This is a genomic window from Legionella rubrilucens, from assembly GCF_001468125.1.
GTDB lineage: Bacteria > Pseudomonadota > Gammaproteobacteria > Legionellales > Legionellaceae > Legionella_C > Legionella_C rubrilucens.
Genome location: NZ_LNYT01000001.1, coordinates 57,672 through 115,342 on the forward strand (window position 1 = coordinate 57,672; position 57,671 = coordinate 115,342).

The following is a 57,671-nucleotide window of genomic DNA, read 5'->3' on the forward strand; positions in this document are numbered from 1 at the left end:
ACCCCAGTTTGAATCCCTGTTTGAAGGATTTGGCGCTGATTTACCCGCCATGACCCGAATGGTAGTGGACATGTCTGAATTTTTCCAATCCTATTGGTACATTATGTTCGGCGCCATAGGCGGCGCCATTTATGCTTTTATCTATTTTAAAAACCACTCGCCGCAATTCGCCCACTCCATTGATCGAGCCATGTTAAAATTCCCGGTAGTAGGCCCCATCCTTGAAAAAGCCGCCATTGCCCGTTTTACCCGAACCCTCTCCATTACCTTTGCAGCCGGTTTGCCTCTGGTTGAAGCTTTAAAGTCGGTCTCCGGCGCGACCGGTAACATTCTTTATGCCAAAGCCACTGATAAGATCAGGGAGGAAGTGTCCACCGGTCAGCAAATGCAGGTGGCGATGGACAATACCCACCTGTTTCCTAATATGGTAATCCAGATGGTGGCCATTGGTGAAGAATCCGGGGCCCTGGAACAAATGCTTGGTAAAGTGGCGGATTTCTACGAAGAAGAAGTGGATAACGCCGTGGATGCCTTGAGCAGCTTGCTCGAACCCATTATCATGTCCATTTTAGGGGTTTTAGTCGGGGGCCTGGTCGTGGCCATGTATCTGCCGATTTTCAAACTGGGTTCAGCGGTCTAAGGAACAGGAATTCCATGGAATTAAATCATCTTCTTGCCACTTATCTTTATGTTTTCATTGGCATCCTTTCATTACTGGTAGGCAGCCTGCTCAATGTGGTCATTTATCGCCTCCCCATCATGCTTCGCGCTGAATTCCTGCGGGACTATCAAGAGTTGACAAACCAGACAAGCCATGAAAAAAAACCGCCCCTTAATCTGTTTTTACCGCGATCTTTCTGCCCGGCCTGTCAAAACACGGTCAAGGCGCGCCACAATATCCCGATTATCAGTTACCTCTGGCTGCGCGGCAAATGCGCTTATTGCGGCCATCCCATTTCCAAACGCTACCCTCTGGTTGAATCAGTGACCCTGCTGCTGTCATTAGCGGCCATGTGGCACTTTGGCTTAACCCTGCATCTGCCATTTGTTCTGCTGTTCATCTGGCTGCTTATTCCGATGTTTTTCATTGATTTGGACCATCAGCTGCTTCCTGACAGTTTAACGCTTGGGCTTCTCTGGCTTGGGCTCCTCGCCAACACAGCCAATCTCTTTACTCCTCTTCCCATTGCTGTTCTAAGTGCAGCCGGTGCTTACCTGATTCTCTGGCTATTTATTCAGTTGTTTTATCTGGTGACAGGCAAAGTCGGTATGGGCAATGGGGATTTTAAACTGTTTGCCGCCTTCGGTGCCTGGCTTGGCTGGACACAATTGCCGCTTATTTTATTGCTGGCCTCCATATCGGGAGCAATAATAGGCTCAATTTACCTGCGCCTGCAACAAAAAGGCAGTGAAACCCCCATCGCCTTCGGTCCCTTTTTATGCATCGCCGGACTGATTTCACTGTTTTACGGTAAAGACATCATCAACTGGTACTTGAAACTCTGGTTTTAGATGCAACGCATGAAGCCCCCGCCTGTGCGGGGGATGACCAAACACATGCAGAATGGAATTGATTTAAGAATTGAGCGACGTACCGCCACCGCTTCGGCGTTTCATCAGAGCGGAAAAGAATTCCGGTTTGTTAAGGCCAATGGCTGCGAAAATCTGAGGTACTTTGTCCCAGCTGTTTTCCTGTTCGATGCTTGCGACAACCAACTCAAAGCCCTTATCCCGATCCACTGACACGCCCCAGCCATTGATGTAGCATAAGCCATGCAGCCGCTTAGCCTGGACATGCCCTAGCGCTTCCGCTGCCTGCAAATAAGCCAGGGCTTCGTCATAGAGCTGGCGCATTTGCCGTTCGTTGCTGGAACTGGCGAAAACACCACCCTTTTGCAATTCATCACGGAACTTGGCTTCTTCAAGCAGATGACTTCCCAATTCGTATTGTGCTGTACTGTCATCCAGATTGGTGGAAGCACGCAGGGTTTCCCACACCATTTCATCAGCGAACGGAAATTTTTTATTTCCTTTCAATAACTTGTAAACAGAAGCCAACTGGTGATAAAGACCTTTCTCCTTGGCCACCATGTCCTCTGTGGGTTGATTATGAACACGACTTTGCTGCATTGACTTGATCTTCTTAGTCAATGACTTCACTTTATGGCCTTTAAAAAGAATCATCTCGTCCCCCTTAATCGACAGTTGGCACAGCCATCAGCCATTCAAAAAACCAAAGAGCCACCACGGCCAGTATGATTAAAATAATCAGTTTGGCGCCAAAACTGAATGTTTCCTTGACATCCTCACGCAGATTAACCATGGACTCTTCTTCTGCTTCCTCATTGACAATGCCATGAATGCGATTATCAATCGCATTGGAAATAAAATAGGAAATGACTCCAGCGACAATGGCTGGCAGCAGAACAATGAGAAAAACAATACCGCCCGCAGCGATTTCACTCATCGAATACGATTCTTTCAGATTTTCCCGCCAGATAAAGACAAACTCCGGTACATCGTAATTCCAGTTCCAGAGCGCGGCGGGTAAAATATAGAATGAAAAAAGCAAGAAGCTTAAGCCAACGACCAAGGCTATCATGCCAATAATAAAGAGGACTTTATTCTGCTCAAAGCGATCATGTTCCATAATGCCTAATCCATTCAGTTGGGGAAAATCTGGAATTTGCAATGACTCTGCACAATTATATTTATTTTCCTGTAACATAATGATTATAAGAAGGTATGCGGAATTAGGCAAAGCAAATATGCGGCCGCCGCATCAGTCAGAGTGGGTAAACGTTATTACATGAGGATTTTCGATGCGACATGTGTTTATGATTTCCGACGGGACGGGTATTACCGCTGAAAACCTGGGCAATAGCCTGATGACCCAGTTTGGCAATATCCCCTTTGAAAAGCGAACAGTACCCTATGTCGATACCATCGAAAAAGCCGAAGCGGTGGTGCTGGAAATAAATCAACGTTTTGAAGAAACCGGAGCTAAACCGCTGGTGTTCATGACGCTCATCAACAGTGAAATTGCCCAAACCATTAAGCAGGCCCATGCCTGTGTTTATGATTTATTTAATACTTTTCTTGGCCCGCTGGAAAAAGAACTCAATTCCAAATCATCCTATACGGTTGGCCGTGCGCACGGAGTCGCTAATACGCAATCCTACACGCACCGTATTGAAGCCATTGATTACGCGCTGGCCCATGATGATGGGGTCAAAATTCGCGGCTACGATCAGGCCGACATCATCCTAATTGGCGTCTCTCGCTGCGGAAAAACACCAAGCTGTCTGTACATGGCCCTGCATTTTGGCGTTCTGGCGGCAAACTACCCGTTTACCGAAGAAGACTTATCCAGTTTCCGTTTACCGGATAGCCTGCGCCCGTACAAGAGCAAATTATTCGGTTTAACCATCGATGCTGAACGTTTGCAGCATATCCGCACTGAAAGGCGTCCGAACAGCAAGTACGCCTCGGCGGAACAGTGCCGGCTTGAAGTCGCTGAAGTCGAAGCCATGTATCGACGTGAAAACATTCCCTACCTTAATTCCACCCGTTTTTCCATTGAGGAAATAGCCACCAAGGTGTTAGCCATCGCTGGAATCAAGCGGAAATTTTAACGCTCGCCTGCCTTGATGGCGTCGGCTGAATTAATTGAATAAAGGCGAACCGGAAAGAAGAGTAACCCGGGATTGGACTTAGCCACCCGGGTTGATGACACCGCGACAATCCGCCTTATGCCTGCCAAAGCGTCATGAAGTCAGTCACCGGCATTGCGCTCAGGGTATTGGTGTCATTCATGGCTTTCAGGATTTCATCGCATCGTTCGTCAGAGAAGCGGGTATTGATATTACGGATAAATTTATCCATCAATACAGGAATCCCCTCTTCACGACGGCGTTGATGACCAATGGGGTACTCTACCGTGATTAAATCCGTTTGGCTGCCATCATTGAAATGAATACGCATGCTATTGGCAATCGAACGCTTTTCCGGATCATGGTAATCTTGAGAAAAACGTGCATTTTCAGTGACTTGCATTTTGGCGCGCAACGCATCAATGCGTGGATCGGAGGCCACATCGTCTTCATAGTGTTCTGCTTTCAAGTCGCCATGCAGTAAAGCAACTGCCACCATGTACTGCAGGCAGTGATCACGATCGGCCGGATTATGCAAAGCGCCCTGCTTACTGATAATACGGATAGCCGACTCATGCGTTACCAATTCAATGCGGCTTATTTCCGAAAGTCGGGTTTTAATCTGGCCATGCAGCTGCACCGCACACTCGACCGCCGTTTGGGCATGAAATTCGGCAGGATAGGATAATTTAAACAACACATTTTCCATCACATAAGAACCATACGGTCTTTGGAATTTAAACGGCTTACCGTCAAACAGCACGTCGTAAAACCCCCACTTGGGTGCCGAAAGTGCACTGGGATAGCCCATTTCTCCACTTGCGGAAATCAGAGCAAGACGAACGGCTCGGGATGTAGCATCACCTGCCGCCCAGGATTTACGGGAACCGGCATTGGGTGCATGGCGATAAGTCCTTAAGCTTTGGCCATCCACGAACACCTGTGACAAGGTACGCATCAGTTGATCCCTGTTAGCACCCAGCAATAAGGCAGCCACCGCACTGCTTGCGACTTTAACCAGAATGACATGGTCAAGACCAACACGGTTAAAGCTGTTTTCCAGAGCCAGACAACCCTGTATTTCATGAGCTTTGATCATGGCGGTCAAGACGGTGTGCATGGACAGCGGCGGCTGGTTGTTTTTTATATTCTGACGGCTGATGTAATCGGCTACTGCCAGAATGGCTCCCAGATTATCCGAAGGATGGCCCCACTCGGCTGCAAGCCAGGTATCATTAAAGTCCAGCCAGCGGATCATGGTGCCAATGTTAAAGGCAGCCTGCACGGGATCAAGCTCATATCCTGTCCCCGGAACACGCGCTCCGCCGGACAATAGAGCACCCGGTACAACAGGGCCAAGCAATTTGGTGCATTCTGGAAAATTTAAAGCCAGCATGCCGCAGCCCAAGGTATCCATCAGGCACAACCGGGCAGTTTCATAAGCCTTCGGGCTCTTGATTTCATGGTTTAACACGTAATCTGCAATGTCACTGATTACTTTGTCATAATCGGGTTTTACATTGTCTTCAACATACGAATGCATATTATCCTCTTGCTTCAATGGCTACATAGGCTCTTGGTTCAGGCCCCGTGTACTCGGACGTGGGTCGAATTAACCGATTGTCTGCACGTTGTTCGAAAACATGCGCAGACCAGCCAGTAATTCGTGACATCACGAAAATGGGTGTAAACAGCGGCGTCGGAATATCCACGTAGTGGTAGGCCGATGCACTGTAGAAATCCAGATTGGGGAATAATTTCTTCTCACGTCGCATGACGGCCTCGACGCGCTCGGAAACGTTGAACAATTGCGTGTCGTTTTTCGCCATGGCGAGTTTTTTTGACCAGGATTTGATGATATCGGAACGCGGATCGCAGTCTTTATACACCCGATGGCCAAACCCCATGATTTTGGCTTTTTGAGCCAGCATAATCATTAATTTTTCTTCTGCTTCATCCGGATCGCGAAACTGGCTCAGCAGCTCCATGGCCGCTTCATTGGCGCCACCATGCAAGGGCCCTCTTAAGGTGCCGATGGCTGTAGTAATGGCCGAATAAAAATCAGATAAAGTTGCCGCCGTGACTCTGGCTGCAAAGGTTGACGCATTAAATTCATGCTCCGCATACAGAATCAGAGAAACATTCATCATGTCGCGCTCAAGCGTGGAAGGCTTACGTCCATGAAGGAGGGCGATGAAATGACCGCCAATGGTCTCCTCGTCACTGAATTCTGACATTTCCTTGCCCTTGAAATGCCAGGCATACCAATAACACATAATTCCCGGAAACAGCGCCAGCAATCGGTCAGCGATATCATACTGCTGTTTAAAATCATGCTCAGGCTCCAATGTACCGAGCATAGAACAGGCCGTTCTTAACACATCCATGGGATGAGTGTCTTTCGGCATCAGCTTCAACACGGTTTTTAAGGTGTCAGGGATCGCCCTTAAACCGGCCAGCTTTTGAGTGTAACGGGTCAGTTCATCACGTGTTGGCAAATGGCCATAGTGCAGCAGATAAGCCACTTCTTCAAACGTGGCATAGGCGGCTAAATCATCAATAGAATAGCCGCGGTAATTCAATCCAGCGCCCTCATGCCCCACAGTCGCGATAGCCGATTGACCCGCAATCACCCCTTCCAGCCCGGCTGTACTATTGACCATGCTCTCCCTCCATTAATTCATCCAGTTTTTTTTCATAATCGTGGTAACCCAGAACATCATACAGATCGCTGCGCGTCTGCATGGTATCCAGCAAATCACGCTGTGTCCCTTCCCGTACTACGGTCGTGTAGACTTTTAAAGCCGCATAAGCCATGGCGCGAAACGCGCTCAGGGGATAAAGAATCAGACCCACTCCGGCATCTGCCAGTTCCCGCCGTGTAAACAAGGGTGTTTTGCCAAATTCGGTGATGTTGGCCAGCACAGGCACTTTCACCTGCTCAGCAAATTCACGGTATTCTTCCAGTCGGGTCATGGCTTCAGGAAAAATCATGTCCGCACCGAGCGCCACACAATGCAGCGCCCTGTCGATCGCCGCCGTCATCCCCTCGACAGCATAGGCATCTGTCCGGGCCATGATGACAAAATCATCACTGATGCGCGCATCGACGGCAGCTTTAATTCGATCCCCCATTTCGTGCAGGGAAACAATGGCCTTGTTGGGGCGGTGGCCGCAGCGCTTGGCAAGAACCTGATCTTCAATATGAATGGCGGCAACGCCGGTTTTTTCCATCAGTTTAACTGTTCTGGCAATATTAAAGGCATGCCCCCAGCCGGTGTCCACATCAACCAGCAGCGGCAAATCACAGGCATCGGTAATACGGCGTGCATCCTCAAGCACCTCGCTTAAGTTGGTCATTCCCAAATCGGGAAGGCCATAAGAGGCATTGGCTACACCGGCACCGGAAAGATAGATGGCCTGACACCCGGCCTGCTTCGCCAGCAAGGCGGTATAGGCATTGATGGTTCCCATGACCTGTAAAGGCGCTTGCTCCCTGACCAGTTTTCGAAACTGTTTCCCTGAAGGACATGACGACACGTTGTTCTCCCTAAACATCCAATTCGCTTTTTTATCACGATGGGAGAAGGATGGCAACAATCAGGTTATTGAAAAATCATCTGATTTCCAGTGAAGGACGACTGGAAGGAGGAAGAAGCCCGGGGATACCCCGGGCCTGATGCTTATTTGGCAGAGAGTTCTTTCCACCAGTGAGTTTTGGTGTCAGTCGCCCAGTTGCCTTCACGCATACGATTGACGAAGGCTTCTGTTTTCTCAGGGGTTGAAGAATTTTTATCGAGTTTGATGCACCAGTCCCAGTCACCCGTGGTAGACCACATTTTTTCAACACCATCCCATTTCATCATGGAACTTAAATCTGACCAAGGCTTATTTGATTTCATAAAAATTACACTATTCCAAGCGTTCATTATTACTGTCCTTGTTAAAGTTGATTTAAGATTACTTAAGAATACCTTAAGTGATCTCAGAATAGCTCAAATAGGGATGACTTGCCAAAAGAGAGAGAAAAAAAATTTTCACGATTGAGCGGCGTCATTGCAGACGCTCGCTTCAAACCATCGAGTGTTAAATGACCAATTGTCCTTTGGAATACCAGCGGCAGTTTCCGGAAATATAGACCCGCTCATTCTGCATTTCACAGCTCAATTCCCCTTTGCGAAATGAACCCTGAATGGCCTTAAGGCTTTGTTTTTGCAAGCGTTCAGTCCAGAAAGGAGTCAATACGCAATGGGCAGAACCGGTGACTGGATCTTCCGGAATGTTGTGTTTTGGATAAAAGCAACGGGAATAAAAATCCACCTCCACGCCCGGTGCCGTGAGAATCAATCCGCGTTTGGGTAATTTGGCAAGTTCAGTCAGGTTCACGGAAGCCTTAAGCACCTGAGCCTCGTTGTCAAGGACTGCCAGGTAATCAAGATCACTTTCATAAATTTCCAGCAGTGGTTCATCCACCAGCGCAATCAGCAAGGCCGGTTTATCAAAGGCTTTGTAATGGAGCCTTGGAAAATCGAGAACATAGCGATTGCCCCGTTTGCGTACACGGAGCAAGCCGCTTAAACTTTTGAACTCAATGTATTCGCCATCCCCGTATCCCAGCTCAAACAGGGCAAATCCAGCGGCCAGCGTAGCATGACCGCACAAACTGATTTCACCCCGGGGTGTAAACCAGCGGATACGGAACCCTTCGTGGTCACGGATAACGAAGGCGGTTTCTGACAAATTATTTTCAACCGCTATGGCCTGCATCAGTTCATCATTGAGCCATTCGCTCAACAGGCATACCGCGGCGGGATTGCCATGGAAGACTTTATCAGTAAAGGCATCGATCTGGAAAATTTCCATACTTTGCATAGCAGACCTCTTAATTAAAACAAGGATGGCAAGAGTAGCCACCTGACGGATTCATTGCAAGAATTTATTAGGCCGTAATCCATTATTCTTCTGCCTGCGCTTGACGGGACCGAATAATCTGCCTTAATAAAAAGCGTGACGGCGAAACTGCTTTCATCATGCTTCTTGAAAAAAAACCAGGCTCGCCGCTGATTTGCCCGGCAAGCCATTCGGCACTGAGAGGAATGGTCGTTAATCCCCGCGAACCAAAGCCGGCACAAACATACAGCCCAGGATACACCGGCGGTGGCACCTTGATCCAGCGTTCGGCATGGCTGTCCAAGCCGGCATAGCATGCTAAAAACTCATCTTCAACCGGAACTGCTCCCACCAGAGGAAGGTAATCCGGCGTTGCGCCTCTGACGCCAGCCCAGCTTCTGACAATACCGTCACGATAAAATTGAAGCTCGGAAGCCATCGGACTTATTTTTTGCAGATTAGTCGAATCATCTTCAGAGCAACAACGGGCGCGTGGCTGGTTTAGATGATAGGTGGCTCCCAGTGCATGCAGATTGTTTTTCGCCGGAAGCACATGCCCCTCGCCGCACAAAGGCAAGGTTAATCCGGCACTAGCCGCCTGGGCCTGCACGAAAGTGATTTGTCCACCGATGGGTTTGATGGGCAGACCGGCAGTCTGAGCGAATTGATTGGCACGAAAACCCGTGGTGACAATAACAACATCAGCCTCCTGACCGTTGACATGCCACTGACCGCCTTCAATCTGCATTTCCATGACTGTCGTCTGGCCAAACCACTGCACCTGCGGCGATTGCTGTAACAGGTACAGGCATAATTCACGGCTGTTAAGCCATCCCGAGAGCGGAATGAACAAACCGGAAAACTCGAGGGTGAGCCCCGCCAGTTCGGAGGCCTCTGCCGCTGACACCGGCATGGCCAATTGCGGGTAGGCAAGCAGCCAATCCCGCATGCTCCGCTGCGCTTTTAATTCCCGGGTATTACAAGCCAATTGCAGAATACCCTGCATGTCGCCTTCGACATCAACCCCCGCGACCCGTTTATAAAAAGCCTGCGCATAGAGGAAGGCCGCGAGCATGAATTCGGTTAAGGGTGAACGGTAGGCTGACAGTCTGGGGTACACGACGGCACGCTCATTGCCCGATGCCCCGGCTGCCGCCTGCGGCGCTTCGTCAAACAATTGAACCTGCCATCCCCGCCGGCTTAACGCATGGGCGCAAAAGCACCCGGCCAGGCCTGCGCCGACAATGATGGCTCGCCTTTTTTCACGCATGCTACCCGGAGTATAAAACCAGGGCGTTTGCCGTCTGCGTTTGGATTGACTTGCCTCTGCCAGTTCAGCGGTGAGCATGTGACGCTTTCTGCCGTAGCCTGGTTTTTTCGTAAGACTAAAGCCCGAAGCCTCCAGTCCTGCTTTAACCTGAGCGGCTGCAGAATAAGTGGCCACCGTCGTGCCCGGCCGGGATAGCAGTGCCATGGTTTGAAACAGGGAGTGAGTCCACATGCGCTCGTTTCTACGGGGTGAAAAACCATCGAGATACCAGGCGTCGACGGCGGTATGAGAAAGTGCCCGGTCCAATTCCCTGTCGCCTGACAGGAGCAATTCGTCAAAACAGTGTTGAGCATCACCCAGCATCAGGATTAAATGAATGCGTCCCTGATCAAACGTCAAACGGTGAAAACCCGGTGTCAGAACAGGGTATTCTTCAAGGAGTTGCTGTGAAAACGCCTGCAGGGGCGGCCATAATTGGAGGCAAGCCTCTAAATCCTCTTTCTTTAACGGAAATTTTTCACAACTGAAATAGAACAAACGTGCGTTTTGAGGGGCGTGATTTTGCCAGAATTGCCAGGTCAACAGGAAATTAAGGCCCGTACCAAAACCCGTTTCGGCAATGGTAAACAGGGGGTTCTCCTGCTCATGCAGCCTGGTTAAACGCTCTCGGAGGCAGTTGCCCTCGATGAAAACATACTGCTTTTCCGCAAAACCGTCTTCACGGGAAAAATACACATCATCAAATGCAGGTGAATAAGGCAGACCCTCCTGCCACTGAAGGTCTGCCATCTGAATTACAGTAAAAGGACTACTCAAACCACCCTCGGTTAAATTGTTGCGTAATTGCCTTTTTCCAATACCGGGGAAGGCTCCTCGCTCATCCAGCGTTTAAGCACAGGGACGAGAATGAAGAGAATGAACCCGGCCACGATGGCAAAAAGGCCAAGGCAAAGGAACACATGGCTATACCCCGCATTGGTTATCAGGGGATCGGTGCTGTCCATTCCCGCCGTCATCCAGTTGGAGCTGTAACTTGATAGCGTCGCGCCCACGCCAGAAGTCAGCATCCACATTCCCATCATTCCACCCTGCAACGAGCTTGGGGCCAATGCGCCAATCATGGCATAGCCGACAGGCGATATTAACAATTCGCCCACGCTTTGCAATACAAAACTTAAAACCACCCAGCCAGGCGACACCAGGCCGTCCGCAGCGGCTCTGGCGATTCCTACCGGCAGCAGCACAAAGGCCAATCCAATCAACAGCAATGCCAGCGCAAATTGAGTGGGGATATTGACATTGACTCCGCGGGCACGCAGCCGATTTAAGGCCAAGCTCATTAAAGGTCCGCCCACCACAATGCAAATCGTATTGATGTTTTGAAACCACTGCGGCGGAATGATCATTAGCATCCAGTGACGCTGCACGTTGTGGGCAATGAAATGGGTCAACCCCATGGGACCTATCTGAAACAGCATCCAGAAGACGGTTCCCACCACCATAAGCAGCGCAAACGCATGAATTTTTTCACGCGCTTTCTGCGTGCTTTGCTGACGCCCCAGAACACAGGCAAGAACTAACATGGCAACACCCGTGACCAGCACCAGTTTATTGGCAAATTCCGCGTAGTGCAGAAGCTGACTCAACACCAGAGGCAGCACCAGCACCATCACAATCCCCATCAACGAAGCCCGTCGCCGCGCCGGTTTATCGAGACGGCTGTACGGTGAGTTGTTGTCAGACAGCGTATGCCAATAATAAAGACAGATGAGCAGAGCCAGCAGATTACCAAGACAGCTTAACAAAAACAAACGCTGGTAATTATGAGAGAGTTGAAAATACCCGCTTAAGCTGAAACCAATAAAAAACCCGATATTCATTCCCGCGTAATTAAATAAAAACGCGGATTCACGGCGGGTATCAGCGGGTTTAAAGCGCTGTGTCAACATGCAGTTAATGCAGGTGACGTTGAGTCCACAACCGGTTAAGAAGGCCGCGAGGCCCACATAGAGGAAATCCTGATTGACAGTGGCAAGCAGAATGCAGCCGATGATTTGTGCAATCATCCCCAGGCTGAACAGGGAACGATAGGAAAAGAAACGTCCGCCCCAATACCCGCCAAGCAGATGTAACGCATAGTTGAAGGCTACGAATACTCCGGTAATGCTATTGGCCAGGCGCGGAGACAACCCGAGCTTGCCCGTAATGTACAGCACCAACGTTGAATAGAGTACGCTAAAGCTTAAAGTCGAAAAGATCTGAATAAAAAACAATGCAACAATCCCATCCGGTAAATTATTCCATGCTGATTTATTACTATCCGTAATCGACATTAATGCCTTCCTTTTTTTAGTCAAACCAAGTCGACTATGCCATGCAATTTTTTGACTGTCTACGCCGTTTTACAATAAAGATAATCTTCTTGCCATTGGGATCTTTTTCTTTACAAATTATTATCACTATGGATTAAAAGTAAATTGATTTCACCATGGATAACACTGTGATCATATATAATTCAAAAAGAATGTATTTAGAACGGAAAGTAGCGTAAAATGCCCTCTGTTTTTAGCGATAACTTGATGTAAAAATTAAATTGTCGTTATAGTGATTGAAATCAATCCGGGTTTGATTATGCAGAGAAAAATTTATTTTACCGGCATCGAAAAACGGTGCGGCAAATCGTTTGTTTCCTTAGGGCTTCTGGCAAGTCTCAAGGAGCAATGCCCCGATTTACGTTGCTACAAACTCTTTTCTGAAGCGGATAATTCCCAGATGCCTCTGCTGAAAGACCTCTCGCAATCCGAACTGTATCCGCTGATGGATGTGAATCAGGGGATATTGATGATGCGCAATCAGCCTGAGGATTTGCTTTCTCAGGTTTTTGAAGCAACTCAATGCACTGAGAAGACTAAAATCAGCTATTTTGAAGGAACTGATTTCGAAAGCGACAATGATGCTTTTGAGTTTCAATTCAATCTCACCCTGGCTTCGCAGCTGAACTGTGATCTGATCGTGGTGGTTTCCGCCCGTGAACGGACGCCTGAGCATACTTTCTCTCTATTAAACACCACCCTCGAAGCCGCCCGGAAACAACATGCCAACTTAGTCGGCATTATCATTAACCGCGTCGCGCACGCAGACGAAAGCGATTATCAGGAACGTTTGCTGGCCGAATTCAGCCACCTGGCTTTAACCGCGGTTATCCCTGAGTTTGACGCCCTGGCTAATCCGACTGTCCAGGATGTCGCGCAAAAGCTTAAAGCCGAGGTCATTTGCGGCAAGGATGAGCTGCTTAGACCCGTTAAACAGATGACCATCGCCGCAAAAACCGTGGGCAATTTCCTGGAATCGCGGCTGGATCGCAATGGCATGCTCATCATTACTCCGTCAGATCGGGTGGATATTCTGTTAGGCTCGCTGCTGGCCGATCAATCCGCCAATTACCCTAAAATTGCCGGGATTGTGTTAACGGGCGGCGAAATGCCGGGCAGCGTGCTTTGTGAAATTATCGCCGGCCTTGAACGTCCGTTCCCCGTGTTATTAACCCAATGCAAAACCTATGAAACTGCAACAACGCTTTATTCGGCCAAATTCAGCTTAAATCAGGACAATCCCGGTAAAGTCGCCGACACCATCACCGCCCTTAAACCGTTTTTATACGAACCCGTCATCAACTTGTTGCAGCACCAATCCTTACCCAACCGCCTCTCGCCGGCTGTTTTTCTTTATGAATTAATCCGCAGAGCCAAACAGGCCAAAAGGCACATCGTGCTGCCGGAAGGCGACGAACCCCGCATTTTGATTGCGGCGGACCATTTGCTGAAGCGAAACGTGGTAAAAATTACTCTACTGGGTAATCCAGATAAAATTCACCTGTTAGCCAAACGCATGGATCTGACCTTACCCAATGTCCAGATCATCGATGTGGAAACCAGCCTTAAGCGTGAACAGTTTGCCCAGGCCTACTATGAATTACGCAAACACAAAAACGTCAATTTGCCCATTGCTCTGGAAAGAATGAATGATGTCAATTATTTTGCCGCCATGATGGTGTATACCAATCAGGCCGATGGGATGGTCTCCGGTGCAGTCCATACCACCGCCGATACCGTCAGACCAGCCCTGGAGATTATTAAAACCAAACTGGGCGTGACCAAAGTCTCTTCTATCTTCATCATGTGCATGCCGTCTCGGGTGCTCATCTATGGGGATTGCGCCATTAATCCTGAGCCTGACAGCATTACGCTGGCAGAGATTACCTTGCAAGCGGTCAATATTGCCAAACAATTAGGCATTGAACCGAAAGTCGCCCTGCTGTCTTACTCTTCAGGCAGTTCAGGCAAAGGCGACAGTGTTGAGAAGGTAGCCAAAGCCATGGCGCTGGTGAAACAGCAACAGCCTGAATTATTGGCTGAAGGCCCCATTCAATACGATGCCGCCGTGGATCCGGAGGTAGCCCGTAAAAAACTCCCCGACTCCCGCGTGGCCGGCAATGCGAACGTCCTTATTTTTCCTGATTTGAATACCGGCAACAATACCTACAAAGCGGTACAGCGTGAAAGCGGTGCGCTGGCAATCGGCCCTGTCCTGTTAGGATTAAACAAACCCGTCAATGATCTAAGCCGCGGCTGCACGCCCCAGGACATCATCAACACCATTCTGGTCACGGCCATTCAGGTTGAAGGAGAGTCTGTGTGAATATTTTAACCATTAATGCCGGCAGCTCTTCGATAAAATACAAGGCGTATGCCTTTGACCAGGGCAACAGCAATGTCATTCTCTCTGGCTTAATTGAAGGCATCGGTGAAAGCAGCAGCCAATGGCATCATCAATTTCATGGTAAACAAAGCAGCACGCACCGCTTTATTGATCACCGCCAGGCTTTTTCCGAACTCGCCGAACAACTGCAACGTGATCTCAACGAACATCCCATTCATGGCGTAGGCCATCGCGTCGTTCATGGCGGCATTGATTTGTTTGAACCGACGGTGATTACCCCCGCGGTGTTGCAGGCAATTGAGAATCTGGCCAATTTAGCCCCCATTCATAATCCGGTGAATGCCCAGGGCATTCTTCTGGCACAGCAATTTTACCCTAACGCCACCCATGTCGCTCTTTTTGACAGCGGTTTTCACCACACCATGCCCGCCTATGTGCATCAATATGCCATTGATAGTGAGCTCACCAGAAAATACCCCATCAGACGGTATGGCTTTCATGGCATCAACCATGAATACGTAGCCAGACAAATGGCCATTCACTTACAGAAACCGTTAAGCGCCTGTCAGTTCATTACCCTGCATCTTGGGAACGGTGCCAGTGCCTGTTTGATTAAAAACGGCCAATCGTTTGACACAACCATGGGCATGACCCCCCTGCCGGGCCTTATGATGGGTACCCGCTGCGGCGATCTTGATCCGGCGATTATTTTCTACCTGCTTGACCAGGGGTACACTGCCCGGGAAATTGATACTCTGCTCAATAAAAAGAGTGGACTTAAAGGCATCGCCCATGACAATGACATGCGGCGAATTTTGGCGCGTGCGGAGTCAGGGGATAACGAGGCGAAGCTTGCGATTGACATGTATGTGTACCGAATTCAAAAAACCATCGGTGCTTACCTAAGCCAGCTTGATTCGCTGGATGCGCTTATTTTTACCGGCGGCATTGGTGAGAATGCCTACCCTATTCGCCAGGCCGTGCTGGAATCACTGAAGCCCATGGGATTTCATCTCGATAAGGCGCTGAATCAAACCACGCAGAACCACCTGTGGCCTATTCATTCACAAGGTCACCCAATCTATGTCGTTCGCGGCGACGAAGAACAATTGATGTCGCAAAAAGTAGCCGAAATACTGGCAAAAAAAGCATAATCCTTAAGCCTTGGGAAATACCCAAGGCTCGCTCATCCTGACAGCATCCACCTAACTGGCCGATTTAAACATTCGCTTTGATGCACTCCGCCAACACGCTCTCCGCAGCCAAATGCGTCAATCGCAGTTCCTCCTCAGCGTGCGCACTGGACACAAAGCCGGCCTCATACATGGAAGGAGCAAAATAAATCCCCTTTTGCAGCATGCCATGGAAAAATCGCTTAAACAGCGTTTCATTGGAAGCCGCGACGTCGATGTAATTATCGATGGATTCTTTGCCATTGAAACAAAAACCAAACATACCCCCTAATGAGGCGGCAAAGAATGGGATACCCATGTCGGTGGTAATGTCCTGCAACCCTTTAATGAGTTGGCTGGTGGTCAGGCTTAATTTCTCGAAAAAACCAGGTTTGGCAATTTCTTGGAGTGTCGCAAGACCCGCGGCCATGGCCAGAGGATTGCCGGATAAAGTCCCTGCCTGATAGACAGGCCCTTGCGGCGCTAAATGGGACATAATGTCCGCCTTACCGCCGATAGCACCGACTGGCATTCCACCGCCGATGACTTTACCAAGCGTTGTCAAATCCGGAGTTATTTTGAAAACCTGCTGCGCACCACCCAACCCAACCCGAAACCCGGTCATCACCTCATCAAAAATGAGCACGGTGTTGTAGGTATCACAAAGCGTACGTAAACCCTGCAAAAAGTCAGGTTTTGGCAGGACGAAACCCATGTTGCCCGCCACAGGCTCAAGAATAATAGCGGCCACATCACCTGAAAACTGTTCCATCAAACGGGCAGTCTGTTCAAGATCGTTAAAATCAGCCGTTAATGTGTGTTCGGTAATGCTTGGGGGAATACCGGGGGTTGCAGGGATTCCGAGGGTCAATAAACCTGAACCGGCTTTGACCAGCAGGCTGTCATTATGACCATGATAGCAGCCGTTGAATTTAATAATTTTATTTTTGCCGGTATACCCTCTGGCTAGACGGATAGCCGTCATGGTCGCCTCCGTACCGGAATTCACCATGCGTACTTTCTCAATGGCTGGCATCAATTCAATGATTTTTTCCGCAAGCCGCACCTCAAGCTCGGTCGGCGCACCAAAACTCATGCCGTTATGAAGGACATTGGAAACAGCATCCACCAGGGATGGGAAACAATGGCCTAGAATTAAAGGTCCCCATGAACCGACATAATCAATGTAGTGGCGGTCATCCACATCCACCAGGTAAGCGCCTTTGCCCAACTTAAAGAAAATAGGCTCACCGCCAACGCCCTTAAACGCACGGACAGGTGAATTGACGCCGCCAGGGATAACGGACTGGGCCTGTGAAAATAATTCATGTGAATTGCTCATGACGACTCCATTGCCAAAAATAGGATATAGTATCGAGTTTTACAGAGTGTGGCAAAAAAAGGCTGATAAACTTTACATTGTTTTTGACTGTGGTTAAATTACCGCTTTTTAATTGAGGCAACAGGTATGCAAGAATACAAGCGCTATATCTGCGTGATCTGCGGATTTATTTACGATGAGGCGGAAGGCTGGCCAGAAGATGGCATCGAGCCTGGAACCCGATGGGAAGAAGTACCCGAAAACTGGTTTTGCCCGGATTGCGGTGCCGGGAAAGAAGATTTTGAAATGATTGAGATCGAATAACAGCCGGCTGGCCCTCTCTCCAACCCTCTCCCGCAAGCGGGAGAGAGCCTGGTCATCTTTTTCTTCGCCAATACCAACCCATCCTTTTCTCTCCCGTCGAGGTGAAGGGACTATGACTTTTTGCGCTTACGGCGGGCGCTTCGCAGCAAATTAAGCATTTCCACACCCAACGAAAAGGCCATGGCAAAATAAACGTAGGCGCGGGGGATATGGAAAGAAAAGCTATCGGCCACCAATACCATTCCAATTAAAATCAGGAAACTTAAAGCCAGCATTTTCACTGTGGGATGTTTTTCAATAAACCGGCTTACAGGCTCACTGGCATAGATCATTACTAAAATCGCGCAGGTAATGGCCGTGGCCATCACCCAGAAGCGCGTTGTCAAACCAATGGCCGTCAGCACGCTGTCGAGTGAAAAAATAATATCCATGACCGCCACCTGAAAGACCACGGCTCTAAACGTTGAAGCCCCCTTGCCGCTAAGCACCTTTGAAGTCGGCTCTTCCCCCACTTCATGATGAATTTCCTGAGTTGCCTTGGCGATTAGAAACGCGCCTCCGGCCAACAGGAATAGATCCCGGCCTGAGAAACCAAAGGAGCCCACATGAATCAAGGGGCGGGTTAATTTAACCAGCCACACAGCAGAAGCCAGGAGCATTAATCGGGTCACCCAGGCAAACGTCAAGCCCCAGCGCCTGGCTTTGCGGCGTTTTTCAGCCGGCAATCTCTCAGTCAGAATCGACAGGAACACCAGGTTATCGATGCCAAGCACTATTTCGAGGATAATCAGCGCTGACAGGCTGACGATGATATCAACAACATCCATTTGCAATCTCTATGACGTGGGAAAATACCGCTATTTTCCATGATCATGCCGTCCAGGTAAATGATTCACATTAGTCAGGAGATTCGTTATAATAGCGCGCCATGTTCTATTACGTTTGTAGGTGACGACAATAATTAAGCTAATCAAAAAGCTGTTACGGAAAACCAGGACTAAACACGTCCCTGTTAATGCCAGCTACATCATTCCCCGTAATCATCATCATTTATCGAAAACAGATATCAGCCCTAACGCTCTAAAAGTACTCAATCGGTTAAGCAGCTCGGGATTTGAAGCGTATCTTGTTGGCGGAAGTGTGCGTGATCTTTTATTGGGTAAGTCACCCAAAGATTTTGATGTGGCGACCAATGCCACGCCCATCCAAATTAAAAAACTGTTCCGTAATGCACGAATTATTGGCCGTCGTTTCAAACTGGTTCACATTATTTTCCACCGCGACATCATTGAAGTGGCGACATTCCGAGGCAGTGAGGCCATGGATGTCAACCAGCAAACCAATGAACAGGGCATGCTGGTGCGTGACAATGTCTACGGCACCCTGGATCAGGACGCCTGGCGGCGCGACTTCACCATTAACTCACTGTATTACAACATGGAAGATGCTTCCATTGTTGATTTTACCGGCGGAGTAAAGGATGTCAGTGAACGTCTCGTTCGCATGATTGGGGATCCGGTCACCCGTTATCAGGAAGATCCCGTCCGCATGCTGCGCGCCATCCGTTTTTGTGCCAAACTGCATTTCAACATGGCACCAGAAACCAGCGCTCCGCTTGCTCAGTTAAGTCCCCTCATCCGCCATGTTTCCGGCTCGCGTCTTTTTGACGAAATGACCAAGCTCTACCAGTGCGGTGAAAGTGAAAGCGTGCAACGTTTATTGCAGGAACATGGCTTATTCGCGGAGCTCTTTGAACAAACCCACCGCCTGTTAAACAGCGACTACCCGGTCAATGCCCTGTTAGGGATTGCGCTCGAAAGCACGGATGCCCGCATTCGTGACAGTAAACCGGTCACGCCGGCTTTCCTGTTTGCCGTGCTGCTTTGGTTCCCTCTCAAGGCCAAAGCTCTGCAATTGCAACAGGAAGAAAATATTCCTGCACTGCCGGCGCTGGAACGGGCCATGAATCATGTTATTGCCGAACAGAATAAGGTCATTGCCATACCCAAACGCTTTACTCAGGTGATGCGGGAAATGTGGCTCCTGCAATTTCGCTTTAACAAGCGCCATGGTGGACGAGCGCTTAATCTGTTAGAACACCCGCGCTTTCGCGCCGCCTTTGATTTTCTTGCCTTGCGGGCATTGGCCGGTGACGAATCGATGGAATTGGCCCAGTGGTGGACAACATTCCAGGACGCGCCTGAAAACGAACAAACGGCGATGATTGCCGCCTTGGCGCCACCACCTTCGCGAAAACCCAAACGACGCCGCAAGCCTAAAACTGTGTCATGACCTGTGTTTATTTAGGTTTAGGCAGCAACCTTGGCTCCGCCGAGAGGCAGTTACGCCGCGCCTTGGCCGCCTTGCGGACTCTGCCGGAAACCCGTCTTTTGCAAACAGCGCCCTTTTATCGCAATGAAGCCTGGGGACGAAAAACTCAACCTCAGTTCACCAACACCGTGGCTGCCATTCAAACCCGCCTTTCTCCACAGGTTTTACTGGCCCACTGCCACCGAATTGAACACAATCAGGGGCGCCTGCGTCAGATCAAATGGGGGGCAAGAACCTTAGACATTGATATTTTGCTGTTCGGCCCACTGGTTTTGGATAGCCCACGCCTGACTATCCCTCATCCGCGCCTACTGGAAAGGGATTTTGCCTGCCTGCCACTGCTCGCCCTTAATCCACACGTTAAACTTCCTGACGGACGTCTGCTGTCTGATGCCCTTCGCTTTTAATTGCATGTTGTCTTTTTTAAAGAACTAACTACACTATCATATAACTACGGCGGTTTTTTGCGAGGGAATCGTGTACGCCACTATTTTGCATGCCACGGATTTAAAAGAAAACCATTTTGCCATGTGCCAGAAAGCCGTGGCCATTGCCAAGGCCTTTGGAGGAACGCTCCATCTTCTGCATGTGATTGAGCCCCCTGCATCCTTGCAGTTAGCTCAGGGACTGGGTTTTGCTGAATTGGGCAATCCGGTCAAGGACGATGCAGTCACTGTGATGAATGTGCTGGGTGAGGCCTTGTCTCTACCTGTGGCGCAGCAGCATGTCGCAATCGGCTCCATTAAACAACTGGTGCTCAAAAAAGTGAAGGAGTTAGGCTGTGATTTAGTGATTATCGGCAGCCACACGCCTGGGCATTTGCCGGCCTTTTTAGGGAGTACTGCCCATGCCGTTGTCCATCATGCGCCTTGTGATGTGCTGACCATACGAATCTAAGGCCAGCTCTGAACGGCTTGACGGGTAATTTCTGTAAACCGTTTTGGCGTGAGCGCCTCTTCTAACTCTTCTTTTTGGTTGTCTTTCAGCACCTGATAAAAGCTTTGATAACCTATTTCACTGAGCAGGTTGTTATAAGCGGCCAGAGAAAGAGACGCCAGTTTTTTATTTTCGCCTGGCAGGTCAGGGGGAATTAAGACGGGTGCAATGCGCTGCTCATAAGCATAGCCTATTTCGAGCAAAAGACCCTCCTGATACGATTGAGCTATCAATTCCACACCAACAGGCATAGGCTCTTTTCCGATATAGCCCAAGTTAATGCTTAAAGCGGGTAAACCGGCATTAGACGCGACCGGCGCCTGCCAGGTATTAACCTCATACGCATCATAAGTGGCCTCACCCACCCGGCTAATCGGCATCAGTAGAACATCCAGCTGATTTTCACGCATGTAGTTCTCCACATACGCTCTGTTACTGGCAAACCGCTGTAAAGCCTCCCGGTAAGATCGACTGTCTTTAGCCGGCAGCTTGGTTAAAAACTGCAGGCACTCCTTCACATCGCCATACACCCGGGTACGGTTTGACTGGCAGAAATCACGGTAACTTTTTCGAACAGAGGCAAATGATTTGAAATAGTCATTGATTTCTTCGGCCATCCCGGACATGTTCACGTTGCGGTTATTAATGAAATCAGTGAGATAGACATTATCTATGACCGTGACACCGGCCTCACGCAGTTTGGTTAACGTCCCTTGCAGAAGTTTTTCGACGTCTTTCGGCATGGACTGAAAGGTTTTGATTAAACCCACCTGACGCACAATGCCAAGCCGCTTGCCTCTCAGGCCCTCCTTATTCAGAAACGCTCGGTAAGTCGTTACCCGTGGTACTGGCAGCGTTTTGCTGTCATGAGGATCCGGCTTGGCGATGGCATCCAGAATCAGTGCCATGTCTTCAATATGACGCGTCATGGGGCCGGCTGTACCATCAAGGTTGCCGTTGGGGAAAATGCCTGTCTGGCTGACCAATCCAGTACTGGGGCGCAACCCGTACAGGGCATTAAATGCTGAAGGTATACGGATGGAGCCGCTGTTATCTGTACCAATTCCTGCCAGAGCAAAGCCCGCACTGACAGCAGCAGCGGAACCACCGCTTGAGCCGCCAGGATTTTTTTCGGTATTGTACGGGTTGCCAATTCGGCCACTGCGGCTGCTGATGCCAAACATGCCCGAAGCGAACTCGTCCATGGCCCCTTTGCCTAAAATGACAGCCCCCGCTCTTCTTAATTGAACCACCAAAAAAGCATCCCTGGCCGGCTGATTGCCAAGCAAGGCAAGACTGCCCACGGTACTGGTTGAATCATAGGAGTCAATATTGTCCTTAATAATGAGAGGCACGCAATGCAAGGGCCCAATCAAACGATGCGTTGCGGCATAATAATCATCCAGCGCCTGCGCTTCGGCACCGCTTTGCGTACTGAGGGCTGTCCAGGCATTAATCGGCGGCCTGCCATCACCCCCTAGATTGTACTGTTTTAGCCGTTTAAGGTAACGATTAATCACCTCGGTACAAGTGATTTCCCCTCGAACAAGCTTAGCCTGCATGTCGCCGATGCTCTCAAAAGGCGGTGCAATCGATGCGCCATAAGCCATACTGCACAAGCTGAGAATCACCACAATCAGGTAGTTTTTTTGATTTTTCATCCTTAAACCTTCTTTGACACGGCCCGCCGCGCAGCTAATCTCTTTCGATTAACAATAACCCGGCCCTTGACAGGACGTTAATTAATTTTTAGCTTTATCAATCACTTTCCCGTAGTATGTCAAGTCACTGACCTGATAAATTTGTCTTATACTATAAAAATGTTCAGGCCGCTTTCAGGGAGGATAAGCCGTGCAGCCCACCGTGTTAATTGTTGATGACGAACCCAGCACGCTTATCAGCCTGCAGCGCACACTGACGCCTGAGGGATATAAAGTTCATATCGCTGAATCCGCGATGGATGGTCTTAGGATTCTTGAAAATAATCCCATTGATATCATTATCTGCGACATGCGCATACCGCAAATGAACGGCGCGGAATTCCTGAAAGAAGCCGCAGAGCGTTGGCCTGATGTGAGGCGTATCCTGATGACGGGTTACGATGACATTCACACGGCAATTGCCGCCATCAACGTGGGTCAGGTGAATTATTACCTTGCCAAGTCCTCTAAAAAAGAGGAACTGTTAAGCGCCATTAACAGCATGCTGGAAAATAAATTACTGCGTGATCAAAATCGCATCATGCAGGAATTGATTAATCAACAAAATGAAAAATTAAAAATTCTAAACAGTCAATTGGAAGAAAAAATTCAGAAGCGCACAGCGGAATTGCATCGCAGCTATCAGGATTTACAGGAAACCCATGAAGCCGCCATTCAGGCTTTTTTATCCATTCAGGAATTGAATGAAAATCACAACAAGGGGTATTCCCGCAAAGTAGCCACCCACGCTAAACTTCTGGCAAAAGCCATGCATCTCAATGAAAAGGAAATTCAAACCGTTTACCTTGCAGCCATGCTTCATAACCTGGGTCGTAACGGGTTGCGCGAAGAGATACGATTTAAACCCTTTGCCCAACTGACTACCAGAGAATACCAGGAATTCAAGCAATACCCGATTTTAGGCGCCATGTCGCTCTCTGCTTTTCCTTCTTTAAAAGAGGTGGTTAATACCATCCTTTATCACCGTGAACGCTTCAATGGCAAAGGGTATCCGCATGGGGTAAAAGGCGACTCCATACCGCTTTTTTCCGCCATTCTTGCTATTGCTGTCGATTACAATGAATTAATGTATGGATTGATTTTTCAAGAGAAATACCCAGCCAAACAAGCCCTGGCTTATATGAAAGAAAATGAGGAACGTTACGATCGAAAATTATTGCTGCTGTTTATGGATATCATTGCCTCCTTACCGGAACAACAGACCGCTTTGATGGAAAAAGCCCTGGAGCCGCATCAGTTACTCAGCGGCATGGTGTTATCCAGGGATTTGAAATCGAGCGAAGGCTTTATCTTTCTTAAAAAAGGCTGCAAACTGGATGATGAGTTAATCGATCGGATCACGGCAGTTCACAATATCCTGGTGTACGTTTATGAGCCGGTAATCTCACCCACCTCCGAAGATTAGCGCTTTTTCACATGTTTCATCAATCGCCTTTTGCGTTTAACCTGCCGTTCGCTCAATTTATTCTTTTTCCCTTTAAATGGGTTTTCACTGCCTCTGAATTCCAGTTTCAAGGGTGTTCCCACCAAATCGAGGTGCTGAATAAACGCGTTGGTTAAATAGCGTTTGTAGCTGTCAGGCAAGGCATCCAATTGATTGCCGTGAATTACGATAATGGGCGGATTGTGCCCGCCAGCATGGGCGTAGCGCAATTTAATCCGGCGGCCACTGACTAAAGGCGGGTTGTGCTGGGCCACCAAATCCTGCAGCAGTCGGGTTAATTTAGGTGTCGATAACCCCTGCATGGCGGAACGATAGGCTTGTTCAATGTCATTAAATAATAAACCAACCCCGCTGCCGTGCAGAGCCGAAATGAAACGGGTTTTCGCGAACTGAACAAAGTGGAGACGGCGGGCCAGCTCGTCTTTGACATGCTCTTTATGCGAATCCTCAAGCCCATCCCACTTGTTGACGACAATCACCAGGGCCTTGCCTGATTCAACAATAAAGCCCAACAGGTGCATGTCTTGTTCGGTTAAGCCTTCACGAGCATCAAGAAGCATAAGGCATACGTGGGACTCACGGATGGATTGCAGGGTTTTGATAATGGAAAATTTTTCAATTTTCTCATCGACCCGCGAGCGTCGACGCACCCCGGCTGTATCAATCAGAATGTAATTTTTTTCATCCCGGACAAAGGGAATGGCGATGCTGTCGCGAGTGGTTCCGGGCATATCGTACACCACAACCCGCTCTTCGCCGAGAATGCGGTTGACCAGGGTGGATTTACCCACATTGGGGCGTCCGACAAAGGCGATTTTAATGCCCTTTTCACCCGTGTCCTCATCCTCTGAGGCCGGTGCGAAATCATGAGTCATGGCGCGAAGCAACGAATGCATGCCGCGTCCATGGGCGGCCGAAATGGCATGCAGTTGATTAAAGCCTAGGGATTGAAATTCAGCCGAAGCGATTTCTTCGTCCAGACCATCGCTTTTATTGACTACCAGAAAAACCGGTTTGTTGATTTTTCGCAATTGCAGCGCGATTTGTTCGTCAATACCGGTTAATCCGGCTCTCGCGTCAACAAGAAAAAGCACGATGTTGGCTTCGTCCAACGCAATCTCTGACTGCCTGGACATTAATTCATCCACCGCCTGGTCTTCAACGCCGACACCGCCGGTATCAATCACAATGAAGGGTTTGTTTTCATAAACTGCTTCACCGTATTGGCGATCGCGCGTTAATCCGGGGAAATCAGCCACCAGCGCATCTTGCGTTCGTGTCAAACGGTTAAAGAGCGTCGATTTACCCACATTGGGTCGACCAACCAAAGCAATAACAGGTATCATCGATTAGCTCACTGTGTAACGGCTTAACTTCCCATTGGAGGTCATGACGTAGAGATTATTGCCCAATGCCAGTGGCGCCACACTCACCGCACCGCTCATGGGCGTCCTGGCGAGAAACTCCCCATTTTGGGTTGACAACACGTGCATTGTGCCGGTTTTATCGCCCACGAACAGTCGATTGCCCATCAAAACAGGCTCGGTCAAACCTCGGGCTTTTAACGCAACCTGTTTCCAATTGACCTGACCATTGTGAGTATTGATAGCCCAAATGACATCATCACTGTCAGTAAGGTACAGACTGTCACCGCGAACGACCATGTTTTTATAAAGGGATACGGGTTTGTTCCACAGGAATTGCCCATCGGTCAGCGACATGGCACCAATGTAACCCTGGTAACTGCCAAGAATAGCCACGTTGCCTCGAATAATCGGATCGGCGTCAATATCCACCAACCTTTCTACGTCGCTGGATCCCGTCGCATACACAATGCTTTTTTGCCACAACAAGTGCCCGGACTCCAGATCTACGGCATCCACTTTACCGTCCGAATAGCCGACAACGACCACATTGCCCCTGACTACAGGTGATGAGCTGGCTTTAAGAATCAAGCTGGGAGCGCCATGCACTGAGACCCATTTTTTCTCGCCTGAGTGCACATCAAAAGCGTAAAGGTTACCATCAATCGTTTTGGCGATGACCTTGCCTTGAGCAATAATGGGTTTTGCCAATACTTCACCGGACACATTGGCTTTCCAGAGCTCAGAACCATCGCTTTGTTTTAAGGCGACAATGGATGAATCATCAGTAGCCAGTATCAAACTGCCTTGACCGACGGCTGGACCGCTGACCAACGTGTAGGGGATTTTTTTAGCCCATTGCTGGGTGCCTGTGGATTTATCAATGGCCTGGACATAGCCGTTATGATCCGCACTGTACAGAATGTTACTGGAGACGGTAGGCCTTAAGCGTAGATAGGCCTCATTTCTTCGTGAGCTTCCGACAGGGGCATTCCATTGTTCAACCAGGGTCACCTTCGCTTTGACCGGTTTTAACTCGGAAGGTTGCGGCGTATTGTCCTTACCGAGCATGTAATCATCAATTTTACTGCAGGCTGGCAACAAACCAATCAAAGCCAGCGCCATCATACTTCTACTCAACTTAAAAAACATAAAACCTCTTCTCATGCAGCTTGTAAGGAATGATTATCCATGGTGGTGGACTGGGTCATGGCCGCCAATTCATTGGTCTTCATCTCAAGGAAGAGATTGCCCATGCCGTGTGTACGCACTTCCGTGATGGCTTCCTTATATGAAATAATTGCCTGCTGATATTTACCGGTAGCCGCATAAATATCGCCTTTCAATTCATTAATGACAGGCATATAGGCATTATCATCCACCACCGACAGCTCCGTTAAGGCCTTGTCATAGGATTTTTCAGCCAGCAGCAAACGGGCAATCCGTATTTTAGCAATCTGCTTTAACGCAGAAACCCTGGAGGCTGAGGCAACCTGATTCAACATGTCCCTTGCTTCGTTGTATTTTTCCTTATTGACCAGCAATTTTGCCAGAGTCATTCTTGCCGCATCGGCATAAACCGTCTGACCATACTCGTTAATTAACTGATTGGCATAGGCTTTAATGCCTTTATTATCATGATTGGAAAAAGCCACCATCAGGTGTTCGTAGGCTGACGAAGCCTGAGTATTTATCTTTTCCTGATGCCAATGCCAATATTTGTAGCCGGCGGCGCCCAGCATGATGAACGACAGGACGACTGTAATCATCGTGCTGTAACGGTTCCACCATTTTTTAATCGCTTCTAATTGCTCTTCTTCAGTCATATAAACCGACATCATCTTCTCCTGCCATCATCCAAGATAGTCTGTAAATGAGTTGCTAAATCCTGTTGTGGGATAGTGACCTGATCTTCCTGATTACGCAAGTTTTTAAGGCTCACCAGTCCATTTTTTACTTCATCTTCCCCAAGAATAAGGGCAAAATCAGCACCGCTCCTGTCGGCTTTCTTAAACTGGCTTTTAAATCCTCCGCCAACCGTATTGGTTATGACGCACCAGTCTGCGTTCACCTGACGCAGTTCTTCAGCAAGCGTCAGGGCGCGCAACATCGCCTCATCGCCGCTGGCAATGAGAAACAGCGAGGGTTTTTTGCAGAATTCCGGCGTGCGCTGCAAGGTTTCCATCAGCAGCAGCAACCGTTCTTCACCCATGGCAAAACCAATGGCCGGCGTTTTATTGCCGCCTAAATGCTCGACCAGGGCATCATAACGCCCGCCAGCACAGACGGTTGCCTGGCTTCCCAACTGGTCAGTGACCCATTCAAACACCGTATGACCATAATAATCCAATCCTCGAACCAGGAAAGGATTGACTTCATAAGCAATGCCCAGTTGCTCAAGGCCTGCGCACAGATCATCAAAATGGCGCCGGCTTTCATCGCTGAGCGAATCCATGAGACGCGGAGCCTGACTCACCAACCCCTGTATGTCCGGGTTTTTGCTGTCAAGAATTCGTAATGGGTTTTTTTCAAGACGCCTTAAACTGTCCTCATCCAGAACCGACAGATTGGCTTTGAAAAACTGCACCAGCTTTTCTTTGTAATGCTGTCGCTCGGAAAGTTCACCTAAGGTATTGATCTGTAAACGCACCGACTGATCAATACCGAGTGTCTTCCATAGCCGGACACAAAGAGCCAAAAGCTCCAGTTCGATGGGCACGCCCTCGATACCCAATACTTCCACGCCAAACTGGTTAAATTGACGGTAACGCCCTTTTTGCGGTTTTTCATGGCGGTACATCGGCCCCATGTACCATAATTTTTGCTGCTGGTTATGCAGCAGGCCATGCTCAAGGCAGGCACGCAGGCAGCCTGCCGTCCCCTCCGGGCGCAGAGTGAGGCTATCACCGTTTAAATCCGTGAAGGTGTACATTTCTTTTTCAACGATATCAGTGACCTCACCGATGGTTCGTTTGAACAGTTGTGTACTTTCGACCAGGGGAAATCGTATTTCCTGATAGCCGTATTGCGACAGGCACTGGATAAACACTGTTTCCAGATTACGCCAGGTTTCTGTCTGATGGGGCAGTACATCGTTCATACCCCGGATTGCTTGAATTCTCTCAACCAAAATTACTTCTCCGTTGAGGTGTCTGAATTTAATCGGAACATCGATTGCATCTTGGAAACATCGGTCAGTTTGACTTCCACCTGTGTTTCTACCCCATCCGTTTCAGGCTTTTTAAGTGAAGCCATCTGGCTATCGCCTTTCGTAAAAAAGAGTTGATCGCTGTTTTTCTGCCACCAGAAACTCACTGCCACAACTGCAGCAATGACGATACAGGCTGTTATCCAACGCACTGCACGCTCGCCGCGATGCGATTCGCGCTTGCTTTGCCATAACGCTGCTTTTTCAGGCTTGCGTTCAGCCACTGCGGTTTTATTAAAGGACGACACGTAAGGCTCGGCTGAAACACCCAGTAATTTGGCATAGGCACGAAAGTAACCTTTAACAAAGACTGGCTCCGGCATTTGATCATAGGCATCTTCTTCAAGAAGCTCGATTAATCGCACTCTTAAATGCAGTTTGCCTGCAACGTATTCACGGCTGTACCCTTTCTTTTCCCGGATATGGGCTAACTGGGCACCTGGGTTCTGTATGGGGTTCTCTGCTGGGGCTTCATCCATTGGCACTGTCGAATTCATTTTTTTCTCCGGCATAGTCGGTATTACGGGTTAATTTAGTCAGGCGCGCTTGGTAATCCGCTGCAACCTCTGCTTTCCCCAGTTTGGTCGCGGCATCCGCCGCCAGGCTTAACAGAACGGGATCATTTAACGATAATTCCTGGTACTTCTGTAAATACTTCAGTGCCTTTTCAGGCTGGCTCTGTTTCAATGCGATTGTGGTTAATTCAAGAAGCGACTGTTTACGCTCAGGATCCTGTTCCAGGGCCTTGCTGAAATAGGTTTCGGCTTTGGCATAATCCGGCACAGCCGCTGCGCATAACCCGGCGTTTTCATAAGCTCCGGCGCTGTGGACATAGTGCACGTCGCTCACGGCTTTCAAAAAATAGCTTTCCGCTTCGCTGTATTTACCGGCGCGGCATAAGAAAGTACCGTAGTTGTTAAGTTGCGCCCCGCTGTTGGGTGCTAAAGACAAAGCCTTCTTATAATAAATGCGGGCTTCATTCATATCGCCTGTCTTTTCAAGAAAATAAGCCATAGCCACATTCACATCGGGCGAGTCGGGCGCCAACTCCAGCGCGGTAAGCAACTTGCGTTTCGCCCGCGGCCGATCACCCTGCCTTAAATACCCCATTCCCAGTTGCACATTGAATGAGGCAGCATCACTCAGTTTCTGGACGTTTTCCGCTTTTTGCCGCTTGGCGTCCATGCTGTGCTGGCAGGATTGTAACAGGAGCAGCACGCCGCAAAAAAGGAGAAAGCGGCACGAACGGAAAATGGCTTGAGTCGGTATGAATGGGGCGAAACCGGCAATCAAGCCAGCTTGTTCTTTCATTGAATTCAACGGCAAGCGTAATTGTCTTAACACAGTAATCACAACGCGTTAGAAAAGATTGAGCATTATAACCATGAATACCCGAATTTCAAAACGCTTATGTGAAGGATTCTTCGTTCAACCCCTCCGGTTTTCGGGGCATGAAATTTAATTTTTGCCAGCGTTGAGAGCGACTGGTGCGATCGTTGACTTTTCCGGCCAATTGACCACAGGCGGCATCGATGTCATCGCCACGGGTTTTTCGGGTTATAGTATTGATTCCTTTAGCAATTAATCTATCCCTGAAAGCATCGATCGTCTCTTTGGATGAACGCTCGTATTGCGTCATGGGGAACGGATTAAATGGAATCAAATTCACTTTGGCGGGAACATTGTGAAGCAATTTGATTAATTGACTGGCATGCTCAGGCTGATCGTTGACCCCCTTTAACATGACGTATTCGAAAGTCACCTTACGCTTAGGCTCATCCTTGAAGTAAGTCCTGCAGACGTCCATCAGTTTGGCCAGCGGGTATTTTTTATTGATGGGTACCAGAATATTACGCAATTCGTCGGTTGGCGCATGAAGCGAGACAGCGAGAGAAACAGGGCTCACTTCCCTTAACCGGATAAGATCCGGTAACACGCCGGAAGTACTTAATGTCACACGGCGCTTGGAAAGACCATAAGAAAAATCATCCATCATTAAATCCATGGCCGTCACGACATTGTCAAAATTAAGCAAAGGCTCGCCCATGCCCATCATCACCACGTTGGTGACCTTTTTGTCATGGTGACCCTGGCTTGTTGATAGCTCGCGAGCCGCCAGCCAGACCTGACCTATGATTTCAGCCGTGCTCAGATTGCGGTTAAACCCCTGTTTGGCCGTGGAACAGAAACTGCAGTTCAAACCACAACCCACCTGAGAGGATACGCACAGAGTCCCGCGAGTCGCTTCGGGAATAAAGACCGTTTCAATGGAATTGCCGCAGTCCAGTTTAAGCAGCCATTTATGGGTTCCATCGCTGGATTTCTGACTGGCAATGATTTCAGGCAGACGAATTTCAGCGATCTCAGCGAGTTTGTCGCGCAGTGTCTTGCCCAGGTTGGTCATTTGCGAAAAATCATGAAAGCCAGCCTGATGAATCCATTGCAACACCTGCTGGGCACGAAAAGGCTTTTCATCCAGTTGGGTGAAAAAATCCCGCATTTGCTGGTAATTAAAATTCAACAGGTTGACTTTACTGCTCATGATTCTCTCAATAACGGCTTATCGTGTGCACACTTCGTGCGGTTCAAAGAAGAAGGCAATTTCCTGACGTGCGGTTTCAGCGCTGTCAGAACCGTGAACGGCATTGGCATCGATGCTGTCGGCAAAATCAGCACGAATTGTGCCGGGGGCTGCTTCCTTGGGGTTGGTGGCACCCATTAAATCACGGTTTTTAGCAATCGCGTTTTCGCCTTGCAGAACTTGAATCATCACCGGACCTGAAATCATGAAGCTGACCAGATCATTGAAAAAAGGACGAGCCTTATGAACGGCATAGAAGCCTTCGGCCTGTTCACGGGTAAGATGAGCCATACGGGCGGCAACGATTTTCAAACCGGCCTTTTCAAAGCGAGAATAAATCTGGCCGATGACGGATTTGGCTACTGCATCAGGTTTAATAATGGATAAGGTGAGTTCTTGTGCCATGAATGCTACTCCAATGTTAAATAAAGGGGCATATTATACATGAAAACCAAAGGGATTAGCTAATGGTAAACACCCCAAGCCCTCAAATAGGTGATCCGATCGTTAATCAATGAATAACCGTCGGTCAGGATTGATCGCCAATGCTGGCATCAAAATGAAGTTCTTCACGGTTAATCTCGTTCTGAACAGGATTAATTTTATAGTCAGGCAATTGCGTTAGCAGTTCATTCGCCTTGATAATCGCCGCTTTAAATTCCTCGCGATAACGTTTGAGCGTGTGCGACATCTCGGTAATGCGGTGGCTGAACTCCTGAGCAGCCTCATCCGTTTCGCGGTTAAATCGATTCAATTCAGCTATTTTTTCAATAAAAACAGCTTTTATCTCAGCATTCAGAGTCAGACCCAACTGCACGGCAACGCCTTGCCAATAAGGGGCTTCACGCTGAGGCTGCTCAACGTCATGATGGGCCAACAGCGACAGCACAGCGTTTTTGATTTGTTCGTTGCTTTTATTCACATTGTATCGGCGTAATTCATCGCCAATTTCTTTGGCTACCCGCAACAGAGCCTCATTCCAATTGGCAGCATGTTTAATCAGCATGGATTGACTTTGGGCAATCAGCTTGTCCTGTTTTATCTCTTCCTGATGAAAACTCTCACCCAAGGCCACCAGTTTTTCCCGTTCGGCATTTAAGGTTTCCCGCGTTTGAGCTCCCGGAGAAGTTTCACTTTTGCCGCTTTCTCCCGATAACAGATAGTCGATATACAGTTTCTGGCCATACACCTGATAATCTCGGGCCTGCTGAAAAATAATGCCATTAAACACATTGCGCAAAGGCAATCGCAGCAATTGATGATAAAATGTATGCGGCTTTTTGAGCGCATTGACCAGATCATCATGGCTCAGTTTAATTTTATACCGTTCAAGAAGGCGCTCTACCGTGATCAATCCATAAGTGGAAAGCCACATTGATAAATCATTTTCCTTTTGCTCTTCGCTCATTCTTTTTCCAACTTGATTTTACAACTGTCTTTGATATATAAGGCGGTTAAACCTATTATAGATTAATAATCTGATGCTAAACCCTCTCCCTGATGATTTGCAAATTTTAATTGATTTTTTAAAGACGCCCACACCCAAAGCCTGGATAGACGCGGCCATCAGCCATATTCCTTTACTCCTGCTCGATCATGCTCACTGCGAACGAAAAGCGGCGGCCACGGCAATCAATTTCATGAGCAAGTACCCTGAAAACAAAGCGCTGGTGGCGATGATGTCCCCGCTGGCACGGGAAGAATTGCTTCATTTTGAGAAAGTCATTGATTTAATGACGGCGCGGGGTCTCGCTTTCGGGCCGCTTCATCCCTCCGCTTATGCCCAGCAGCTTCATGCCCTGGTGATTCGGCGGGATGGCAAACAGCGTTTATGTGAGCAATTACTGGTAGGCGCCATTATCGAAGCACGCTCCTGCGAACGTTTTAATGCTTTAATTCCCTCTCTTGAGGACAAGGTATTGCAGAAATTTTATCAGTCGCTGGTTAAATCCGAGGCGCGGCATTTTGAAAATTATTTAACATTGGCGTCCGATTGCGGCGTTGATTTCAGTGCACGCCTGGCGGAATTTATTCAACGGGAAAACGAGTTAATCATGCAGCAGGACACGGTGTTTCGTTTCCACAGCGGCATACCCTGCTTTTAGCAGGGCAGACCGAATCAGGGCGCAAGTGAGGATGAGGTGACTTTATCCATTTCCGCATCCATGTGATAACGATGGGAAAAGAAGCTTTGCAGACTGTTCTGATCATCCGCGTTCAGTTGGATGAATGCGTCTTTGGTCATCGGCTGTTTGCTGGTTCTATCCTTTAACACAGGCGGATTCTGGCTATTATCCATTGCATACCCGCGTGTTTTCGCCCAGGCAAGAAAACCGGTTTTAAAGACTTCTTGCTGCTCATCAGGCAGCGGTTTGCCGTCATACGTCACCGAAAGCGTGGTGCCCCCCTTGTCCGTAAAATCAATATTTACTTTCAAGGGAAGTAAATCATCTTTCTTCCAGCCTTTTTCACGCAGTTTGTCGCCGATTTTATCACCAAGATGCAGGCCTTTTTCATCCATCAATTTAACGAGTGACGCAAAACCCAGTTTGCTGTCCCAAAGGCCTTTTAGCAAGGGTTCAATCGGACGATTATCGAAGGTCACGCAGAGTGCGGCATGCAAGGCCTGATAGGCATTGAAGATATTCATCATGATCGTTATCCATTCGTTGTATCCTTCCATCCCGCGGCTCAACAGATCATCAGCCATTTTTTCAACCCGAGCCCATTTTTCAATGGCTTCGTTATCGCGCTCTTCTTTACGCAGCACATCCACTTCACTTTTAAGCTGGGCCTGCTTTTTGGTCTCTTCGTCCGTCAGCGCTTGGCGGATTGATCGGTCACGTTCGTCTTCCAGGGCTTTTTTGGCATTCGCTTCCCTTGCTAATTCTTCACGGGTTTTCATAAAATTACCTCATCGAATGGGCTGTATAAATTCAAAACCTTTTGGTTGATCATAACACAGTATTTTCGGCGTGTCATCCCAGTCACTGAGTACATAACGGTAATAATCCACCGCTCCATAATGATAGCGGCTAAGCCCCGGTTTATGGGTATGCCCGTGGATGACCTGTTGCACGCCGCAACGGTACAGGTGTTTAAGGACATCGTTCGCAACCACATCCATCATCTGCTCATCCTTGTTACGGTTTTGCTGACTGCGTTGCCGGATATGGCTGACTAACTGGTTGCGGTAGCTCAAGGGGAGTTTTAGAAACAGAGCAGTAAAAAGACGGTTACGGGTAAGGCGGCGGAAACGCTGATGCGCCTTGTCCAGCGTGCAATAACGGTCACCATGGGTCAACAAAACCGGCACACCGCCGAGTGTAATCAGGCTTGGGTCCCGTAAAAGGGTCATCCCTGCTGTGGTTGCGAAACGCTGACCCAGTAAAAAATCGCGATTGCCATGCAGGTAATAGATGGTAAGTCCCTGCGATGCGGCCTGTGCAAGCGTACTGGCAATGGCGGAACTCCACTCATCAATGCTGTCATCCCCCGGCCAGGCATGGAAAAAATCACCCAGGATATAGAGCGTTCGCGCGTTAGCCGCCGCCCACTGCATAAAGTCATTAAAGCGATGCGTAATGGCGGGTACGTCAGGATGAAGATGCAAATCGGAAATAAAAACAGCCTCTAGCATAAAGGCTCGATCTGGATGTGTTCATCCTGAAGATAAATCTGACAGGGTCCCTGATGCAATTCGATGGCATCGCTTAAACGGTAAAATCCGGCAATGGACACGAGTTCGGCTTCCAGCGACTGGCAGAATATTCGGGCTTGCCTGTCCCCGGACATACCGGCTAAAGCACGCCCGCGCAACGCGCCATACACATGAATATTACCGTCGGCCAGCAATTCAGCGCCGTGACTGACCGAGGCAGCAATCACCAGGTCGCCGCCCTTGGAAACGACCTGCTGCCCGGAACGCACCTGCGTTGTTAATAATTTGCTTTTAATTGGTTCTGAGGCCGGGGCTGCCTCATCAGAGGCCTCATCCAGCAAGGGCTTGTCATGAGTCGATGAGGCGTGGAGAACCGCAAGTCCCATGCATTGACCTATGGAATTTAGCAGCGGGTTTGCGCCTTGAATGGCCACCGGTAAAATACTTTTTAATCGCAGTGCCTGACAAAAAGCCTGAAGGTCGATTTCACTGTCCTGGATGGCGGTAAAGTCCAATACAACCGGCGTATTATCAAACAATTTGGGCGCCTTGGCGATCACTTCATCCAAATAATGCTCAAAAATGGTGAGATCATGATTCAACAATTGCAGTACTGTAAAGGTGTAAAGCCTGCCCTTGAGCTTAAATGCTTGTGATTTCAACAAATTATCTGCCATAACTACGATATCCATCACTGACTTTTTTATTTATACTAGCATGAGGCAATAAATAACAGAAGGACATCATCGTGGATAGAATATGGTTGGCTCAATACCAAGAGGGCGTTCCACATACAATTAATCCGGAAGAACATGCCTCCCTCGTCTCTTTGTTTGAAGATTCATGTAAAGCGCATGCCAATAAAACAGCTTATGTCAATCTCGGCTGTGAACTGACCTACGAGGAACTGGACAGAAAAAGTTATCAATTCGCGTTGTACCTGCAGCAGCTCGGTTTAAAGCGGGGAACCCGCGTCGCTCTGATGATGCCCAATGTACTGCAATACCCGATCGCTCTGTTTGGTCTGCTTCGCGGCGGATTCATCGCCGTGAACACCAACCCGCTTTACACCAGTGACGAGTTGATTCATCAAATGAATGATTCCGGCGCCGAAGTGATTGTCGTTCTGGCCAATTTTGCCAAAACCGTGGAAAAAGCCCTGCCTCATACTGGCATTAAACACGTCGTGGTCACCGAGATAGGCGATGTTTTTCCCGCGGTTAAACGCATCCTGGTGAATGCCGTCGTCAAGTACATTAAAAAGCTGGTCCCCGCCTACCATCTGCCCATGGCCATTCGTTTTAATGAAGCCTTAAAGCAGGACAGCAGCAAAACGCTTAAACCCGTGTCGTTGAATCATCAGGACATCGCCTTTCTGCAATACACCGGCGGTACCACCGGGGTGGCCAAAGGGGCGGTATTAACCCACGGCAACATGGTTTGCAACGTGCTGCAGGCCTATGCCTGGATTAAACCCCTGCACATTGAGGAGCAGGACATTATTGTCACGGCCCTGCCGCTTTATCACATCTTCTCATTAACAGCGAATTGCCTGACCTTCCTTAAAGCCGGCGCGAAAAATATTCTCATTACCAATCCCCGCGATATTCCGCATTTCATCGATGAAATTAAAAACAGCCGTTTTACGGCCATTACCGGGGTCAATACCCTGTTTAATGCCCTGCTTAATAATCCCAAATTCAAGGACATCGATTTCTCCCAGGTTAAACTCGCGCTGTCAGGCGGGATGGCCTTACAGAAAAGCGTGTCCCTGCGCTGGAAGGAAATGACCAAAACCCGTGTGCTTGAGGCCTATGGATTGACGGAAACATCACCCGCCGTGACCATCAATCCCATGTACCTCGAAGATTACAATGGCAGCATTGGCTTACCCCTGCCCTCCACCGACATTTCCATTCGCGATGAATCAGGGCAGGAAGTCTCTCTCGGCACACCAGGCGAATTGTGTGTTAAAGGCCCGCAGGTTATGGCCGGTTATTGGCAACGGCCGGATGAAACGGCATTAGTCTTCACCAAAGACGGTTTTCTGCGCACAGGCGACATCGCCACAGTCGACGACAAGGGTTTTGTTTATTTAGTCGATCGTAAAAAAGACATGATTGTGGTTTCAGGCTTCAATGTTTACCCGAACGAAGTGGAGCAGGTCATCAGCATGCACCCCGGCGTCCTTGAGGTGGGTGTTGTCGGCGAACCGCACGAAGAAACCGGCGAGCGTGTGAAAGCCTGTATCGTCAAACGCGATCCGCAATTAACGTCGGAGGAAATTATTGCCTTGTGTAAAGAGCATCTGACCGCGTATAAAATTCCCAAAGTGGTCGAGTTCTATCATGAGTTACCCAAAACCAATGTCGGCAAGATTCTGCGCCGGGCTTTGCGCGGGTAATCAATTCGTTAAATCAAGGGCGCACAACTGCATCATGATGCGTGCGGTTGCGCCCCAGACGATTCGGTCTGGCTCGCCCAAATAATGACAGGACTGAAACACCAGCCCTTCCCGCTCAACTGGAATGAATTGATAATTTGCTTTACGGCACACCTGGTTTAATGGCGTGCGAAACACCTCGGCCACTTCCTGATTATCCAGCCGGCAGGGGTTTATGGATTTGATTCTGGCCAGCCAGGGATGAATAATGAAGCCCGTCAGTGTCTTTTCCACCGCCAGCGGGATCTCGGAATAAACACGTCCGGCATCAATGCCTAATTCTTCCCACAACTCCCTTAAGGCCGTGTGATACAAATCCGAATCGCCGGACTGCCAGCGACCGCCTGGAAAACAGATTTCGCCGGGATGATTTTTTAGCTGCTGGCTTCTTTGCGTGAGAATCAAGGACTGACTGCTCTCCTCAATCAGCACAATCACCGCCGCATCAAGACCTGACTTTTCCCTATCCATTTTTTTCAAGCTCCCGGCTGATGGCTGCAATTTTGGTAAAACATTCCTGGTACTCTTCGTCACAATCAGAATCAATCACAATACCGCCGCCGGCGGAGAGACTGATTTGCTGCTCACGGGTTATCAGGGTACGGATAGCGATGTTGGTATCAAAGCGGCCATGAGCGGAAAAATAGCCGATACTGCCGCAGTAAGCTTCACGTCGAAAAAGCTCCTGCTCGGCAATGACCCGCATGGACTCCCGTTTCGGCGCACCGGTAATGGATGCGCCGGGAAAGCAGGATAAAAAGGCTTCCATGGGCGAAATCCCTTCACGGCAATGCGCTTCGATATCGCTGACTAAATGATGCACGGCGGTAAAGCTTTGCAAATCGCATAAATGAGGAACGTTGACCGTGCCTGGTTGGGCAATCCTACTGAAATCATTACGCATCATGTCGACAATCATCACGTTTTCCGCACGGTTTTTCTCACTGGCCAGCAGGCGCTCTTTATATTGTTCATCGAGCACGGGATCACTGGATCGACGCTCAGTGCCCTTAATTGGCGAGGCCAGTAAGACGCCATGATCCATTTTCATGAATCGCTCAGGCGAAAAGCTGACAAGATCGCCCTGATCGGTTTTAAGGCAGGCTGCAAAGGGAACCGGATTAGTCCGTCGGATGCGCGTATAAATATCCCAACTGCGTCCTTCATAGCCGGCTAGGAAGGGTTGTGTGTAATTGGCTTGATAACAGCGCCCATCCTGTAAAGCCTGTTGAATCCGATCAAAGGCGTGACGGTATTGCTCGCGGGTAACCAGGGGCGTAAAAGGGCTGACGTTCAGAGGCTGACGCGCTGTACACGGGCGATGCCAGAGGGCTGAGGCTTCCTCAACAATGGCTTTGGTATCGGCCCGGCTATTGGCGGAAAACAGCCGCACAGTCTTGTACTGGTGATCGGTTATGATTGCCCAATCGTAAAAACCCCAGTGAGCCAATGGGCTTTTCCCCGGTAAAGTCCTGGGCTTATCGACAGGGATCCCTAGAAGAGCGCATCCCAAATCATAGGAGAAAAACCCCAGGGCACCGCCCTGAAACGGCAGATCCAGCGGCAATGAACGTGTGGGTAATGCTGCTTTAAACCGGTCTAAAAACCCGGGCAACTCGGTTGCGCTTTCAATCTTGAGTGTTTCATAGGGGCAGGCCGTCAGAATGTCGTAACGTCCGCGCACCCTGTCGCCGCTTTCCAGCAACGCAAAGCCGGGTAGATTCTGCAAGGCCTGATAATGGTCAATCAGTTCCTCACGATAAGGTAATTCAATAAGAGAGTAGTCGCTCAACACATCAATCCGCTAATTCGCTGGGAGGTCATTAAATAGCCTGAGTATAGGCTAATTTATCACTCTGATTCCAGCTTTACACAACGGCCCTGCCATTTCCAGACTTAACGGGCTTAAGGGTAGTTTTTGCCAAAAATAGTGAGTATTCTATGGCGAATGTTTGTGACAAGGAGAGAATCAGTGACGACTGTCGCCCGTTTCGAAATCACCTTTACTCAATATATCAATGAAAAAGGTGAACAAAGCCATCCCCTGCCGGCATTCGCCAAAGAGAAAGCCGTGATGCAGGAACTCTATCGCATCATGGTCCGTACCCGAACCTTCGATAAAAAAGCCATTGCCCTGCAACGCACGGGAAAAATGGGCACCTATGCCCCCATTAACGGTCAGGAAGCCATCTCCACCGCCATCGGTCATGCCATGCGCAAGGAAGATATCCTTGTGCCTTATTACCGTGATTATGCCGCCCAGTTTCAACGCGGTGTCAAAATGTCAGAAATTTTGGCTTATTGGGGAGGCGATGAGCGCGGCAGCCAGTTCAGTTGCAATTCCGAAGACTTACCCATTTGTGTCCCCATTGCCTCGCAATGCCTGCACGCAGCCGGCGTCGCGTTTGCATTCAAATACCGTCAGCAACCCCGTGTCGCAGTGACATGCATAGGTGAAGGCGGAACCTCCGAAGGCGATTTTTATGAGGCCTTGAATGTCGCCGGTGCGTGGAAATTACCAGTTGTTTTTGTCGTCAATAACAACCAATGGGCAATTTCCGTACCGCTATCCAAACAGACCGGTACAGAGACTGTCGCTCAAAAAGCCATAGCCGCCGGCTTTACCGGAGTGCAAGTTGACGGCAATGATGTCATTGCCTGCCGCGATGTCATTGGCGAGGCCATTGAAAAAGCCAGACGCGGCGAGGGCCCGACTCTGATTGAAGCCATTACCTATCGTCTTTGCGATCACACCACCGCCGATGATGCAACGCGTTATCAACCTCAGGAGGAAGTTGAACAGGCCAAACTGAAAGAACCCATAGGCCGTTTCAAGCACTTCCTTGAACAACAGAAGTGCTGGTCGGCTGAAGAAGAAAGTCAGTTACAAAACGAGGCCGCCGATTTGGTGCAGGCCGCGGTCGACGAATACCTGTCGCGCCCTGCACAACCCATTACCAGCATTTTTGATTACCATTACGCACAATTACCGGAGTATCTGGTGGAACAGCGTGCAATAGCCATGGAGGAAGCAGGTCATGCCTGATATAACCTTGATTGAAGCGGTGACACAAGCCCTGGCCTATGAATTGGAACATGATGAAAATGTCGTCGTTTTCGGTGAAGACGTCGGTAAAAACGGCGGCGTGTTTCGCGCCACCGTCAATCTGCAGGAGCGATTTGGCGAGCACCGCGTGTTTGATTCGCCGCTGGCGGAATCCATGATTGCAGGCTTAGCCATTGGCATGTCGGTGCAGGGGATAAAACCCGTGGCTGAATTTCAGTTCATGGGTTTTATCTATCCTGCAATGAACCAAATCATTTCTCATGCGGCCAGAATGCGCAATCGCACCCGCGGCCGCCTGCATTGCCCGCTGGTGTTCAGGGCCCCATTTGGCGGCGGGATCCGCGCACCCGAACACCATTCTGAAAGCACCGAGGCTCTGTTTGCACACATTCCCGGCCTGCAGGTGGTTATTCCTTCATCGCCAAAGAGAGCGTATGGCCTGCTGTTGGCCGCCATTCGCAATCCGGATCCGGTGATTTTCCTTGAGCCCAAGCGGATTTATCGGCTGGTTAAACAACCCGTGGAAGACAATGGCGAAGCCCTGCCCTTAGGCCAATGTTTTACTTTAAAAGAAGGCGAGGACGTCACGCTCATCAGCTGGGGCGCCAGCATGCATGAAACGCAGCAGGCCGCCGCGCAATTGGCTGAAGAAGGCATTTCCTGTGAAGTCATTGATGTGGCGACAATCAAACCCTTAGACATCGAAACCATTCTGGCGTCCGTTGAAAAAACCGGCCGCTGCGTGATTGTCCATGAAGGCGCTAAAACAGGCGGCGTTGGCGCTGAAATTTCTGCCCAGATTATGGAACAGGCGATGGATGCCCTGCTGGCCCCGGTTCAGCGCGTCACCGGGTATGATGTGGTGATGCCCTACTTCCAGCTGGAGAAACACTACATTCCCAGCGTCAAACGAATCAAAGACAGCGTCTTAAGCATAATGGAGTGACCATGAACATTTTTAATTTACCTGATCTGGGCGAAGGTCTGCCGGATGCCGAAATTCACGAGTGGTTTGTCAAGGAAGGCGATACCGTCAAAGCCGATCAACCGCTGGTCTCCATGGAAACCGCCAAGGCGGTTGTCGATGTGCCCTGCCCAGAGGCAGGCACCATCGTCAAGCTGTTTGGCAAACCGGGTGACGTCATCAAAACCGGCGAGCCGTTAGTGGCGTTTGCCGCCAGTGAGGGCGTGAAAAAAGCCGACAAGGGCACCGTGGTAGGTAATCTTGAAGAAAGCAGCGAAATCAGCGAAGACCATTTCATTATTGGTGCAAGCCGCAGCAGTGCACAGCGCATCAAGACAACACCTGCAGTCAAGATGCTGGCTAAAAAGCTGGGCGTCAACCTGCAAAGCCTTACTGGGACCGGTGAGCATGGGGTCATTACCCGTCAGGATGTGGAAGCCGCGGCCAATAAACAAACCGTTTTACCCGAAGGCTTTGAACCACTGCGCGGTGTCCGCCGCGCCATGTTAAACAGCATGGTGCAATCGCATCAGGACGTGGTTCCCGTCAGTATTTTTGATGAAGCCGACATTGAATGCTGGAAGGATGGCAATGACATCACTGCCCGCCTGATTCGAGCCATCTGTGACGCATGCCGGGTGGAGCCCGCGCTTAATGCCTGGTTCAATACGCAACATGGCGCGCGCAAATGTTTCGACGAGGTGCATTTAGGATTGGCCATGGACAGTGACGAAGGTCTGTTTGTGCCGGTTATCCATGGAGCCGAACGACGCTCACCGGAAGAATTACGGCAAATCATCAATGAGTACAAACAGGCGGTGCAAGACCGAGCCGTTCTGCCGGAGAAACTAAAGGGAGCCACCATCACCTTATCCAATTTTGGTAAATTCTCTGGGAAGTTTGCAAGCCCGATTATTGTGCCGCCCATGGTGGCTATTTTAGCGGTTGGCCGTCTTTACCAAGGGGCTGTGGTTGAAAACGGCGCGGTCAAATCGCACCGTTTGTTGCCCTTGTCCTTAAGTTTTGATCACCGCGCCGTCACCGGCGGTGAGGCCACCCGCTTTCTGGGTGCCGTGATTCAATCCTTAAGACAACCTTCGTAAATGATGAAAGAAGGGTTGTTGGCGGTTACCTCCAACAACCCCTGATTTAAGCAGCAGGCGCTGCCAACTGATCCAAAGCCTCATCGACCTTATCGACGTTCTTCTCACGCTGGGTCTTGTCCATAAAGAACGTCGCATACCCTTGTGTTGACTTGGAACGGGCCAGTTTAATGCCTAAAGCAATACCAAGCGTGAACAGTCCAGCGACGATATTGGCCACCACAGGGGCAAACCAGGAACGCTCGCTGTGCATTTTGTCGTCTTCGCTGCGTAAAATGTCCCTCATTTCCTCAGTAAAAGAGCTCAATTCCTTTGCAGTGACCTGCTTCCCATCGCCAAGCTTCGCTTCGACAAAATTATCGAGACGATTTTGAAGTTTTTGGGAGACGTTATTAACCGCATTGATCACTGTCTCCGAGTGATTTTGCAATTTCGCATGGTTTTTCATCTCATCAATTCTGTCGTAAAGAGTCTTAAGCGCGTCACTAATCTCTTTTTTGGCAATCTTTTTGGATGAGTTGTTTTCTGTCACGTCATCCTGTTGGATTGATTCATCAGAAAAGTCTTGTCTTCTTTCCTGCAATGCCACCAGCAAACGCCGGAGCATAGGCCGCAACGTTAAACCTGGGAATTCATTTCGGCCGCGTTCAACCAGAGCATGGAGTCGATTAAAAGTCTCCAGATCCCCTTTCTCTTTAAACTCACGCAACAGGGCGCGGAGTTCACCGAGGTAAATTTTACGGTTTTCAGCGTCTTCCGATGAGAAGAAGAAGTCTTTAACAAAGAAACGTTGAGCACGTTGGGCCTCATAGCCGTCTTCGCCGAATAAGCCCAGGTATTCATCCATGACTTTAACACGGCTGGCTATGCGCCGCTGTGTTTGCTCAAGAACCTGCTGGTTATCACGTATTGTCTGATTCAGCGTGGAAATGTTTTGCTTTACAGTGTCCAGTGATTCCTGAAGGTGCTCTTTAAGCGCTGATTCAGATATCGTGTTTGTCAATTCATCCAGCGGCGCTTTTATTTTAACCAGATAGGCCTCAACTTCTTTCCTCTGCTCTTGTTGTTCTTTATCCTCTTCGAGGCTGTGATACTTAAATTTCAGTGAATCCGTGTGCTGCTTAACCTTGTCAGAAATGGCTGCCAAGAGCGCTTGACTGTCTTTTACCAATTGGGTACTGATTTTCACGCTTTCCTCAAGAACGACCCCAAGCGGTTGCTCTTTTTCATACCCTTCTATCAGAACCTCATCTTTTAAAACACCGAGCTTCAAGGCGAAGGCCTGATGTTTTTCCTGCAATTGCAAACGCTTTTTAAGCAAAGCCTCATGACTCGTCAGTAAAACAGAGGCCTCATTCAGACGCTTAGGCACGTCGCTGGATTGGCTGCTAGTGCTTTGCAAACCAAGATCTGCCAATTCCTTTGTCAATTGACCGGCGTCGATTTTAACAGCCTCAAGGTGTTTATTAATTAACGAGCGGGCAAGCGTTTGCAGTTGCCCCAGATTCGCCGCCAATTGTTTATGAATGTTAAGCCGATTGGCTTCATAATCCTGATGATTGGGAATACCCTTTAATTTTTGCAGCAACAACTCGTAAGTGGCCGATAATTGGTGATATTGGTCATACAAAGCCTCGATGGTATTTTCAGCATCAGGCTGATTAATTTTTTCCCCGAGTTTTGCGATTCTTTCTGTCAATTGAATAATTAATCCAATTATTTCGACATTGGGCTTCAGCTCGTCAATGGTCTTTTTGGATGTAATATAAGCGCTTCCTGCTTTTTGCGTTCTGCACTTAGTGACGAAATCTCCTGGTTAAGCGTTACAATGGCTTTTTCCGAAGTGGCCAGATTTTCAGCGATTAAACACACGCCATCATGGATTTTGTCAAAATTCTTTTTTTCCAATCCAAAAGCAGCCTCCTGCGGTTTCCATGCCCGAGTCAGGTCTCTGACGTATAATTTCTGCTCCAGATTTTTCTTTTTCTCACGGCATAGTGTATTAAATAAAAAAGTAGCATATTGGAATTGTTCAGAATTAATATCCAGGCTGCTTTGTTTTTGTTGAAATTGCCATAAACTCTCATTTTGTTCCTGCCTGGCATCTAAAAAGTTTAATAGCTTATCAAAGCTCTTTTTGAAAGGATCAAAAAAGCCAACCTTGAATTTCTCAATATTTCCCATAGCCTTAAAATCAATGACCTGCTTGTTTTTCAGGAGGCATTTTTCGATTTCTGCCATTACCCTCAAATCATCATCTAAGGTGTCTGAGTAGGCTTCAGGTTGCACGGTGTATTGATCCAGTGCCTCCTGGAATAATTTCGATTTTGCTCGAGCGGTCTGTTCAAAATCATGAAGTTCTGCAACTGAGGTGAACGTGACCGATAAAGCGGTACCATCCGTCTCTTTGATTAACTTAGCCAATACGGTGGCTGATTCTTGCACTTCCCTCCATTTTTCAGGAAGAGCATCTTGAAAACCCGGAATCATCTCTTCATGCATCTGTCTGGTCTTGTCAGCCTCAGACAGCGCTTCGTCTGTCTTTGAAGCCTGTTGCATCAACGTGTCCAATTGCTTTTGTTCATCAGACAACTGCTTTTCTTTCTCGGTATGATGCTGCTTGATGCTTTCGATGTTGGTTGAGCGCATGCTTTCTAAAAATGCCCAGGCAGATTGTGCTTTTTTTAATTGAAACCCCATCTCTTCGTGGTGACGTAAGACAACGAGCCGTAAGTGAACCAGGCGCTTGTTCAGGGCATCTCTTGTGTCCTGTTGTGATTTGTACAAGGCGTTGATTTCATCGTTTAATGCGGGATAGGATGCAAGAAGCAATGTGGTATCACGAACCGGAACGGGATTGGCCAGCCTGTCCACTGTTTTCTGATGCAGGTCCAAATTCTCAAGATCACTCTCCGCGCTTAACAGCTCCTTCTCCAACAGCAACATTTGCTGTTCGATATCCGGCTGTTCAAGCTGACGGTCATTGGTGTTAAGCTTATCCAAATCGGCACTTATCGCATCAAGCGTCATTCCTACCGCAGCACTTTCTTCTCTATGAAACGCCAGTTCAGCCTCATACCATGCTTTGTGAATGGTCGGTACCTGGTCTTGCAATAGACCATGCAGTTGCTGCAAACCGGCTTGTTTCTCCTGTATGTCTTTTATTGCCTTCGCATACGCTTTCTTAAGGATTAACTGCGCAGGAACCAGTTTCATGGGGCTACTTTTTATAAAGTACTCCGGGATCTCATCCTCACCCACGACGCCACTGGAAGTTAAACTGGCCATTTGCTGCGTCAGTTCTTTTAACGTCGCGTCAGCCGAAGCAATCACTTCGTGCACACACTCACTCTGCTTATGCAGCAAAGCCGCCTGACTGGCATAGGATTCCCCCTCTAATACGAGCGGTAGGGAAACCCGGGCGCATTGCTCATTAAAGTCTTGCGTCAGATCATCGAGAGCATGTTGGGCTTTGTTAAAGCGGGCTTGTTTTTCACTCTGGCTTTTCGCCTCAGCGATCCCTTCTTCGGTATCTGCCAACCTTGTTAAATAGTCTGCGAGACCGGCCTTAATGACGTCGTCGGCCATGCCGCGGTTATTGTTGAACAGGGACTGCAAATCGAGGGTGACGGATTGATTGCTGAATTCTATTTTAAATACATAATGCTTCGCCTCACCCTCTCCCGGCGTATACGACGCGGTAAATAAAGCGGGAATTTTGATTTTCAGCGCATCAGGGTTTAAGAAGGAGAATAACTCATCAATGGATTCCGGCATCGCCTTCAGGCCATACCAACAGTCGACAGCCAGGGCATAGCTCATGGGGTGCGCTACGAAAAAGGTATAGGGGAATTTACCATCCAGTAGTTTGGGTAATGCTTTTTTGAAGTCGTCTGGTTTTGAACTGCTAAAGTCCCATCCATCAATGAAGCGATCGACCTCTTTCAGGATTAACTCCAGGTCCACACCAGGAATGGCAAGCGCATTTTCGAAGATTTTCGCCTGCCTCAATTCGGCTTTAAAATGCTCGCGGAATTTATCGAGTACCTCAGCATTGATGCTTTTTATCCCTCCCGCTTTACAGGCATTTTTAATAAGCGTATCAACATGCATTTTAATGGCTTTGATTACTGCCCGCTCAGGTGTAGAAAACACGTCCATGTACTTTTTAGAAATATCTTCAATCGTGCTTTTGATGCTTGACCAGGTGAGGATACCGGGGTTTTTGCCGGATTCAAACTCAGGCAATACCTTCTCTTTCAGGGCCGTCACCGTCGCGGCCACGGCAGCCAGTTGCGATTTCGCATAGCTTAATTCCTGTGATTGGGGAGCGCTGGCATACTCTTTCTGCAATGCCTCGATCTTGCGTTCAAGACGGTTTAAAAACTGACCAAAACCACTGTCAGCGATGGTTGTAAAGGGCTTTCCAGATGCTCGACGTCCCATATGACCTACCTCAAGCTTAATGATGGGTATACTTTATAGTAGGAAGCTTAAGTAATTATTAAGCTCATTTAAACAGAGCGTTTTTTTTAAGTGTAAGTTGTACAATTTTCTATTTGACGCAGCACCTTAATCGAATGCGGCCATTGGTTCTTAAAAAAAAAAGAAGTGAGCTCTTTCCGCGATAACGGCGTGAGTTCAATGGCTACTCGTTAGCCGTTATTTCAAATCGACAGCGGATACAGGTATTATAATTGACTATTCAAGTGTTTTACCCAGAACAAGGATGTCCATTAATGAGCAGGAAGCCGTTACTCTTCCCCGTTTTAATGCTGTTATTACTGCCGGTTCTTCTGGTTGCTGGCTGCGGTTCTTCACCGGCAAACAACGCCACGGCGCCGGCTGAAGTCGACGTCGCTCATCCGCTGGCAAAGAAAATTGTTGATCTTGATGAATACACTGGGCGTTTCCAGGCCATTGAAGAAGTGGATATTCGCGCCCGGGTTACCGGTTATCTGGATGCCATTCGTTTTAAAGACGGCCAGCTAGTGGAAAAAGGCGACGTGCTTTTCATCATCGATCAACGCCCTTTCCGCTATGCCTTAACACGGGCCGAAGCACAACTGGTATTAGCCAAACGTCAATATGAACGCGCCACCCAGTTAAAAAAGGAAAGTTTTATTTCCAATGAAGTCATTGATCAACGCTGGCAGGAAATGCAGACCGCCAAAACGCGGCTTGATGAAGCAAAGCTCAACCTCGAATACACCGAAATCAAATCGCCAATAAGCGGCAAAATCAGCCGCTACTTTGTCAGCGTCGGTAATCTCATCCGCATGAATGAGACGGTTTTAACGCGGGTGGTATCGACGGATCCCATTCATTTTTATTTTGAAACCAGCCAGAATGAATTATTGAAATACATCCGTCTCACGCAGTCCGGACAGGGTTTGCGCACAGAGCAGGGCGGCAGTACGATTCACATCAAGCTTCAGGATGAACAGGATTTCATCCATGAAGGCAAAATGGATTTTATGGATAACGTCGTGGATACAGGCACAGGCACAGTTCAATCGCGAGCCATCGTCCCCAATCCCGACGGCATTATCTACCCCGGTTTATTTGGCCGGGCACGTTTGGCTGGCAGCGCCGAGTATGACGCCCTTCTTCTGCCGGACAAAGCCATTAATACCGAACAAACCCGTAAATACGTCTATGTCGTGGATGATAAAAACCGGGTTCAGCGTGTGTATGTTGACTTAGGTCCCCAGCGTGACAGCGGCTTTTATGTGATAAAGAAGGGATTAAAAGGCAATGAGTGGGTTGTCATTAATGGCATTCAGCGAATCCGTGCCCCGGATCAGGAAGTCAGGCCTGTAAAAATTCCCTTAAGCGAAGATGAATAATGGACAAGGATCGACTGCATGAGAATGGCCCATTTTTTTATTGACAGACCTATTTTTGCCACGGTCATTTCGATCATTATCGTGCTGGTCGGCGGCCTGTCCTATTTCAATCTGCCCGTCGAACAATACCCGCAGGTGGTTCCGCCCACGATTCAGGTCACCGCGTCCTATCCTGGCGCTAACGCTAACACGGTGGCTGACACAGTGGCCACCCCCATTGAGCAGGAAATTAACGGCGTCGAAGGCATGCTCTACATGAGTTCGCAATCAACCGATGATGGCCAAATGCGGCTCACCATCACTTTTCAATTGGGAACTAACCTCGATCAGGCTCAGGTTCTGGTACAAAATCGCGTGGCCATCGCTGAAGCAAAGCTTCCTGAAGAGGTCAGGCGTTTAGGGGTGACCACCGCCAAAAACTCACCTGACTTGCTGCTGGTGATTAATTTATACTCACCCAATGGCCAATACGATCAGACCTTTATTGGTAATTATGCCGTGCTGCAAATCCGAGATCGCATCAAACGAATTGAAGGTGTAGGCGATGTGCGCCTGTTTGGGGCAAGTGAATATGCCATGCGTTTATGGTTGAATCCCGATCTCATTGACTCGTATGAGCTGACGCCCAATGATGTTCTCGAAGCCCTGCGTTCACAGAATATTCAGGTCGCCAGCGGCGCATTAAACCGACAACCCCAAAAAAAACAATACGGCATTGAATACAACATTGAAACACAGGGGCGTTTGATAAAACCCGAAGAATTCGAAAACATCATCATCAAATCCGGCGAAGGCGGCCGCATTCTTCGTCTTAAAGACATCGGCCGGGTTGAACTCGGATCGCAGGACTACCTTACACGCGGCTACCTCGGCAAATACCCCGCAGTGGCCCTGCCTGTTTTCCAGCGTCCAGGCACTAACGCACTGGCCACCACGGATGCCATTATCGCAGCCATGAATGATCTGTCGACACGCTTCCCCAAGGGCATTGACTACAAAATTGCCTACAACCCCACGGAATTTGTTAAAGAATCCATCCGTGAAGTATCCAAAACCATTTTTGAAGCCATTGTTCTGGTCGTGCTGGTCATTCTTGTTTTTTTACAGTCCTGGCGCGCCGCCATTATTCCGGTTGTAGCGATTCCTATTTCATTAATCGGCACCTTTGCCGTCATGCAGGCCATTGGCTTTTCACTGAATTACCTGACCTTGTTTGGATTGGTGTTAGCCATCGGCATTGTCGTGGATGACGCCATTGTCGTGGTTGAAAACATGGAGCGGAATATAGAGGCTGGTTTGGGTGTACGTGACGCGGCCAGGAAAACCATGAGCGAAGTAGGTTCGGCTTTGGTCGCGATTGGCCTGGTTCTTATTGCCGTCTTTCTACCGACGATCTTCCTTAAAGGCATATCCGGACGCTTTTATCAGCAATTTGGTGCAACGGTTTCAGTTGCCACAGCCATTTCAGTTTTTGTGTCCCTGACCTTAAGTCCTGCGCTGGCTGCTCTGCTGCTTAAGGCGCATCATCACAGGGAAGGCGAAACCATTCCTTTTTTCAAAAGACCATTGCTCGCCTTTAACCGTTTTCTGCAATCCCTTTCCAAACGCTATGGCAAAGCCATCAGCGCGCTGACACGCCGTGCAAGTGTGGTTTTGGTCGTCTATCTGGTGTTAATTTCCCTCACTGCGCTGCTCTTTTATGTTGTTCCACGCGGATTTATCCCCAAGCAGGATCAGGGCTATTTTATCGTGTCCATTCAACTGCCGCCGGGGGCGTCATTAAGCCGAACCGACCAGGTAGTGCAGATGGCCATTGCCAAAATTCTTGAAACACCCGGCATTGCCAATGCCGTGGCCTTCACCGGATTTTCAGGCGCCACCTTCTCAAACTCATCCAATGCTGCCGCGATTTTCTCGGTCATGAGCTCGTTTAGGGAGCGTGAACGCCTGGGGTTAAGCTATAACGACATGCTCTCTACCTTAAGGCAAAAACTGAATACGATTAAGGAAGCCGTGATTGTCGTCATTCCACCGCCGCCCGTCCGGGGAATTGGTAACGCTGGCGGATTTAAAATGATGATTCAGGATCGCGGCGGGCGCGGCATTGAGGTGTTAACCGAGGCGGTTGCCACCTTGGCTGAACAGGCCAACAAGTCGCAGGCAGCCACGTCCGTCTTCACTTTTTTTGAAAACAGCACGCCAAGAATCCGCTTGCAGCTCGACCGCGAGAAGGCGGAGCGCCTGGGCGTACCTGTCGCACGAATCACGGAAGCACTGGAAGTTTATCTTGGATCCGTCTTCATCAATGACTTCAATTATTTAGGTCGGACTTTTCGTGTCATCGCTCAGGCTGACTCAGACTATCGCCATACGGCCGATGATTTGCTGCGCATCAAGGTGAGAAACAACCGGGGGGAGATGGTGCCTATCGGCTCTGTCGCAACCATGGAAAACACCATAGGGCCCACCCGCTGGCCTCGGTACAACCTGTATAATGCCATTGATCTGCTGGGTGATATTGCCCCGGGATACAGTACCGGCGATACACTCGCGACGATGGAAAATTTAGCTGCTCAATACCTGCCGGATGGCATTGGTTATGAATGGACGGAAATTGCCTACCAGCAGAAAGCCGTCGGTCATACCGCAATCATTGCTTTTGTATTAAGCGTCATTTTTGTGTTTTTAGTATTAGCCGCTCTCTATGAAAGCTGGATCTTACCACTGGCGGTTATTCTCATTGTTCCCATGTGCCTGTTCTCATCCATGATAGGCATTCAATTACTGGGTATGGAAAACAACATCATGACCCAGATTGGTTTTATTATCCTTATCGGTCTTGCCTGTAAAAATGCCATTCTAATCGTCGAATTCGCACGCAAACTGGAACTTGGCGGTGCCAACCGCTGGAAAGCGGCAATTTTAGCCGCCAAACTGAGGCTTCGACCCATCCTGATGACTTCCTTTGCCTTTATTTTAGGTGTATTTCCCTTAGTCATTGCCGCAGGTGCAGGCGCAGAAATGAGACGGGCCTTAGGTGTGGCGGTCTTCAGCGGCATGCTGGGCGTCACTTTTTTTGGGTTAATTTTTACCCCGGTTTTTTATGTATTAACCAGCCGATTCAGCCGGCATAACCGGCCAAAATTAGATTAACTGAATGTTGGCCTGGACATGGCCTGAATGGCCAGGGTTTCATTGACCCACTGATTGAGCCCCACCATTCGCTGGGCTACAATGGCTGCAGCCACTTGATCATTCACGAAAGGTTGTGGGGGTCGAGCGCCCGAGGGAGAACCGGCTTCGACCTGGGGTTGGGTCTCTGATTGTTCCGAGACTTTGGCTAAATAAGCTCTCAAATGACTGTTTTGTTCCTTCATTTTGAAGTTAATGCGTAAATTACGCTCCTCTTTCTCGCCATGACGATCCTCTACAATCAGACGATAGCGGGAAGTCGATAACCGGAAGGTTGCGCCTTTAGCATTCACGATCTGATCGCCGGCATGTCTTGTCACGTCATCAATAATCGGGAGGGATTGGGTTATTCGCACCAATCGCGGCGGCAAGGCACCCACAACAACGGGAAAATCATACGTGTCTCTGATTTGCTCCTCATCCATGCAGCCGATGATGCCGGTTTTATAGAACTCGATAAGGCTTTTGCATTCGCTGGTATTCACCCCTTTTTCATGGTCTCTCATGTACTGATACAAGTCTTCGAAATCGGATTGATTGGACAACATGGCAATACTATCCAGAGCCAGGTAAGGGCAGGTTCGGCCAGCAATCTGCAGGATCGTAGTCGGTAGGTACACGGTTGTTTTGCAAAATTCTGCCAGGCCGCCAAATCGGATCGAGTCGCTCAACAACAAGGCCAGCATTACAGATTGCTTCATGCCCAGGGGATCACAGATGAGCACATCCAGTGTCGGTTTGCCCTCTGCGTTTGCCTTAAACACAAACTCCACAAAAGACCAGTGGGTCAAGGCAGAACCTTTATTACCCACCGCCACCTGAAACCTAAAATCGCAGGCATTGCTGTCAATGATTGTGATCAACGCGTTATCAAGTTCAGCAATTTCTGAGCTGAGCATGGCAAAGGCATGCAAATCGCTGCCTTTTTCTTGCCGCTCACAGCGTTTAACATGCAAAGACAGAGCCATTGCTTCAACCGGAATATCGCCGGGTTGACCAAACTCTTTAAGGAGGTGTTCCATTTCAGATACAGACTTCATTTAGGACTACTCGTTTTTTCAGTATCCCAACATTATGCACAACTGCTGTAGTTTTTTCAATCAGTTTGTTTCATATTTGCATAAATATGCACGTTTTTATTGCAATGACTCTCATTTAGTGTAAAATTTGCCCAGTTATGAAACTGAAAATTTTAGCGATTATTACAGGGATAGCGATTGCCGTCTTAAGCTTCACCGTCTGGCTTAAAAAACCCAATGCGCTTAAACTTCGACCTGCAGCATTTAAGGCACTGCCTGGCTGGCAACAGGCGGATCTCGTCCAGTCATTAACCACCTTTAAACACTCGTGCAAAACCTTTCTGCGCCAGGATCCGCGCGCTCAGGCAGGCAGTCACAGGATTCCGCTGTTGGTTAAGGATTGGCAACCGGCCTGTCAGGCAGCGCTCGCCATCCATCACCTCGACAGGCAATCAGCCCGTGCTTTTTTTGAAACATGGTTTACCCCGGTTGAATTTTACAACAACCGTCCAGTCAAGGGGCTTTTCACTGGCTATTACATGCCGCTGCTTTATGGCAGTCTGACTAAAACCGAGGCGTTTCATGTGCCAATTTATGGCCTCCCCTCGAATTTAGTGACCGTCAATCTCGGTGATTTCAATTCCCGGTATAACCATTCCCGTATTGTCGGGCGGTTGCAGGGCAATCAGTTGGTTCCCTACCCTACCCGAAAACAAATTAATGAAGGGGCCATTGAGGGTAAAGCTCCCGTTCTGGTTTGGGTTAACAGTGCCATTGATCGCCTTTTTCTGGAAATTCAGGGCTCAGGCGTTGTACAACTACCCGATGGACGCCGGTTGTATGTCGGGTATGCCGGTGAAAACGGCGCACCGTATACGCCAGTCGGGCGCATCCTGGTTGAAAAAGGGATTATGACTAAAAAAACCGCCTCCATGCAAGGCATCCGGGCTTACCTTGAAGCGCATCCTGACGAAATGGACAGGATTATTAATCAAAACAAATCCTTTGTCTTTTTCCGTATCCTCAAGCAAACAGCCGCATTGGGTGCACAGGGGATTGCACTGACCCCCGGTTATTCGTTAGCAGTAGACAGGCAATGGATCCCGCTGGGAGCACCTCTCTGGCTGAGCACAACCCATCCCGACAAGACCCATCAGGACAGGAAAACCCTGCAACGGCTGATGATAGCCCAGGATACCGGTGGGGCCATTCGCGGCATGGTCAGGGGGGATGTTTTCTGGGGTGCAGGCCAAACAGCAACCGACATCGCAGGAAAAATGAAGAACAAGGGACGATACTGGCTATTATTGCCAAGGCATTCCATCCCGCATCTGCCTAAATCACTTTCTTAATCGGCCGAAGGCGATTTTTCAAGGAGTGACTTAAGCAGAGGACTTAAGAGGATGGCCTTGGGCTCCACCTCAACGGGGAGAGATCCTGCGCTTAAAATTTCTTCCAGGCTGACAATTTTGTAGCCATTTTTCTGGTACATTTCAATAATATCTTTAAGCACCAGGCTGTTCAGCAGATTGGCATGGATTAACAAAATCTGCCTGGAATCCGCATCACCCCGCTTTTTTGCCCTGGCTTCCGCTTTTAGTGTCTGGTTCCAGATAAACGTTAAATAACGTTTTTTAAATGAGGGCAGATTCTGCTGGCGATTACGCCAGTGAATCGCTAAAAATTGTGCGTTGAATTGAAAGTCTTTACTGTCTACAGTGACTGGGGCGATCACATAGCCATGAGCGGTTAAAAAATCATATACCTGCTGTTTTTTTTCACCTTGACTTTCGGCTAAATAAGGGTAGCGGAAATACTTGTTGCCAACCAGTAAAGGCGCCAATACCTTGTCAGCACGCTCGATGTCCTGGGTGTATTGCTGCGCCGTCACGCTGTTTAAACTGCGGTGAGAATAGGTATGATTTCCCAGCAGATAACCGTCATTACGAAATTTCTCCAATAACTGCCACTGATCTTTTTCGATGGTTCCAGCGATCACAAAGCAGGCCGCCGGAACTTTGTATTGATTTAAGGTATCCAGGATTTTAGTGAGCCGTTCATTTTCACGCCGGATTCGTCCAGGATCATTGTGGGTTGAGCCTACAAAGGGAAGATCATCAATGGTAATGGCTATCTCCCGTACTTGCGCAAACAGGGTTGAACAGGAAAAACACACCAAACCCAGCAAGAATTGACTATAGTTTTTCAGCATGATCTGTCCTTATGATTATGCAGGCTAAGTGATGATTTTCCACCTGATTGGCTTAGTATTACTTTAAACAGACCATTTACACAATACGTCCTTCTCCCCGGCCCTCGCTAGAGGCGGGGAAGAGTCCCCCTAGACATCACAATCAAGCCATTGCAATTCCCATAATTCATAAAGAAACAACTGATTATCCTTGTTGTTTAAATACGGAGTCAGTTCTGTCAGCGGCACAAACCGATTGTCGGCGACCAGCTTAATGAGTGACGAGGACACACCTTCCGTGTTCCAGCCGCAACCGTTAACAAACAGCTTCAATGTGTCATCGGACTGGATTTCATAGGCAAAACGGCACAAACTGTTACGCGTTAAACCAGGACTGTTTTCAAGTTCTGATAAAAAAAGCTCCAAATCGTCTGTTTCTTCATTAGGAATAGGTAACAGTTCTTCAGCCTGCTGATCCAGACGGGTTACAAAACAACCAAACCAGTGACGCAGCCTCTCCTCGTCATCAAGGATGTTTTGCAAAACACGCTTGGCCTCACGGATGGCCTGAGCAGGCAACTCCCCGCTGCCCTTCAGGTTACGCCAGTCCGGATCCTGATATAACTCATGGTGCAGGCTGTTTTCTGCCAGGTATTCACCAAAACTTTCCCATAATTCCAACGATTGATAACTTCGGTATCCGAAGGAGTAAGTCATGCAATCCGGAGATAGGGAAATACCGTGATGGGCGATGTGAGGCGGCAGATACAGCATGTCGCCCGGTTCTAAAATAAATTCTTCTTCAACGAGGAATTTATCCATGATACGCAAATCAACATTGGGTAAATAATTTTCCATTTCACAATGCTTTGATGACAGCAGCCATTGACGTCGGCCCTGAGCTTGAAACAGAAAAACATCATAATGATCATAGTGAGGTCCAACACTGCCCTGCTCTACCGCATAGCTAATCATAACATCATCAACACGCCAATGGGGTAAAAAATTGAAATGGTCGAGTAAGGCTGCCACTTCCGGGATGAAGCGATCAACGCCCTGCACCAGTAAAGTCCAATGACTTCGCGGCAATTGAGTGAAATCACGCTCCTGGAACGGTCCACGCTTTAGATGCCAGAATGGCTTTTTTTCCGGCGTATGAATAACGAGACGGCTTTCCACGTCCTCTTCAAGCGCAAGCCCCGCCAACTCATCGCCGCTTAAAAGATTAATAAAATCGGGCAATGCTTTTCTAAAAACCAGCGGTTTCTTCTGCCAGTATTGCGCGAGGAAATCCTCTTTGTTCAGGTTTTGAAAATTAATCATATCAAACTCCTTACGAGTCTTAGGCCGTATGGCAAATGACACGGCCGGGAAGCGGCCCCTTGCTGCCCATGACCTGATTTTGATAGGTTACTTCGCAATCCGTTAAATTGGGCGGCAGTTTTTTTGTCAATGCAATGATGGTTTGGTTGTATTCACAGAGCATGTAAACCGCATCTTTGGGGGAAAAGGTCCATTTTGCCCGGCGGCTGTTGTTAATATCCGGTTTAAGCAAGGCCAGCTCATCCGGTTTGCCGGAGTAAAAAGAAATGCCGTCAAGAAAATAGGTCGCTGCGGGCACAAAGGCATCCCACCCCTGATAGGTTTTCTTAAGAGCCTGCGTGACATCAATGGTGGGCAGGCAGGCAGGCGAAATGCTGTTCACCCGACTGACCGGAGAAATCCCCTGTTCTGCAAAAACCGGGTGTTGAACCAGCAAAACGATCGTTATCAACAGACTGACCGGCCTGATTTTGTTCATTGCTTATCCTTTTTGATGACGAGGGGAGGAAAATGTTACCTATACTACCAAACATCCTGGCAATAAAAACGCTTTGGGTACAATTAATCTTTTAAAACCATTTCTGGCTAACAGGCTTGCGCTTTGTCTTAAGAAAGGCACTTGACTATAATTAATTTGATCGATATGTACAAAGGAAGGTCATTATGAGCACCCAATACAACAAGCCAAGGTTGTTATCAATGGCACTGACCTTAGCTTTCTTACTGCCATTATCCATCGCCAAGAGTTACGCTGAAGGCAGAACGGCCACACCCTCTCAGCCCTTGCCAGCAGGCCCGCAGTTAGCCTTTTACTTCATGCTCGAGCAAGGTTACTACCCGCCGCCTGCCTACATTTATTACGGCCCTAAACACCGTCATCGCTATTACTGGACAGGTTGGCAACCCATTTATTGGCGTCATGGCATACGTTGTCAGCAACGCTGCCTGATCAATCAATGGAATGGCCGTATTCTTCAATGTGAACGACGTTGCTTTTAGGCTGAAAAAGTATTGGTGTAGGTGAATAATTGCTGCCAATGCTTCTCTGCTGAACGGCCGCCTCGGCTAAAGAAACCCGGTAAGAGTTTCTCGGAGTAGAGGCGGCTTTTTCTATTATTGGCATCAGCTCCCTCCAGGAGTGAATCGAGGCCGTTTTCCCTGAAGCGTTTTTCAGTCTGTTCATAAGCTGACTGCAATTCGCGCGGCAAATCCGGGAGTGTCGCTTTCTTTGCGGGCAACAGCGTCTTGATGAAATCCAACTTTTCCTGGACGGCAGCGAGATAATTGCTGCGCATTGCATTGTATTCAGCAGGGACCTTATCCGCTGGGACCGCCAGAAGTTCTTCAATGGAAAATTCTTTCTTCTTGTCTTTTTCCTTTGTTTTGGGTTGGTCCTTTTCAGGTTTTACTGCGCTTCTCGCTTTATGCCCGTGGTAGATTCTTAAATGCTTTTTAGTCAATGCATCCCCTTCACGGCCCGCACCGGCCTGCATTTGCTGTTTTTCTGCTTTTTTCTGATCTTTCCATGCGAGCAGGAAAGCATTCATGTTGTTCTGAAGGGTATTTAAGTTCTCATCGATAAACGTCAAATCTTTACCTATTACGGTAACAAGGGGAAGACTATCCTCTGACTGGTGATCTTTGATATGCTGCCTTAAGCGTTTAAAATTGCCGGCCGGTGAATACATATCCAGAAGGTGGTTGAGCTTTTTCCTGCTGATTGCCGGCAATTCGTCTTCACAGCGAAGATAACTGTCCAGAAGATTCAGCGTGACAGATACCAGCATCCCCCCCTCATAGCAATTCCGTGAAAAGAGAATATCCGCCACATCGATCCAGCGTCGAAACGCATTAAGCCTGGCTGCCCGGCTTTTATGCTCAAGAATGTCCCGTCTCACATAGTATTGCAGCGTGTGGTGAGCATG

At 48.7% G+C, this 57,671-nt stretch carries 52 protein-coding genes (2 of these 52 cut by a window edge); 19 read left to right on the forward strand and 33 right to left on the reverse strand.

Annotated elements, in window-relative coordinates; all coding sequences use genetic code 11:
• Positions 1 to 640: the 3' portion of a type II secretion system F family protein gene (locus Lrub_RS00260; RefSeq protein ID WP_058530194.1), read on the forward strand. 581 nt of this gene lie to the left of the window's left edge; only the last 640 of its 1,221 coding nucleotides appear in the window; the start codon falls outside the window, past its left edge; the stop codon is at positions 638 to 640.
• Between the two features lie 14 nt (positions 641 to 654).
• The gene (locus Lrub_RS00265; protein WP_058530195.1) at positions 655 to 1,512 is read left to right on the forward strand and encodes a prepilin peptidase; all 858 of its coding nucleotides are present in this window, start codon (positions 655 to 657) and stop codon (positions 1,510 to 1,512) included.
• Positions 1,513 to 1,575: 63 nt separating this feature from the next.
• Here Lrub_RS00265 and Lrub_RS00270 read toward each other — a convergent pair whose 3' ends face one another.
• Positions 1,576 to 2,184 carry an SEL1-like repeat protein gene (locus Lrub_RS00270; RefSeq protein ID WP_058530196.1) on the reverse strand — a complete coding sequence of 203 codons (609 nt, stop codon included), beginning with the start codon at positions 2,182 to 2,184 and terminating at the stop codon, positions 1,576 to 1,578.
• A 10-nt stretch (positions 2,185 to 2,194) separates the two neighbouring features.
• Positions 2,195 to 2,650 carry a hypothetical protein gene (locus Lrub_RS00275; RefSeq protein ID WP_065235689.1) on the reverse strand — a complete coding sequence of 152 codons (456 nt, stop codon included), beginning with the start codon at positions 2,648 to 2,650 and terminating at the stop codon, positions 2,195 to 2,197.
• Between the two features lie 172 nt (positions 2,651 to 2,822).
• On the opposite strand from Lrub_RS00275, the gene ppsR reads away from it, so the two are divergent.
• The gene (ppsR, locus tag Lrub_RS00280; protein ID WP_058530198.1) at positions 2,823 to 3,635 is read left to right on the forward strand and encodes a posphoenolpyruvate synthetase regulatory kinase/phosphorylase PpsR; all 813 of its coding nucleotides are present in this window, start codon (positions 2,823 to 2,825) and stop codon (positions 3,633 to 3,635) included.
• Between the two features lie 115 nt (positions 3,636 to 3,750).
• Here ppsR and Lrub_RS00285 read toward each other — a convergent pair whose 3' ends face one another.
• The 7 genes from Lrub_RS00285 to Lrub_RS00315 all read right to left on the reverse strand — a co-directional run bounded on the left by Lrub_RS00285 (position 3,751) and on the right by Lrub_RS00315 (position 12,146).
• A complete protein-coding gene (locus Lrub_RS00285) occupies positions 3,751 to 5,196 on the reverse strand; it encodes a bifunctional 2-methylcitrate dehydratase/aconitate hydratase (protein ID WP_058530199.1) in 1,446 nt (481 codons plus the stop codon).
• A 1-nt stretch (position 5,197) separates the two neighbouring features.
• Positions 5,198 to 6,316: a bifunctional 2-methylcitrate synthase/citrate synthase gene (gene prpC / locus Lrub_RS00290; protein ID WP_058530200.1), complete on the reverse strand. Its 1,119-nt coding sequence runs from the start codon at positions 6,314 to 6,316 to the stop codon at positions 5,198 to 5,200.
• On the reverse strand, positions 6,306 to 7,193 hold the full coding sequence (prpB, locus tag Lrub_RS00295) for a methylisocitrate lyase (RefSeq protein ID WP_202813737.1): 888 nt from the start codon (positions 7,191 to 7,193) through the stop codon (positions 6,306 to 6,308). The genes prpC and prpB overlap by 11 nt, the downstream gene beginning before the upstream one ends.
• 143 nt (positions 7,194 to 7,336) lie before the next feature.
• Positions 7,337 to 7,582, reverse strand: a complete 246-nt coding sequence (locus tag Lrub_RS00300; protein ID WP_058526261.1) for a hypothetical protein — start codon at positions 7,580 to 7,582, stop codon at positions 7,337 to 7,339.
• A 157-nt stretch (positions 7,583 to 7,739) separates the two neighbouring features.
• A complete protein-coding gene (locus Lrub_RS00305; protein ID WP_058530202.1) occupies positions 7,740 to 8,525 on the reverse strand; it encodes a PhzF family phenazine biosynthesis protein in 786 nt (261 codons plus the stop codon).
• Positions 8,526 to 8,607: 82 nt separating this feature from the next.
• Positions 8,608 to 10,602, reverse strand: coding sequence for a bifunctional tRNA (5-methylaminomethyl-2-thiouridine)(34)-methyltransferase MnmC2/FAD-dependent 5-carboxymethylaminomethyl-2-thiouridine(34) oxidoreductase MnmC1 (mnmC, locus tag Lrub_RS00310; protein ID WP_058530203.1), 1,995 nt, complete (start codon positions 10,600 to 10,602; stop codon positions 8,608 to 8,610).
• A gap of 38 nt (positions 10,603 to 10,640) precedes the next feature.
• Positions 10,641 to 12,146, reverse strand: a complete 1,506-nt coding sequence (locus tag Lrub_RS00315; RefSeq protein ID WP_058530204.1) for a peptide MFS transporter — start codon at positions 12,144 to 12,146, stop codon at positions 10,641 to 10,643.
• A gap of 298 nt (positions 12,147 to 12,444) precedes the next feature.
• On the opposite strand from Lrub_RS00315, the gene pta reads away from it, so the two are divergent.
• A complete protein-coding gene (gene pta / locus Lrub_RS00320; protein ID WP_065235690.1) occupies positions 12,445 to 14,511 on the forward strand; it encodes a phosphate acetyltransferase in 2,067 nt (688 codons plus the stop codon).
• Positions 14,508 to 15,686, forward strand: a complete 1,179-nt coding sequence (locus Lrub_RS00325; RefSeq protein WP_058530206.1) for an acetate/propionate family kinase — start codon at positions 14,508 to 14,510, stop codon at positions 15,684 to 15,686. Before pta ends, Lrub_RS00325 begins: the two co-directional genes overlap by 4 nt.
• Positions 15,687 to 15,750: 64 nt before the next feature.
• On the opposite strand, the gene hemL is transcribed toward Lrub_RS00325, so the two are convergent.
• A complete protein-coding gene (gene hemL, locus Lrub_RS00330; protein ID WP_058530207.1) occupies positions 15,751 to 17,046 on the reverse strand; it encodes a glutamate-1-semialdehyde 2,1-aminomutase in 1,296 nt (431 codons plus the stop codon).
• Between the two features lie 126 nt (positions 17,047 to 17,172).
• Between hemL and Lrub_RS00335 the strand changes: the two genes are divergently transcribed.
• Positions 17,173 to 17,349, forward strand: coding sequence for a rubredoxin (locus Lrub_RS00335; RefSeq protein ID WP_058530208.1), 177 nt, complete (start codon positions 17,173 to 17,175; stop codon positions 17,347 to 17,349).
• 110 nt (positions 17,350 to 17,459) lie between these two features.
• Here Lrub_RS00335 and Lrub_RS00340 read toward each other — a convergent pair whose 3' ends face one another.
• Positions 17,460 to 18,176, reverse strand: a complete 717-nt coding sequence (locus Lrub_RS00340; protein ID WP_058530209.1) for a TerC family protein — start codon at positions 18,174 to 18,176, stop codon at positions 17,460 to 17,462.
• 151 nt (positions 18,177 to 18,327) lie between these two features.
• Between Lrub_RS00340 and pcnB the strand changes: the two genes are divergently transcribed.
• The 3 genes from pcnB to Lrub_RS00355 all read left to right on the forward strand — a co-directional run bounded on the left by pcnB (position 18,328) and on the right by Lrub_RS00355 (position 20,577).
• The gene (pcnB, locus tag Lrub_RS00345) at positions 18,328 to 19,641 is read left to right on the forward strand and encodes a polynucleotide adenylyltransferase PcnB (RefSeq protein ID WP_058530258.1); all 1,314 of its coding nucleotides are present in this window, start codon (positions 18,328 to 18,330) and stop codon (positions 19,639 to 19,641) included.
• Positions 19,638 to 20,087, forward strand: coding sequence for a 2-amino-4-hydroxy-6-hydroxymethyldihydropteridine diphosphokinase (gene folK, locus Lrub_RS00350; protein WP_058530210.1), 450 nt, complete (start codon positions 19,638 to 19,640; stop codon positions 20,085 to 20,087). The genes pcnB and folK overlap by 4 nt, the downstream gene beginning before the upstream one ends.
• Positions 20,088 to 20,157: 70 nt before the next feature.
• Positions 20,158 to 20,577, forward strand: a complete 420-nt coding sequence (locus Lrub_RS00355; protein WP_058530211.1) for a universal stress protein — start codon at positions 20,158 to 20,160, stop codon at positions 20,575 to 20,577.
• On the opposite strand, the gene Lrub_RS00360 is transcribed toward Lrub_RS00355, so the two are convergent.
• Entirely contained in the window at positions 20,574 to 22,277 is a 1,704-nt protein-coding gene (locus Lrub_RS00360) for an amidase (protein WP_058530212.1), read from the reverse strand. The genes Lrub_RS00355 and Lrub_RS00360 overlap by 4 nt on opposite strands.
• Positions 22,278 to 22,467: 190 nt before the next feature.
• On the opposite strand from Lrub_RS00360, the gene Lrub_RS00365 reads away from it, so the two are divergent.
• Positions 22,468 to 23,742 carry an HD domain-containing phosphohydrolase gene (locus Lrub_RS00365; RefSeq protein ID WP_058530213.1) on the forward strand — a complete coding sequence of 425 codons (1,275 nt, stop codon included), beginning with the start codon at positions 22,468 to 22,470 and terminating at the stop codon, positions 23,740 to 23,742.
• On the opposite strand, the gene der is transcribed toward Lrub_RS00365, so the two are convergent.
• The 9 genes from der to Lrub_RS00410 form a co-directional block, all read right to left on the reverse strand.
• Positions 23,739 to 25,127 (reverse strand): ribosome biogenesis GTPase Der, encoded by a 1,389-nt coding sequence (gene der, locus Lrub_RS00370; protein ID WP_058530214.1) that lies wholly within the window; start codon positions 25,125 to 25,127, stop codon positions 23,739 to 23,741. The genes Lrub_RS00365 and der overlap by 4 nt on opposite strands.
• A gap of 3 nt (positions 25,128 to 25,130) precedes the next feature.
• Positions 25,131 to 26,273, reverse strand: a complete 1,143-nt coding sequence (bamB, locus tag Lrub_RS00375) for an outer membrane protein assembly factor BamB (protein WP_058530215.1) — start codon at positions 26,271 to 26,273, stop codon at positions 25,131 to 25,133.
• 35 nt (positions 26,274 to 26,308) lie between these two features.
• Entirely contained in the window at positions 26,309 to 26,983 is a 675-nt protein-coding gene (locus tag Lrub_RS00380; RefSeq protein WP_058530216.1) for a YfgM family protein, read from the reverse strand.
• The gene (hisS, locus tag Lrub_RS00385) at positions 26,983 to 28,278 is read right to left on the reverse strand and encodes a histidine--tRNA ligase (RefSeq protein WP_193392343.1); all 1,296 of its coding nucleotides are present in this window, start codon (positions 28,276 to 28,278) and stop codon (positions 26,983 to 26,985) included. The genes Lrub_RS00380 and hisS overlap by 1 nt, the downstream gene beginning before the upstream one ends.
• Positions 28,278 to 28,850: a helix-turn-helix domain-containing protein gene (locus Lrub_RS00390; RefSeq protein ID WP_058530218.1), complete on the reverse strand. Its 573-nt coding sequence runs from the start codon at positions 28,848 to 28,850 to the stop codon at positions 28,278 to 28,280. The genes hisS and Lrub_RS00390 overlap by 1 nt, the downstream gene beginning before the upstream one ends.
• Positions 28,825 to 29,697, reverse strand: a complete 873-nt coding sequence (gene pilW, locus Lrub_RS00395) for a type IV pilus biogenesis/stability protein PilW (RefSeq protein ID WP_237760713.1) — start codon at positions 29,695 to 29,697, stop codon at positions 28,825 to 28,827. The genes Lrub_RS00390 and pilW overlap by 26 nt, the downstream gene beginning before the upstream one ends.
• A 64-nt stretch (positions 29,698 to 29,761) precedes the next feature.
• The gene (gene rlmN / locus Lrub_RS00400) at positions 29,762 to 30,895 is read right to left on the reverse strand and encodes a dual-specificity RNA methyltransferase RlmN (protein WP_058530219.1); all 1,134 of its coding nucleotides are present in this window, start codon (positions 30,893 to 30,895) and stop codon (positions 29,762 to 29,764) included.
• A gap of 18 nt (positions 30,896 to 30,913) precedes the next feature.
• Entirely contained in the window at positions 30,914 to 31,339 is a 426-nt protein-coding gene (gene ndk / locus Lrub_RS00405) for a nucleoside-diphosphate kinase (RefSeq protein WP_058530220.1), read from the reverse strand.
• Between the two features lie 124 nt (positions 31,340 to 31,463).
• On the reverse strand, positions 31,464 to 32,342 hold the full coding sequence (locus Lrub_RS00410; protein ID WP_058530221.1) for a hypothetical protein: 879 nt from the start codon (positions 32,340 to 32,342) through the stop codon (positions 31,464 to 31,466).
• A gap of 73 nt (positions 32,343 to 32,415) precedes the next feature.
• Between Lrub_RS00410 and Lrub_RS00415 the strand changes: the two genes are divergently transcribed.
• Entirely contained in the window at positions 32,416 to 33,039 is a 624-nt protein-coding gene (locus Lrub_RS00415; protein WP_058530222.1) for a MiaE family protein, read from the forward strand.
• A 14-nt stretch (positions 33,040 to 33,053) separates the two neighbouring features.
• Here the strand turns inward: Lrub_RS00415 and Lrub_RS00420 are convergent, their stop codons facing one another.
• From Lrub_RS00420 to minC, 3 genes are read right to left on the reverse strand one after another with little or no spacing between them, the layout of a single operon-like run.
• Positions 33,054 to 33,839 carry a hypothetical protein gene (locus Lrub_RS00420; protein ID WP_058530223.1) on the reverse strand — a complete coding sequence of 262 codons (786 nt, stop codon included), beginning with the start codon at positions 33,837 to 33,839 and terminating at the stop codon, positions 33,054 to 33,056.
• A 9-nt stretch (positions 33,840 to 33,848) separates the two neighbouring features.
• Complete coding sequence (locus Lrub_RS00425) at positions 33,849 to 34,574, reverse strand: UDP-2,3-diacylglucosamine diphosphatase (protein WP_058530224.1); 726 nt, start codon at positions 34,572 to 34,574, stop codon at positions 33,849 to 33,851.
• Positions 34,568 to 35,272 (reverse strand): septum site-determining protein MinC, encoded by a 705-nt coding sequence (minC, locus tag Lrub_RS00430; RefSeq protein ID WP_058530225.1) that lies wholly within the window; start codon positions 35,270 to 35,272, stop codon positions 34,568 to 34,570. Before minC ends, Lrub_RS00425 begins: the two co-directional genes overlap by 7 nt.
• Positions 35,273 to 35,343: 71 nt before the next feature.
• Between minC and Lrub_RS00435 the strand changes: the two genes are divergently transcribed.
• A complete protein-coding gene (locus Lrub_RS00435; protein ID WP_058530226.1) occupies positions 35,344 to 36,999 on the forward strand; it encodes an AMP-binding protein in 1,656 nt (551 codons plus the stop codon).
• Here Lrub_RS00435 and Lrub_RS00440 read toward each other — a convergent pair whose 3' ends face one another.
• Both Lrub_RS00440 and pabB read right to left on the reverse strand, forming a co-directional pair.
• Positions 37,000 to 37,509, reverse strand: coding sequence for an NUDIX hydrolase (locus Lrub_RS00440; RefSeq protein WP_058530260.1), 510 nt, complete (start codon positions 37,507 to 37,509; stop codon positions 37,000 to 37,002).
• Positions 37,502 to 38,830, reverse strand: coding sequence for an aminodeoxychorismate synthase component I (pabB, locus tag Lrub_RS00445; RefSeq protein WP_058530261.1), 1,329 nt, complete (start codon positions 38,828 to 38,830; stop codon positions 37,502 to 37,504). Before pabB ends, Lrub_RS00440 begins: the two co-directional genes overlap by 8 nt.
• A gap of 180 nt (positions 38,831 to 39,010) precedes the next feature.
• Here pabB and pdhA point away from each other — a divergent pair, with 180 nt between their 5' ends.
• From pdhA to Lrub_RS00460, 3 genes are read left to right on the forward strand one after another with little or no spacing between them, the layout of a single operon-like run.
• The gene (pdhA, locus tag Lrub_RS00450; protein ID WP_058530227.1) at positions 39,011 to 40,084 is read left to right on the forward strand and encodes a pyruvate dehydrogenase (acetyl-transferring) E1 component subunit alpha; all 1,074 of its coding nucleotides are present in this window, start codon (positions 39,011 to 39,013) and stop codon (positions 40,082 to 40,084) included.
• Complete coding sequence (locus Lrub_RS00455) at positions 40,077 to 41,051, forward strand: alpha-ketoacid dehydrogenase subunit beta (protein WP_058530228.1); 975 nt, start codon at positions 40,077 to 40,079, stop codon at positions 41,049 to 41,051. The genes pdhA and Lrub_RS00455 overlap by 8 nt, the downstream gene beginning before the upstream one ends.
• 2 nt (positions 41,052 to 41,053) lie before the next feature.
• Positions 41,054 to 42,172 carry a dihydrolipoamide acetyltransferase family protein gene (locus Lrub_RS00460; protein ID WP_058530229.1) on the forward strand — a complete coding sequence of 373 codons (1,119 nt, stop codon included), beginning with the start codon at positions 41,054 to 41,056 and terminating at the stop codon, positions 42,170 to 42,172.
• Between the two features lie 46 nt (positions 42,173 to 42,218).
• Here Lrub_RS00460 and Lrub_RS00465 read toward each other — a convergent pair whose 3' ends face one another.
• A complete protein-coding gene (locus tag Lrub_RS00465) occupies positions 42,219 to 43,871 on the reverse strand; it encodes a coiled-coil domain-containing protein (protein WP_058530230.1) in 1,653 nt (550 codons plus the stop codon).
• Positions 43,872 to 43,906: 35 nt separating this feature from the next.
• Positions 43,907 to 46,618: a coiled-coil domain-containing protein gene (locus Lrub_RS00470; RefSeq protein ID WP_058530231.1), complete on the reverse strand. Its 2,712-nt coding sequence runs from the start codon at positions 46,616 to 46,618 to the stop codon at positions 43,907 to 43,909.
• Positions 46,619 to 46,911: 293 nt separating this feature from the next.
• Here Lrub_RS00470 and Lrub_RS00475 point away from each other — a divergent pair, with 293 nt between their 5' ends.
• A complete protein-coding gene (locus Lrub_RS00475) occupies positions 46,912 to 48,021 on the forward strand; it encodes an efflux RND transporter periplasmic adaptor subunit (protein WP_058530232.1) in 1,110 nt (369 codons plus the stop codon).
• 18 nt (positions 48,022 to 48,039) lie between these two features.
• Positions 48,040 to 51,174 carry an efflux RND transporter permease subunit gene (locus Lrub_RS00480; protein WP_058530233.1) on the forward strand — a complete coding sequence of 1,045 codons (3,135 nt, stop codon included), beginning with the start codon at positions 48,040 to 48,042 and terminating at the stop codon, positions 51,172 to 51,174.
• Here Lrub_RS00480 and Lrub_RS00485 read toward each other — a convergent pair.
• Positions 51,171 to 52,253, reverse strand: coding sequence for a hypothetical protein (locus Lrub_RS00485; protein WP_133134069.1), 1,083 nt, complete (start codon positions 52,251 to 52,253; stop codon positions 51,171 to 51,173). The two genes, Lrub_RS00480 and Lrub_RS00485, sit on opposite strands and share 4 nt — an antisense overlap.
• A gap of 137 nt (positions 52,254 to 52,390) precedes the next feature.
• Here Lrub_RS00485 and mltA point away from each other — a divergent pair, with 137 nt between their 5' ends.
• On the forward strand, positions 52,391 to 53,584 hold the full coding sequence (gene mltA / locus Lrub_RS00490; RefSeq protein ID WP_058530235.1) for a murein transglycosylase A: 1,194 nt from the start codon (positions 52,391 to 52,393) through the stop codon (positions 53,582 to 53,584).
• Here mltA and Lrub_RS00495 read toward each other — a convergent pair.
• From Lrub_RS00495 to Lrub_RS00505, 3 genes are all read right to left on the reverse strand, one after another.
• Positions 53,581 to 54,444 carry a polysaccharide deacetylase family protein gene (locus Lrub_RS00495; RefSeq protein ID WP_058530236.1) on the reverse strand — a complete coding sequence of 288 codons (864 nt, stop codon included), beginning with the start codon at positions 54,442 to 54,444 and terminating at the stop codon, positions 53,581 to 53,583. The genes mltA and Lrub_RS00495 overlap by 4 nt on opposite strands.
• Positions 54,445 to 54,573: 129 nt before the next feature.
• Entirely contained in the window at positions 54,574 to 55,746 is a 1,173-nt protein-coding gene (locus Lrub_RS00500; RefSeq protein WP_058530237.1) for a cupin domain-containing protein, read from the reverse strand.
• 19 nt (positions 55,747 to 55,765) lie between these two features.
• Positions 55,766 to 56,224: an STY0301 family protein gene (locus Lrub_RS00505; RefSeq protein ID WP_058530238.1), complete on the reverse strand. Its 459-nt coding sequence runs from the start codon at positions 56,222 to 56,224 to the stop codon at positions 55,766 to 55,768.
• A gap of 185 nt (positions 56,225 to 56,409) precedes the next feature.
• Here Lrub_RS00505 and Lrub_RS00510 point away from each other — a divergent pair, with 185 nt between their 5' ends.
• The gene (locus tag Lrub_RS00510) at positions 56,410 to 56,745 is read left to right on the forward strand and encodes a hypothetical protein (RefSeq protein ID WP_058530239.1); all 336 of its coding nucleotides are present in this window, start codon (positions 56,410 to 56,412) and stop codon (positions 56,743 to 56,745) included.
• Here the strand turns inward: Lrub_RS00510 and Lrub_RS00515 are convergent.
• On the reverse strand, positions 56,742 to 57,671 hold the 3' portion of the coding sequence (locus Lrub_RS00515) for a RasGEF domain-containing protein (protein ID WP_058530240.1). It continues 300 nt past the right edge of the window; only the last 930 of its 1,230 coding nucleotides appear in the window; the start codon falls outside the window, past its right edge; it ends in the stop codon at positions 56,742 to 56,744. The two genes, Lrub_RS00510 and Lrub_RS00515, sit on opposite strands and share 4 nt — an antisense overlap.

What these genes read in the sequence shown, in the direction of transcription:
- Lrub_RS00265 (WP_058530195.1), top strand. Translation starts at nt 655, where the DNA reads ATGGAATTAAATCATCTTCTTGCCACTTATCTTTATGTTTTCATTGGC.
- Lrub_RS00270 (WP_058530196.1), bottom strand. Translation starts at nt 2,184, where the DNA reads ATGATTCTTTTTAAAGGCCATAAAGTGAAGTCATTGACTAAGAAGATC.
- Lrub_RS00275 (WP_065235689.1), bottom strand. Translation starts at nt 2,650, where the DNA reads ATGGAACATGATCGCTTTGAGCAGAATAAAGTCCTCTTTATTATTGGC.
- ppsR (WP_058530198.1), top strand. Translation starts at nt 2,823, where the DNA reads ATGCGACATGTGTTTATGATTTCCGACGGGACGGGTATTACCGCTGAA.
- Lrub_RS00285 (WP_058530199.1), bottom strand. Translation starts at nt 5,196, where the DNA reads ATGCATTCGTATGTTGAAGACAATGTAAAACCCGATTATGACAAAGTA.
- prpC (WP_058530200.1), bottom strand. Translation starts at nt 6,316, where the DNA reads ATGGTCAATAGTACAGCCGGGCTGGAAGGGGTGATTGCGGGTCAATCG.
- Lrub_RS00300 (WP_058526261.1), bottom strand. Translation starts at nt 7,582, where the DNA reads ATGAACGCTTGGAATAGTGTAATTTTTATGAAATCAAATAAGCCTTGG.
- Lrub_RS00305 (WP_058530202.1), bottom strand. Translation starts at nt 8,525, where the DNA reads ATGCAAAGTATGGAAATTTTCCAGATCGATGCCTTTACTGATAAAGTC.
- mnmC (WP_058530203.1), bottom strand. Translation starts at nt 10,602, where the DNA reads ATGGCAGACCTTCAGTGGCAGGAGGGTCTGCCTTATTCACCTGCATTT.
- Lrub_RS00315 (WP_058530204.1), bottom strand. Translation starts at nt 12,146, where the DNA reads ATGTCGATTACGGATAGTAATAAATCAGCATGGAATAATTTACCGGAT.
- pta (WP_065235690.1), top strand. Translation starts at nt 12,445, where the DNA reads ATGCAGAGAAAAATTTATTTTACCGGCATCGAAAAACGGTGCGGCAAA.
- hemL (WP_058530207.1), bottom strand. Translation starts at nt 17,046, where the DNA reads ATGAGCAATTCACATGAATTATTTTCACAGGCCCAGTCCGTTATCCCT.
- Lrub_RS00335 (WP_058530208.1), top strand. Translation starts at nt 17,173, where the DNA reads ATGCAAGAATACAAGCGCTATATCTGCGTGATCTGCGGATTTATTTAC.
- Lrub_RS00340 (WP_058530209.1), bottom strand. Translation starts at nt 18,176, where the DNA reads ATGGATGTTGTTGATATCATCGTCAGCCTGTCAGCGCTGATTATCCTC.
- folK (WP_058530210.1), top strand. Translation starts at nt 19,638, where the DNA reads ATGACCTGTGTTTATTTAGGTTTAGGCAGCAACCTTGGCTCCGCCGAG.
- Lrub_RS00360 (WP_058530212.1), bottom strand. Translation starts at nt 22,277, where the DNA reads ATGAAAAATCAAAAAAACTACCTGATTGTGGTGATTCTCAGCTTGTGC.
- der (WP_058530214.1), bottom strand. Translation starts at nt 25,127, where the DNA reads ATGATACCTGTTATTGCTTTGGTTGGTCGACCCAATGTGGGTAAATCG.
- bamB (WP_058530215.1), bottom strand. Translation starts at nt 26,273, where the DNA reads ATGATGGCGCTGGCTTTGATTGGTTTGTTGCCAGCCTGCAGTAAAATT.
- Lrub_RS00380 (WP_058530216.1), bottom strand. Translation starts at nt 26,983, where the DNA reads ATGTCGGTTTATATGACTGAAGAAGAGCAATTAGAAGCGATTAAAAAA.
- Lrub_RS00390 (WP_058530218.1), bottom strand. Translation starts at nt 28,850, where the DNA reads ATGAATTCGACAGTGCCAATGGATGAAGCCCCAGCAGAGAACCCCATA.
- rlmN (WP_058530219.1), bottom strand. Translation starts at nt 30,895, where the DNA reads ATGAGCAGTAAAGTCAACCTGTTGAATTTTAATTACCAGCAAATGCGG.
- ndk (WP_058530220.1), bottom strand. Translation starts at nt 31,339, where the DNA reads ATGGCACAAGAACTCACCTTATCCATTATTAAACCTGATGCAGTAGCC.
- Lrub_RS00410 (WP_058530221.1), bottom strand. Translation starts at nt 32,342, where the DNA reads ATGAGCGAAGAGCAAAAGGAAAATGATTTATCAATGTGGCTTTCCACT.
- Lrub_RS00415 (WP_058530222.1), top strand. Translation starts at nt 32,416, where the DNA reads ATGCTAAACCCTCTCCCTGATGATTTGCAAATTTTAATTGATTTTTTA.
- Lrub_RS00420 (WP_058530223.1), bottom strand. Translation starts at nt 33,839, where the DNA reads ATGAAAACCCGTGAAGAATTAGCAAGGGAAGCGAATGCCAAAAAAGCC.
- Lrub_RS00425 (WP_058530224.1), bottom strand. Translation starts at nt 34,574, where the DNA reads ATGCTAGAGGCTGTTTTTATTTCCGATTTGCATCTTCATCCTGACGTA.
- minC (WP_058530225.1), bottom strand. Translation starts at nt 35,272, where the DNA reads ATGGCAGATAATTTGTTGAAATCACAAGCATTTAAGCTCAAGGGCAGG.
- Lrub_RS00440 (WP_058530260.1), bottom strand. Translation starts at nt 37,509, where the DNA reads ATGGATAGGGAAAAGTCAGGTCTTGATGCGGCGGTGATTGTGCTGATT.
- Lrub_RS00455 (WP_058530228.1), top strand. Translation starts at nt 40,077, where the DNA reads ATGCCTGATATAACCTTGATTGAAGCGGTGACACAAGCCCTGGCCTAT.
- Lrub_RS00460 (WP_058530229.1), top strand. Translation starts at nt 41,054, where the DNA reads ATGAACATTTTTAATTTACCTGATCTGGGCGAAGGTCTGCCGGATGCC.
- Lrub_RS00470 (WP_058530231.1), bottom strand. Translation starts at nt 46,618, where the DNA reads ATGGGACGTCGAGCATCTGGAAAGCCCTTTACAACCATCGCTGACAGT.
- Lrub_RS00475 (WP_058530232.1), top strand. Translation starts at nt 46,912, where the DNA reads ATGAGCAGGAAGCCGTTACTCTTCCCCGTTTTAATGCTGTTATTACTG.
- Lrub_RS00480 (WP_058530233.1), top strand. Translation starts at nt 48,040, where the DNA reads ATGAGAATGGCCCATTTTTTTATTGACAGACCTATTTTTGCCACGGTC.
- Lrub_RS00485 (WP_133134069.1), bottom strand. Translation starts at nt 52,253, where the DNA reads ATGAAGTCTGTATCTGAAATGGAACACCTCCTTAAAGAGTTTGGTCAA.
- mltA (WP_058530235.1), top strand. Translation starts at nt 52,391, where the DNA reads ATGAAACTGAAAATTTTAGCGATTATTACAGGGATAGCGATTGCCGTC.
- Lrub_RS00495 (WP_058530236.1), bottom strand. Translation starts at nt 54,444, where the DNA reads ATGCTGAAAAACTATAGTCAATTCTTGCTGGGTTTGGTGTGTTTTTCC.
- Lrub_RS00500 (WP_058530237.1), bottom strand. Translation starts at nt 55,746, where the DNA reads ATGATTAATTTTCAAAACCTGAACAAAGAGGATTTCCTCGCGCAATAC.
- Lrub_RS00505 (WP_058530238.1), bottom strand. Translation starts at nt 56,224, where the DNA reads ATGAACAAAATCAGGCCGGTCAGTCTGTTGATAACGATCGTTTTGCTG.
- Lrub_RS00510 (WP_058530239.1), top strand. Translation starts at nt 56,410, where the DNA reads ATGAGCACCCAATACAACAAGCCAAGGTTGTTATCAATGGCACTGACC.